Source organism: Streptacidiphilus alkalitolerans (assembly GCF_042511045.1).
GTDB lineage: Bacteria > Actinomycetota > Actinomycetes > Streptomycetales > Streptomycetaceae > Streptacidiphilus > Streptacidiphilus alkalitolerans.
The window spans coordinates 57,672-114,468 of the sequence record NZ_JBHEZX010000022.1 but is presented as its reverse complement, the minus strand read 5'-3'; the positions used below and the strand labels follow the sequence as shown (position 1 = coordinate 114,468).

Genomic DNA, 56,797 nt, shown 5'->3' with positions numbered 1-56,797 from the left:
TCCTCGGCCTTGCCGGACTTCATCGCGACGAACGCCCCGATGCCCACCCCGAGCACCCCGCCGAAGGCGTGCTTCAGCGTCTCCCGGCGGGCCAGCCGGATCAGCGCCAGCAGCACGGTGATGCCGACGGCGGACCAGGACGACAGGGCCAGGTCCTTGGTGATGGTGTAGAGCAGCACGAAGACGAAACCGGGGACGGTCATGTCGACCATGCCCCGTACCCCGCCGAAGGCGTCGATCAGCGAGGTGTCGACCTCGGGCTTCTCAGCCTTCCCGGCCGACTTGAGACTGTGGCTCACGTGGTGCTACTCCGATCCGACGGGGCGCAGCTCGTACCGGGGGTTGAAGAGCACCCGGCGGCCCCGCGCGTGGCTGATGCGGCCGTGGGCGACCAGGCGGCGGCCCGGCTCTATCCCGACGATGGAGCGACGGCCCAGCCAGACCACGTCCAGGGCGTCGGTTCCGTCGAAGAGCTCGGCCTCCAGCGCCGGCACGCCGGCCCTCGGCCGCAGGGTGACGGCGCGCAGGGTGCCGGTCACGGTGACCTCCTGGCGGTCCTGGCAGGAGGCGATGGGGGTGCAGCCGGCCTCCACCGCGTCCTGGCGGAGCTCTTCGGCCTGGAGTTCCTCGCTGCTCGCCGCCAGGCGGTTCAGCATGCGGCGGAACCGGCCCCCCTGCTGCTGGTCACTGCGGACGTCACCACTACTCATGACCGAAGGGTACCGCTCCCGACCCCCGGCAATCGCTGTTCGAATCGGTAGCCCATACCGGGTTCGGTGATGAAGTAGCGGGGGTTCGCCGGATCGGCCTCCAGCTTGCGGCGGAGCTGCGCCATGTAGACCCGGAGGTAGTTGGTCTCGGTGCCGTAGGCCGGTCCCCAGACCTCCTGGAGCAGCTGCTTCTGGCTGACCAGCCGGCCCGCGTTGCGGACCAGCACCTCCAGCAGGTGCCATTCGGTGGGGGTGAGCCTGACGTCGGCGCCCTCGCGCTGGACCCGCTTGGCGACCAGGTCGACGGTGAAGGTGTCGGTGCTGACCACGGCCTCGTCCGGCTCGCTGCCGACCGGGGCTCCCCTGCGCACCGCGGCGCGCAGCCGGGCCAGCAGCTCGTCCATGCCGAACGGCTTGGTGACGTAGTCGTCGGCGCCGGCGTCCAGGGCCTCGACCTTCTCGTCGGAGGCGTGCCGGGCGGACAGCACGATCACCGGGATCTTGGTCCAGCCGCGCAGCCCCCTGATCACCTGGGTGCCGTCCATGTCCGGCAGGCCGAGGTCGAGCAGCACCACGTCCGGGTGCCGGGCGGCGGCGAGTTCCAGCGCGGAGGCGCCGTCGTGGGCGGCGTCGACCTCGTAGCCGCGCGCCCGCAGGTTGATCACCAGCGCGCGGACGATCTGCGGTTCGTCGTCGACCACCAGGACCCTGGTCATGCGGGACCGTCCTTCGTCAGGGAGAGCGTGCAGGGAAGGGTGAACACCATGGTGACGCCGCCGCCGGGGGTGTCCTCGGCGGTCAGGCTGCCGCCCATGGCCTCGACGAAGCCCCTGGCCACGGCCAGGCCGAGGCCGACCCCGGCGCCCCTGGGGGCGTCGCCGTAGCGCTGGAACGGTTCGAACACCCGGTCCTTGGCCTCGTCCGGGATGCCGGGGCCGTGGTCGGCGACCCGCAGCTCCAGCCGTTCGGGCTGGTCGCGCAGCCGGAGCAGGCTGGCGGAGACCAGCACCTTGCGCTCGCCGCCCTGGTACTTCACGGCGTTCTCGACCACATTGGCCAGCGCCCGTTCCAGCAGCCCGGGATCGCCCTGGACCATCGGCAGCCGCTCCGGGACGTCCAGCCGCACCGAGCCGACCGGGACCCCGCGCAGGGCCATCGGGACCACCTCGTCCAGGTCGAACTCGCGGACCAGCGGGACCACGGCGCCGGTCTGCAGCCGGCTCATGTCCAGCAGGTTGCCGATCAGGTGGTCAAGCCGGTCGGCGCCGTCCTCGATCCCGGCCAGCAGTTCCGCCTCGTCCGCCGGGCTCCAGCTGATGTCCTCGGCGCGCAGCGAGGAGACCGAGGCCTTGATGCCCGCCAGCGGGGTCCGCAGGTCGTGCGAGACCGCCGCCAGCAGCGCGGTGCGGATCCGGTTGCCCTCGGCCAGCCGCCGGGCCTCGGCGGCCTCCTCGCCCAGCCTGCGCCGGTCCAGCAGCACCGCCGCCTGCGCCGCAAAGGCGCCCAGCACCCGGCGGTCGCCGGCCGGCAGCACCCGTCCCGACAGCGCCAGCGCCAGCCGCTCGCCGACCGGGACGTCCACGTCCGCGTCCTCGGGACGGGCCACCGGGGCCGGGCCGACCGCTCCGGCGCAGTTCCACGGGCCGAAGTCCTCGCTGCGCTCCAGCAGCGCCACCGACTCCATCTGGAAGGTCTCGCGGACCCGCTCCAGCAGCGCGGGCAGGGCCTGTTCGCCGCTCAGCACGCTGCCGGCCAGAAAGCTCAGGGTCTCCGCCTCGGCCCGGCTGCGGGCCGCCTCGGCGGTGCGCGAGGCGGCCAGGTCGACCACGTAGGCGACCGCGAGCGCCACCGCCAGGAAGACCCCGATCGCCACGATGTTCTGCGGGTCGGCGACGGTGAGGGTGTGCAGCGGCGGGGTGAAGTACCAGTTGATCAGCACCGAGCCGATCAGCGCCGAGGCCAGCGCCGGGAACAGCCCGCCGGTCAGCGCCGCGGCCACGGTCAGGCCGAGGTAGAGCAGCATGTCGGTGCTGCCGCTGCGGGTGCCGCCGAGCACCCAGGTGAGCAGCAGCGGCCCGGCCACGCCGAGCAGCCACCCCGCCGCGGTACGGGCGGGCCCGAGCCGGGCGATCCGCCGGATCGGCCGGACCCGGCCCTTGGCGACATGCTCATGGGTGACGATGTGCACGTCGATGTCCGCGGAGTCGCGGGCCACGGTGGCGCCGACGCCGGGGCCGAGGATCCACTGCCAGGGCTTGCGGCGGCTGCTGCCCAGCACGATCTGGGTGGCGTTGACGCCCCGGGCGAAGTCCAGCAGCGACCCGGCGGCGTTGTCGCCGAGCACCGAGTGGAAGCTGCCGCCGAGGTCCTCGACCAGGGCCCGCTGCACGGTCAGCTCCTCCGGCGAGGCCCCGGTGAGGCCGTCGCTCCTGGCGACGTAGACGGCCAGGATCTCGCTGCCGGAGCCCTTGGCGGCGATCCTGGCGGCCCGGCGGATCAGGGTCCGGCCCTCGGGGCCGCCGGTGAGGCCGACCACGATCCGCTCGCGGGCCTGCCAGGTGCCCCTGATCCGGTTGTCGGCCCGGTAGCGCTGCAGGTACTCGTCCACCCGGTCGGCGGTCCAGAGCAGGGCCAGCTCGCGCAGGGCGGTGAGGTTGCCGGGGCGGAAGTAGTTGGAGAGCGCCGCGTCGACCTTCTCCGGGGCGTAGACATTGCCGTGGGCGAGCCGGCGCCGCAGCGCCTCGGGGGCCATGTCGACCAGCTCGATCTGCTCGGCCCTGCGGACCACCTCGTCCGGGAGGGTCTCCTGCTGGCGGACCCCGGTGATCCCCTCGACCACGTCGGAGAGTGACTCCAGGTGCTGGATGTTGACGGTGGAGATCACGTCGATCCCGGCGTCCAGCAGTTCCTGGACGTCCTGCCAGCGCTTGGCGTTGCGCGACCCGGGGACGTTGCTGTGGGCCAGTTCGTCGACCAGGACCACGGCCGGGCGGCGGGCCAGCACGGCGTCCACGTCCAGCTCGGTGAACTCGGAGCCGCGGTACTCCAGCGTCCGCCTGGGCAGCACCTCCAGGCCGGACACCAGCCCGGCGGTGTACTCCCGGCCGTGGTCCTCGACATAACCGACGACCAGGTCGGCGCCGCGCTGCCGGCGCCGGTGGGCCTCGCCGAGCATGGCGCAGGTCTTGCCCACCCCGGGGGCCGCACCCAGATAGATCCGCAGCCTTCCGCGCATGTCAGCCCTCGCTCCTCGTCCCGGCACGAGCGTACGGGAACGAGGCCCCGGAACCCCCAGCTCAGCACGGGTCGCGCGGCAAGTTTGACGGCATCCTGACGCCCCCTGTGCCAGCCTCGCCCCCGGTGCGAGGATCGACACCACCACGACCTGAGGGGAATTGCAATGACGCAGCTCCACGACCTGACCGCACTGGAACAGGGTGAGTTGATCAGCACCGGGAAGCTCTCCCCGGTCGAGCTGACCGACCACTACCTGGACCGGATCGACCGGTTGAACGCCTCCGTCGGCGCCTATGTCACGGTCACCCCGGAGACCGCCAGGGAGCAGGCCAGGCAGGCCGAGGCGGCGCTGGGCGAGGACCGGCCGCTGTCGCCGCTGCACGGGGTCCCGGTGCCGGTCAAAGACCTGAACTTCGTGGCCGGGGTGCGCGCCACCCAGGGCTCGGCCGCCTTCGCCGAGTACGTCCCGGACACCGACGACCACATCGTCACCCGGCTGCGCCAGGCCGGCACGGTGCTGCTCGGCAAGACCAACACCCCGGAGTTCGGACTGCCCTGCTACACCGAGAACCAGGTCGCGCCGCCCGCCAGGACCCCCTGGGACCTGGACTACTCGGCCGGGGGCTCCAGCGGCGGGGCCGGCGCGGCGGTGGCCTCCGGCCTGGCGCCGCTGGCCCAGGGCAGCGACGGCGGCGGGTCGATCCGGATCCCGTCCTCGGTCTGCGGCCTGTTCGGGATCAAGCCCAGCCGGGGCCGGGTCAGCAGCGGCCCCACCCTCTACGACATCAGCGGGCTCAGCACCAACGGCCCGATGGCCCGCACCGTGGCGGACGCGGCAGCGCTGCTGGACGTGCTGGCCGGGCCCATGCCGGGCGACTCCTTCAGCGCTCCCCCGCTGCCGGCCGGGGAGACCTTCCTGGACCAGGTGGACCGTGAGCCGACCAGCCTGCGGATCGCGGTGCTGACCGCCCCGACCGTCCCCGGCATCAGCGTGCACCCGGACTGCGTCACCGCGACCGAGAAGACCGCCGACCTGCTGTCCTCGCTGGGCCACCACCCGCAGGCGCTGGAGCTCCCGGCCGACGACACCCTGCGGCTGGTGTTCGAGCAGGTGTGGGCGGTGATGGCGGCGCAGCGGCCGGTGCCGGACGAATCGCTGCTGATGCCGCTGACCCGGCACCTGCGGGCCCGCGGGGCGTCGGTGTCGGGCCCCGACTTCGCCAACGCCCTCTATGCCTTCCGGGTGGTCGGGTCGCTGGTGGCGGCCCTGCAGCAGGACTTCGACGTGATCCTCAGCCCCACCCTGGCCCAGCCCCCGGCCCTGGTCGGGGCCCTGCGCGACGACGCGGACCCGGCGCAGGAGTTCGACAACCTCGCCGCCTTCACCCCGTTCGCCGCCCTCTACAACGCCACCGGCCAGCCCTCGGTCAGCCTGCCGCTGCACTGGAACGAGGCCGGGCTGCCGATCGGGGTGATGCTGGGCGGTCGCTACGGCGACGAGGCCACCCTGATCTCGCTGTCCGCCCAGCTGGAGCGGGTGCACCCGTGGGCGCACCGCAAGCCGGCGATCTGGTAGCGGCGACCGGCCTCCTGGAGACGGAGCCCCCCGCCCGGAGCGGGCGGGGGGCTCCCACGATTGGTCGGCCCCGACGGTCGGGTCGAGGCCGCACTTCGGACAGTAGTCCGCCACCCTGTAAAACCGCCGTGAGAAACCGCCGTGGGAAAGCGCCGCGAACCGCTTCGCACGAATGCCATGCCGCCGTAACACACGTCCATTGACCGTCCCGAACGGCCTTGCGACGATCGGCGCATGACCACCTCCTCGACCTGTCCCGGCGTCCGGTAGCCGCTCGCCGCTCCGCACTCCGTCGACCGAGGACAAAGCCGATGCCGCTCGCGCTCATCGCCACCCCCGCACCGCCGCCCGTGCCGGAGCAGCCCGACGGGGCGGCGGCCGTGCTGCGGGCCGCCCTGCGCCGGGGCCCGCTGGCCCGCACCGCGATCAGCAGGGAGACCGGCCTCAGCCCGGCGGCCGTCTCCCGGCACGCCGCCGAACTGCTGGCGCTCGGCCTGGTCTACGAGCCCAGGGACCCGCCGTCCGCGCCCCGGCCGGGACGTCCGCGGATCCCGCTGGACATCGACACCGCGCACCACCTGGCCGCCGGGGTGCACATCGCGATCCCGCAGCTGACCTTCTCGCTCACCGACCTGCGCGGACGGGTGGTGGCCCAGGAGCAGGCCCCGCGGCGGCTGACCCCGGCGGCGGTGCTGCAGGACATCGCGGCGAAGCTGCCGGGCTTCCTGCACCGGCACGCCGGCGGGCGCTCGGTGCTCGGCCTGGGCGTGGTCACCGGCGGCTGGGTGGATCCGGAGTCCGGGATCCTGGTCGAGAACAGCGCGCTCGGCTGGCGCGACGTGCCGCTGCGGCAGGCGCTGCGGTCGGCGACCCGGCTGCCGATCCATGTGGACAGCCACGCCCGCGCCCTGGCCCAGGCCGAACTGCTGTTCGGGGCGGGCCGGGACGGCGACCTGGTGCACCTCTTCGTCGGCAATGTGGTGGACGCGGCCATCACCGCCGGCGGCACGCTGCTGCGGGGACGGCGCAACGGCGCGGGCGGCATCGCCCATCTGCCGGTGCCGGGCTCCAGCACCCCCTGCCCCTGCGGCGGGACCGGGTGCCTGCAGGCCACCGTCTCCGACCGCGCGGTGCTGGAGCACGCCGTCGCCGGGGGGATCGTCCCGCGCCCCGAACTGCGGCTGCTGCTGGACACGGCGGTGCAGGGGGACGAGCGGGCCCTGGACCTGTGCCGGACCCGGCTGCGGCTGATCGCCCCGGCGGTGGCACTGCTGCTGGACATGATCAGCCCGGACGTCCTGGTGCTGACCGAGGCGGTCACCCTCTACCTGCCGGAGCTGCTGTCGGTGCTGCACGAGGAGGTGGCCGCCAGGACCCGGCAGCCGGTGGCGCAGCTGGTCCGGGCCGGCTCCTTCGGCCCGGACGCGCTCGCGGTCGCGGCCGGCGCGCCGGTCCTGGCCGCCGTGCACCGGGACCCGATGTCGCTGCGGACCGCCCGGTCGGCGTAACCGCCGCGGCGGGCTCCGCAGTTACTTCCACCGCGTCAGAAAACGTTGTTGACGGCGCCCGCGAGCAGCAGACTCTGGTTATGGACGCACAGCGGAGGGCGACGATCCGGGAGGCCGCAGGCCGGCACCCGGTGAACGCCTTCCGACTGCACCACTTCGCCGGCCTCGGCTGTTAATCCCTCCTGCCCGCTCTCCTCCCGTGACCGCTCCGGGATATGACAGGCCGTCACCTCCACTGAACCCGGAGTGCTTCCGCATGCCTTCACACCGCAGGCAACTGCATCTCAACCTGTTCCTGATGGGCGTCGGCCACCACGAGGCCGCCTGGCGCCATCCGCGCACCGACCCGGCGAACCTCTCCTCGCTGGCCCACTTCCAGCGGCTCGCCGCCACCGCCGAGGCGGCGGCGTTCGACTCGGTGTTCCTCGCGGACGGGGTCGAGGGGCCGGATCCGGCCCGGGCCAACGCCTGGATCGGGCACTTCGAGCCGTTCACCCTGCTGTCCGCACTCGCCGTCGGCACCGAGCGGATCGGACTGATCGGCACCGTCTCCACCGGCTTCACCGAGCCCTACAACCTGGCCCGGCAGTTCGCCTCGCTGGACCACCTCAGCGGCGGCCGGGCCGGCTGGAACATCGTCACCTCGGCCGGCGACCGGGCCGCCCGGAACTTCAACCGCAGCGCCAACCAGGAGCACGCGGTCCGCTACCAGCGGGCCACCGAGTACCTGGAGGTGGTGCGGGCGCTCTGGGACAGCTGGGAGGACGACGCGCTGCTGCTGGACCGCGCGAGCGGGCGGCTCACCGACCCGGCCAAGCTGCACGAGATCAACCACAGCGGCGAGCACTTCCAGGTGCTCGGCCCGCTGAACATCCCGCGCGGCCCGCAGGGCCACCCACTGCTGGTCCAGGCCGGCAGTTCGGCGGACGGCCGGGGCTTCGCCGCCGCCAACGCCGAGGCGGTGTTCACCGCCCAGCAGACGCTGGAGGAGGGCCAGGAGTTCTACGGCGACCTCAAGCGCCGGGCCGCCGCGCTCGGCCGCGATCCGGAGGGGATCGTGGTGCTGCCCGGCATCGTCCCGGTGCTCGGCTCCACCGAGGCCGAGGCCAAGGCGCTGGACCAGGAACTGGACGAGCTGATCAACCCGGCCCGGGCCATCGGCACCCTCTCGGTGCTGCTCGGCGTGGACCTCAGCCGGCACCCGCTGGACGCCCCGCTGCCGCCGCTGCCCCCGCTGGACGCGATCAACGGGGCCAAGAGCCGCTTCACCCTGGTCCGCGACCTGGCCGAACGGGACGGGCTGACGCTACGTCAACTCGTGGGCAGGCTGGGCGGGGGACGCGGACACCAGGTGCTGGCTGGCACCCCCGAGCAGGTCGCCGACCACATCGAGCAGTGGTTCACCCGGGGCGCGGCCGACGGCTTCAACATCATGCCGCCGATCCTGCCCGAGGGCCTGGAGCTCTTCGCCGAGCATGTGGTCCCGATGCTGCGCGAGCGCGGCCTCTTCCGCCACGAGTACACCGGGCGCACCCTGCGCGAGCACTACGGGCTGGACCGCCCGGCCAACCGCTACACCTCCGTCAACCAGTAAGCCGCCGCAGCAGAAGGGGAAACACCATGGCTCTGACCGTCCGCCAGGTCGCCGGCCACATTGGGGCCGACATCAACGGAGTCGACCTCGCCCAGCCGCTCGCCGAGGGCGAGGTCCAGCAGATCAGGGAGGCCCTGCAGCGCCACAAGGTGGTGTTCTTCCGGGGCCAGCAGCTGGACCACGCCGCGCAGATCGCCTTCGCCCGGCAGTTCGGCGAGCTGACCTACGCCCACCCGCACGACGACACCCCGCCGGAGGACCACCCGGAGATCTTCACCATCGACCCGACCCGCTTCGAGGAGCGCTACGGCAAGGGCTTCCGCGAGGAGTACCGCAAGCGCCAGTACAGCTACTTCGACGGCTGGCACACCGATGTGACCGCCGCGGTGAACCCGCCGGCCGGGTCGATCCTGCGGGCCGAGCGGGTGCCCGAGGTCGGCGGCGACACCACCTGGACCAACCTGGTCGCTGCCTACCAGGGCCTGTCCGCCCCGGTCCGCGCCTTTGTGGACACCCTGCGCGCCGAGCACCGCTACGGCGGCAGCGGCCGGGTGGCCGGCGACAGCGAGTACGCCAAGCGGATCAACGACAACCTGCTGGTCGCGATCCACCCGGTGGTCCGGGTGCACCCGGAGACCGGGGAGCGGGCGCTGTTCGTCAACCCCGGCTTCACCAGCCACATCGTCGACGTCACCCCCAGCGAGAGCAAGCAGATCCTGGACCTGCTCTACGCCGAGATCACCCGCCCCGAGTACACCGTCCGGCTCCGCTGGGAGGCCGGGCACGTGGCCTTCTGGGACAACCGGGCCACCGCCCACCTCGCCCCGCGCGACCTGGAGCACCTGGACGTGGAGCGGCGGCTGCACCGGGTCACCCTGATCGGCGACCTGCCGGTCGGCCCGGACGGGCGCAGCTCCGAACTCGTCGCGGGCAGGCCCTTCACCGCCGACCACCGGGTCGTGGCCGGCGTCTGAGGTCACTGTTCCACGACGAGAACGGCGCTCCTTACCGAGATCAGTGCTCTGCAAAGAGCTCAGTGCTCTTCGACGATCTGACCGTCCCTGAGGTCCAGCACCCGGTCGGCCAGTTCCATCAGCGCGGGGTCGTGCGTGGCGACCAGGGCGGTGACGCCCTCGCTGCGCACAACCGCGCGCAGCAGCTGCATGATGGCGCGGCCGGTGTCCGAGTCCAGCTGCCCGGTCGGCTCGTCGGCGATGATCAGGGCCGGCTGGTTGGCCAGCGCGCGGGCGATGGCCACCCGCTGCTGCTGGCCGCCGGAGAGCTCGCCCGGGCGCTGGTTGACGTGGTCGCCGAGGCCGACCAGGCCGAGCAGCTCCCGTACCCGCTCCTCGCGCTCACGCGGCGGGGTGCGCTTCAGCCGCATCGGGACGCCGACGTTCTCGGCGGCGGTGAGGATCGGGATCAGGCCGAAGGACTGGAACACAAAGCCGATCCGGTCCCGGCGCAGGGCCAGCAGGCCGTCCTCGCCCAGTTCCTCGCCGTCGGAGTCGGCGAGGGTGCGCCCGTCCACCACGATCCGGCCCGAGCTGGGCCGGTCCAGGCCGCCGACCAGGTTGAGCAGGGTGGTCTTGCCGGACCCGGACCGGCCCTTGAGCGCGGTCAGCTCCCCGCGCCGGGCGGTGAAGGACACCCCGCGCAGGGCGTGCACGGCGGTGGAGCCGCTGCCGAAGGTCTTGTGCAGGTCCTGGACCTCCACCATCGGCGCCCCGGGCTCGGCCACGGCGGTGGCGCCCTGCGGTTCGGTGCTGCTGCTCATCGCTCCCCCTCGCTCTCGTTACCACTCGTGTCCGCGTCGGCCCTGGCCTGCTGGGCCGCCGCGTCCGGCCATACTCCGATGTGATCGGCCTCCAGCGCCAGTCGCACCCGCTTGCGCATGTGCAGCCGCTCGGTGAACTCGGACGGCAGCTGCAGCCGTCCGTTGCGGTCCAGCACCGCGTACTCCTCCGCGGTCAGCTCCTCCACCCCGTCGTCGCCGGTGGTGACGCTGCGCAGCACCTCGGTGGAGGTGCGGCCGTTGCGGATCCGCACCGTTCGCTGGACCTGCTCGGAGACCAGGGCGTCATGGGTGACCACGACCACGGTGACGCCCAGGTCCTGGTTGGCCCGGCGCAGCGCGGCGAAGATCTCCTCGCTGGTGGCGGTGTCCAGCTCGCCGGTCGGCTCGTCGGCGAACAGCACCCGGGGCTCATTGGCGTTGGCCACCGCGATGGCGACCCGCTGCTGCTCGCCGCCGGATATCTCGCCCGGGCCCCGGTCACGGCAGTGCGCGACCCCGAGCAGGTCGAGCAGTTCCTCGGCCCGGGCCCGCCGCCGGCCGCGCTTGACCCCGGTGTAGCTCATCGGCAGCATCACGTTCTCGGCCGCGGTCAGGTAGGGCAGCAGGTTGCGGGCGGTCTGCTGCCAGACGAAGCCCACAGTGCCGCGCCGGTAGGCGAGCCGGTCCCGGCGCTTCATCCCCAGCAGGTCGTGCCCGGCCACCTCGGCCGACCCGGCGGTGGGGACGTCCTGGCCGGAGAGGATGCCGAGCAGGGTGGACTTGCCGGAGCCGGAGGCGCCGATCACCGCGACCATCTCGCCCTTGGCGACGGCCAGGTCCAGCCCCTGCAGGGCCTGCACCTCGACCCCCTCGGTCTGGTAGATCCGGACCAGGTTCTCGCAGACGATCAGGCCCTCCTCCCGCTCGGGCACGCCCGCCGCGGCGGCCCGGCGGCGCAGCTCGGCCAGGTCGGGACCCTCGGTCGTGAGGTTCTTGCCGGTCACGGGGTTCCCCCTGGGCTCGGTACGGCTGTGGACGAAGGGTGGGCGACGGCCAATTCTGTCGTGCAGTTGCTGAAACCGGTATGGTTTTTGCTCATCCTGGTCACACCTCCCCCAGCCTGAGCACCGCGCCCAGGCGACGTGCCCGGGCCACCGTACTCTCCACCGCCGCGGCCCCCAGGACCAGCAGCGCCAAGCACAGGCCGAGCAGCAGGGTGGTCCGGTAGTCGGCGCGCAGGGCCGGGTCGCCGGGGCCGCCGGTGAACTGACGGATACTCAGCGCCGGTCCCAGCACCTGCGGTTCGAGCACCCCGACCAGCCCGCCGCCGACCGCGGCGGCCACCGCCAGCGGCAGCAGCTGGACGATCTGCAGCCAGGCCGCCGACCGGCCGCCCAGGCCGAGGGTGCGCAGGTAGGAGCTGGTGCGGCTGCGCTCACGGGCGGTCAGCACCAGTTCCAGGGCGACCGCGAGCAGGCCGAACAGCGCCGCCAGCAGGGTGCAGACCGCGTAGGAGCTGCTCACCAGCCGGGCCAGCCCGTCGTCGCGCAGCTCGGCCAGCCGGGTCGCCCGCACCCGGACCGAGGCCAGCGGTCCCAGTGCATCGGCAGCCGAGGCCGCGGCGGCCTCCGGGTCGGCGCCGGGGCGGGCGTAGACCAGCAGGGCGGTGGCCCCGGTCAGCTGGTTCGGCAGCACCCGGTCGGCGGCGGAGGAGGCGACCAGGACCCGGGTTCCCGGCGGCAGCCCGCCGGTGATCGGGCCGAGGGCCGGGTCGGTGAGGGCCGCGGTGTCCAGGACGCCGGTCGGCTTCACATGCAGCTGCCGGGTACCGGTCACCGCGGCGTCGACCACGGCGGTGAGGGTCTCCTGCGACTCCTGCGCGTAGAAGGAGGCGTCGGCCAGCACCGGGATCCGTTCGTCGAAGGCGCCGGTGCGCACCGGCGGGTCCCGGTCCAGCGCGGACAGGGCTCGGACCAGCGGGGATCCCGGTTCGGCGGCGGCCAGCCGGCCGATGTCCACGGTGACCAGGGCCACCCCCGGATAGGTCGCGCCGTTGGTGTCGCCGACCAGCCGGACGCCGCGCCGCTGCTCGGCCACGGTCGCCCGGACCGGGCTGCCCGCGGTCTCGGGCACCGGTTTGGCCGCCACGTTGCCGCTCTGCAGCACCGAGGCGTCGCCGCCGGCCGACCAGGCCGCGCCGACCGCCGCGCCGTCCGCGACCGAGCGGGTGACCAGCCCTCCGAACACGGCCGTGCCCAGGGTGATCACCAGGACGAACAGGGCCAGGCCGGTCGCCGGGGCGTCCTGCCCGGCCCGGCGCAGGCCGACGAAGGCGACCACTCCGCCGCCGCGCCCGGCCTGGGCCGCGAGCAGCCGCAGCAGCAGCGGGTAGACCCGGACCAGCACCAGTACCGCCGCCATCGCGAACAGCACCGGCACCAGGCTGAGTTGGACGTCCACCCCGTTCCCGCCGCCGCTGCCGCGGGCCCGCAGCGCGACCGTCCCGGCCCCGGCCAGCAGCAGCGCGGTCAGCTCCAGCACCGTGCGGCGGCCCCGGCGCCGGCGGATCCGGCGCGGATCGCGGACGGCTGCGGGCTCCCGCACCGCCTGCCAGGTCAGCAGCGGGACCATCAGCGCCGCCGCCCCGGTGCCGAGCAGGGCGATCAGCGGCTGCGGCGAGCCGCTGGTCCCGGCCGGGGCGAGGCGCAGCCCGAGCAGCCAGCCCAGCGCCCCGGCGGCCAGCACCACCGGGGTGGTGCTCGCGCTGCGCAGCAGCACCAGACCGGCGGTGGAGGCCCCGCGCGAGCGCTGCAGGGCGAGGTGGCCGGCACGTCGGCGCAGCAGCAGCCGCACCGCGACCAGCACCGTCACCAGGCCGACCGCCAGCAGCGAGGCCACCGCGTAGGAGGCCAGCTCGCGGGTCTGCTCGTCCTCGGCGGTGAAGGCGCTGAGCAGCGGGGTGAACCGGTCGCCCACCTGGTAGGCGCTCACCTTGTCGTCACCCATCTCGCACTGCTCCCGGCCCATCGAGTCCGAGGAGCCGCACAGGCTCGCGGTCAGGTCGGTCGGAAAGGCCTGCAGCGCGCTCAGCACCCCGGCGGACTGGCGCACCGTGTCGTGCCCGAGGGTGAGGCCCAGTTCCCAGGTGATGGTGGGCAGGGTGATCGAGTCGTCCTTCATAGTGGCCGCGGCAGCCGCGCCGACCAGGCCCTGGATCGACGCGTTGAAGCCGCCGGCCCTGGTCCCGTCTGGGAAGGACTGCGGCTGGTCCAGGGTGGGCTGGTCCCGCCAGAAGTCGTCGTCGGGGTGGATCGGCCGGAAGATCCCGGAGACGGTGAAGTGGGTGGTGTTGACCACCCCGAGCACGGGGATCTCCACGGCCGTGATCCGCCGGCCCACGGTCAGGCCGGTGAGCTTGGCGGCGGCCTCGGAGATGGCGATGCCCGGCGCGGTCCCGGCCGGGGCGCGGTCGTCCGGCGGGCCGCCGGAGACATAGCGCAGGTGCGCCGCCGCGTCACTGATGTGATGCGGTGTCAGCGCGGTGCTGCTGATCCGGTTCACGGTGATCTGCGGCAGTGCCACCTTCAGCAGCGGAAAGGTCACCACGGTCCGGTCCACCCGGACCGACGACCCGTCGGGGACGGTCGCCGTGCCGGCCACCAGCGCTCCCCCGGGCCCGGTCTGACTGAGCACCGGATGCGCCCTGGCCTGCAGCACCGGGTCGTCGAAGGCGCCCTGGACCGTGGTCACCGACAGCAGCGGCCCGGCGTGCACGGCGGTGGCCAGCCGGTCCCGCAGCGCGCTGTCCTCCCGGCCGGCCAGCGCCACCGGACCGGCCGCGCCCAGCCCGGCCAGGACCGCGACCAGGACGGCCAGGCAGACCAGCAGCGGCAGGTCCCCCCGCGCCTCGCGTCGCAGCAGCCGTGTCGCCCCGGTCATGAGTCCTCCCCGGCCCGCAGCGTCCGGACCAGGTCAACCCGGGCGAGCAGCCGGGAGAGGGTCATCACCACCAGGCAGATCGCCCCGGCGGTGGCCAGCGCGGTCAGCGCCACCCACAGCCAGGGCACGTCGATCCGCAGCGGGGGGTACGGCCGGGCCCCCGCGTCGTCCACGGTGACCAGCGGCAGGATCACCGCGGCCAGGCCGACCCCGAGCAGGGCGCCGGGCAGCACCGCGAACAGGGTCACCCCGATCTGCTCCAGCCAGAGCAGGGTCGCCAGCCGCCTGCTGCGCGTCCCCATCGCCCGGAGCAGGGCGAACTCGCGCCGCCGCTCGCGGGTGGTGATCACCACGTGCACGGTGAAGCCGATCACCGCGAACGCCGGGGCCAGCAGCCGGCACAGCGCCAGCACCTCCCGCATGCCGAAACGGAACGGGTCGGCGCGCTGCTGCGCAGCGGCCTGGTCCGTGGTGACCGCCGTGCCCAGCATCGGGTCCCGGGCCACCGCGGCCGCGTCGGCGGCGGGCTCGGTGCCGGCCAGCCACCAGAGGCCGGGGCGCTGGGGCGGGATGTTCCCGGCCAGTTCGGCGGCGGCCAGCGCCCGCTGGTCGACCAGCAGGTTGGCCTGCAGTGTGCCGACGCCGGGAATCGCGTGGACCGTGCCGACCACCTGCACGTCGACGTCCTGCTCGAGGCCGGAGTCGTCGAGGCCGACGCCGATCTTGATCAGGTCGCCGACCCGGAGGTGGGTCTGGGCGACGAAGGAGTCGTCGGCGAGCACCGGAACCGGCTTCACCTCGCCGCTGGAGCCGGACGGGGCCGGGACCAGCACGATCCCCTCCCCCTGGGTCCGCTGCCCCGGCGGACCGCTGGCCACCTCGGCCCGCAGCAGCGGCGCCCCCGCGCCCGCGCCCCCGTCCAGATCGCACACGGCCGAGGGGTAGGCCGCCGGCTCATTGCTGCCGGGCGGCGGCACGGTGACGCAGTCGGCGGCCTTGGCGGCGGCGGCCCGCGCGGCCTGGCCGGGCCCGCCGGTGCGGTCGAACCAGAGGTTCCCGGCCGGCAGCGCGTCGGCCCAGCCGTCGCCGCCGATCCGGTAGACGGTCAGCCCGAACCTGGCCGAGGGCTGGTCGGCGGCCGGTGTCAGGGCGATCCCGGCCAGCGTCAGCGGGTAGGCGCTGCGGGCCCCGCCCGGCAGGGTCAGCCGCAGGGTCCGCCGGGTGCCGTCGAGGCGGTCCGGCACGGCGGTGATCCGGTCGGTCTGCCCGTCCGCGTCGACCACGGTGAGGGTCAGCGTGGGCGCGGAGACCCCGCCGCCGACGGCCGAGGAGGTCACCGCGAGGTCCAGGTCGATCCCGGCCGGGCGGCCCGGCAGCGGCAGCCCGCCGGGCGGGATGCCCTTGGCCAGGGCGGCGATGTCGGCGGCGTAGTGCGGTCCGGCCAGGTCCTGGCGCAGGGTCGGCAGCGGCGGGGCGGGGCGGCCGGGCGCGGTGGCCGTGGTGTCGATGCCGATCAGGCCGACCGCCGTGCTGTCCCCCGAGGACGTGGCCTGGTTCAGGGTCACCGGGTTCACCCCGGTCACCCCGGGCAGCGCCTGCAGCCGTGCGTGCAGCGACTGGTCCGGATAGCCGGGGGCGCCGGTCGCCGGGCGGACCGCGGCGGCGGCGCCGACGGTGAACTCGGCCTGGTCCTGGGCCAGCGCGTCCAGGCAGGCCAGCGCGGTGGTGGCGAGCGCGCCCACGGTCACCGCCAGGCACATCAGCACCACCGGGCCCGCGTTCCGGCCGGAGCGCCGGCTGATCTGCCAGCCCGCCAGCGGCAGCACCAGGCCCCGGCTGCGTCGGCCGAAGGCGTCCAGCAGCCGCGAGGCCAGCGGCAGCAGCCGGAGCAGCAGCACCGAGGCCGCCCCGACCGCGACCACCGGGACCAGCACCAGCACCGGGTCCACGGTCCCGGCCAGGGTCACCGTGGAGCGGTAGTGCCGCAGTTGCAGATAACCGAGGACGGCCACGGCCAGCAGCGCCAGGTCCGCGCCGAACTGCTGCGCGGCGGCGGCCCTGGCACCGCGCGCCCTGAGCCTGGCGGTGATGTCGCGTCCGGTCACCGCGCGCAGCACCGGCAGCAGCGCGGCCGCGCCGTGCACCAGCACCGCCAGCGCCACCGCGCCCCAGGCCTCCGCCCGCAGGGTGCTGCCCGGCAGCGGCCCCTGGAGCACCCCGGCGCCGTGCAGCCCGTGCAGCAGCGGCGCCGCCAGGAACGGCGCGGCCACCGCCGTCGGCAGCACGATGACGAGCCACTCCAGACCGGCGGCACGCAGCAGCCGGCCGCCGCCGGCCCCCCTGGTCTGCTGCAGCACCAGCTCGTTCTGCCGGTGTGCCGCGAGCTGACGCGCGGTCAGCACCAGGGTGGTGAGCGCGAGTACGGCCAGCAGCGCGGCCGGCAGGTAGAGCGCGGACCGTGCCACCACCACGGACCCGCCGAGCCGGTCCAGGATCGACGGCAGCGAGGAGTTGACGGTCACCAGCGGCAGCGCCGGATCGGCGCCGTGGAACACCGAGCGGCTGGTGTCGCTGGTGGTCAGCGTGGTCACCCGCTGCGCCAGCCCGGGCAGGTCCCCGGCCCGGAGCCGGGAGAAGTCGGGGACGGTGTTCCAGAGCGCCGCGATCTGCTGGTCGAACGCGGCGGTGCCGTTCAGCGGGCCGGGGGCGAGCACCAGCAGGGCCGGTGCGTCGGTGGGGTTTCCCGCGGCCCCGTCCCAGAAGCCCGGCTCGCCGTCGGACGGGCGGAAAACGCCGCTGACCCGGACCGTGACCCGGTGTTCGTAGGAGTCGGTCAGCCGGAGCACCGAGCCCGGCCTGAGCCGCAGCCGCAGCGCCAGCTGCTGCGGGACGGCCGCGTCCACCACCGGCCCGGCGCCGGCCGCCGTGCCCCCGGTGCCCGGCGGGACGGCCGGCAGCCGCAGGAAGGCGTCGCGGGGGGCGTCCCCGGCACCGGCCGGCCAGCTGCCGGTGACCAGCACGCCGTGGGCCGCCGCGCCCTGCACGGCGACCGGGTGCAGCAGGACCGGCGCGGTCTCGGTTCCGGCCAGCACCAGCGGCGTCTGCCCGACCAGCCCCAGGTAGGTGTGCTGGGACACCGGGCCGAAGCTGCGGGCGACGGCGGCCCGGATGTCCCGGTCCGCCACCGCCAGGCCCGGCGCCGCGTAGGTCGCGGTGAACTGAACCTGGGCCTCCGGCTGGGCCGAGACCCGGTCGACCGTCCCCGCGTCCACCGCGAACCCGGCCAGCGCGGCGAGCGCGGACAGCACCGTCCCGGCCAGCAGCACGGTCAGCGCGGCGGCGGTGAGCACCAGGCCGTGCTGCGCCGAGCGCCGGAGCGGCGGGGGCAGCCGGCGCGGCGGTCTGCGCACCGGCCGCCCCGACGGCTCGGTCCTGACGATCGTTGCGGCCACGCTGCTCCCCCGCGACTGGACACCCGGCATCCCGCACCCGGCCCGGCACATGGTCTAGACCAGGTGTGATCAGCACAGCATGGACGGCGACCGCCGGGTAATCAAGGGATCTTGGGGAACCTGGAGGAGGTCTTCCGTTTGGGCCCCGCACCAAAGCAGACAGGCCCCCGCAAAGGGGGCCTGTCTGCTTGCTACGACTGCGAAGGATCCGAACCGGACCTCAGCGGACCTCGGTGATCTCGGGACCGCGCTCGAACGGGTTCATCGGGTCGCCGCTGAAACGGTTCTCGGGCGGGGCCGACTGCTGCTGCGGCATCCCGTCCGCGACCATCTGGGCGTCCTCGGGGAGCTTCAGCACGATCGGGTCGCGGGGCGCCATCGGCGTTTCGCCGCGGACCACCACGGTCTCCCGGAACACCTGCTCGAGGACCCCGGCGGACTCCGGCTGCACCGCGGCCTGGCCGGAGATCACCCCGCGCAGGAACCAGCGCGGCCCGTCGCAGCCGACGAAGCGCACCACCTGCTCACCGCGGGCGCCGTCCGGGAGCGCCACCGGGACCTGGGCCACCAGGCCCCAGCCCAGCGGGCCCTCCTCGGTCTCGACGATGCCGCCCTGCTCGGTGATCCCGGAGGCGATCTCGTCCCTGACCTCGCCCCAGATGCCCTCGGACTTGGGGGCGGCGAAGGCCTGCAGCTGAATGGCACTGCTGCCGAGGACCAGGGTCGCCGCGACGATGGAGTCGCCGGCCACCTCCACCCTCAGCTCCATGCCCTCGACACCGGGCACCAGCAGACCGCCCAGGTCCACCCGGCCCTCCGCGGCGTCCTCCACCTCGGTGGAGTCCCAGGGGCCGTCAGGACGCGGCGCGGGCGGAAGCCCCACCCGGTCGTCCTCGGCGTCGTCCTCCTCCACGGAGTCCACACCTGCGATGTCCTCGCTGTCCTCAAGGGCTTCCGAGCCCTCGAACTGGTCGACAGCGTCCTCGCTCTTGGCGCGACGACGGAACACGGTCACTGTCCTTCCCGGTCGGGTACCGAAGAGATTTCCTGCCCGGCCGCCGGAATGCTAACCGCGGCATGGCCGCCCGTCGACCCGAAGCCACCGATGGCACGCGCCGACCCCGGAAGTTCCGCCACCTCGTGGAAACGGACCTTCTCGACCCGCTGGACGACCAGCTGGGCGATCCGGTCCCCGCGGTGGAAGACCACCCGCTCGCGCGGGTCGAGGTTGACGACGATCACCTTGATCTCACCACGGTACCCGGCATCCACCGTTCCTGGGGCATTCACCAGGGCGAGACCGCAGCGGGCGGCGAGTCCGGAGCGCGGGTGGACGAAGGCGGCGTAGCCGTCCGGCAGCGCGATGGCCACGCCGGTCGGCAGCACGGCCCGCTCACCGGGCTCCAGAACGGCGTCCACCGTGGTCAGCAGGTCGGCCCCGGCGTCGCCCGGGTGGGCGTAGCGCGGAGCGGGGAGTTCCGGATCCAGTCGCCGCAGCAGGACGTCGACGGGATGGTTGGCAGTCACTAGGGATTCACCTCGAAGGCACGGGCACGCTTGAAGAGGTCGGGGTTCTCCATGGCCGCCTTGATGTCCTCGGGACGGCCGTGGGTGGTGAAGTGGTCCAGTTCCACCTGGACGAAGAGCGCGTACGCCGATATCGCGAGCGGCCCGTCCGGGCCTTCGAGCCGGCCCTCGCCCCGGCAGTAGATCTTCCGCCCGGCGACCGCCTCGACCCAGGTGTGGATCGACAGGGTCGCGCCGACCGGCACCGGGCGGACGAAGTCCGTCTCCAGCCGCGCGGTCACCGAGGCGGTGTGCAGCAGCCAGTTCAGCGTCCCCAGCGCGTCGTCCATCGCCGCGACCAGCACCCCGCCGTGGGCCAGTCCCGGGCCGCCCTGGTGCGCCTGCCCCACCGTGAACTCGGCGAACACCTCGACCCCGGGGCCGGCCGTGGCGGCCAGGTGCAGCCCGTGCGGCTGCTGCGGACCGCAGCCGAAGCAGTGCTCGTAGTGCGGGTCGATCAGCGTCCCCGGCGCCGGGGCCTCGGGGTGCCGGACCGGGGCGGAGGCGTCCGGCGGCGGGGTCAGCGAGGGGCGGGCGGAGTGCGTGGTCACGGACCGGACATTACAGAACTTCACGCGCGGAGGCCGAACCGGCGACCCCTGTGCGGGGCCGCCGCGGAGCGCGCGGACAATGGGAGCCATGTACGACGAACGCCTCACGGCTCCGCTCACCTGGTGGCTGTTCCCCGCGGGCAGCGGGCTGTCATTCGGGCTCATCTTCTACCTGTTCGGGGCGGTGCCTGGGCTGCTGGCGCTGATGGCCGGCGCGGCCGTCGGCGCGGTCCTGCTGAGTTCCTACGGTTCGGTCCGGATCCGGGTGGTGCAGGGGCTGCTGGTGGCCGGCGACGCCCGGATCCCGGTCGAGGCGCTGGGGGCGGCCGAGCCGCTGGACCGCGCCGAGGCCTTCCTCTGGCGCACCCGCAAGGCGGACGCCCGGGCGTTCATGCTGCTGCGGGCCTACATCCCCACCGCGCTGAAGGTGGAGGTGACCGACCCGCAGGACCCGACGCCCTACCTCTACCTGTCGACCCGTGACCCGGAGGGGCTGGCCGCCGCGCTGGAGACGGCCAGGCAGGGCCTACTGGCGGCCTAGCCCTCCACCGCCTCGCCCTTCACCGCCTCGCCCTTGATCGTCCTGCCCTTGGCCCGGCCGCCCTCGACCGCCCTGGCCGGGGCCGCCGCCGCCCAGTAGCCCGGCTCGGCCGGGGGGCGGCCGCGCAGGTCGCGGCGGATCTCCTGGGCCAGCTTCGCGGTGTCCCTGCGGTTGACCACGGCGCCGGCCACCGCGCCCACCATCATCGGCGTCAGCGACGGCAGTTTGCGCAGCCCGCTGCGGGTCAGCCGCTTGCGCAGCTGCTGCCGGAGCTCCTTGCCCGCGCCCAGGGCCACCAGCGTGGTCGGCTTGGACAGGTCGAGCCCGCGCCGCTGCGACCAGACCGACAGGTACGCGCCGGTGCGCTGGGACACGCTGCCGCCGACCGGCTGGCCGTAGACCTCGTAGAGCTCGGCGATCATCTTGATCTCGATCGCGGCGACGGCCAGCAGCTCACCGGCGATCTCCACCGCCATCGCCGGCGGGACCGGGAGCATGGCCGCGGCGCCGACGCCGGCGCCCACGGAGGCGGACGCCTTCACGGCGCCCGAAGTGATGTTGTCCGCGAGGTCCTCGGCGACCCGCGCGCCCGGGTGCTGGGCGCGCAGCGTGCGCAGGTCGCGGACCGGGATGCGCGGGACCGCCTCCGTCAGGCGGTCCACAAGGCGCAGGGCGCCGTCCTTGGTGGTGCTTCCCACCAGGGAGGCACCCTTGGTCCAGCCGGCGCCCAGACTGCCCTTGAGAGCGCCTGCGAGCGAGGCCATCCTGCGGCCCCGCTCGCCCTGAGGGACGGAGTCCGCCGGAGCGGATCCGTCCCATGCCTCCAGCTCGGCGGCGATGCGGGCGAGTTCGTCCGCGGTGCCGTCGGCCGGTGCTGCGTCGGCGACCGGTCGGCCGCCGTTCTTCGACTCGTCGTTGTCTCGCTGTCGGAACGGCCTCATAAGGACCTCCCTACCCCGAAACGCGTCAGGCCGCGCAGTCCCGGCAGATCGGGTTGCCGTTCTTCTCACTCGCCAGCTGGCTCCGGTGGTGCACCAGGAAGCAGCTCATGCAGGTGAACTCGTCGGCCTGACGGGGCAGCACCCGGACGGAGAGCTCCTCATTGCTGAGGTCCGCCCCGGGCAGCTCGAGGCCTTCGGCCGCTTCGAATTCGTCGACGTCGACCGAGCTGGTCGACTTCTCGTTCCTTCGGGCCTTCAGTTCCTCGATGCTGTCCTCGTTGAGGTCGTCATCGGTCTTGCGCGGGGTGTCGTAGTCAGTAGCCATGTCGCGGGCCCCCTTCGGGTGTCTGCGGGTATCTCCAGCGCAGGTAACGCGCGGGAAGCCGGACTTGTGCCCGACCCGAGGGCGAGATTTTGCCTTACTTCAAGCCCTGTTACTCAATCGACACCCGTACCGACCCCCAAAGGGGTGATCGCGGGTACGTTCGGGCGCGCTGAGCGGGCCGGCCGTGATGCGGCTTCCCTGGCTACTTACCGTGATCATGACCATGGGAAACCTGCCCGGGGGCGCACCTCGACCCCAAGCACCCCAAGGAAACCACAGGAACAGGGCGGGACCCTCATCCGCAGCCGCGGACGACACTGCGTGACCGAAAAGCAGAGGGCCGCCCGGGGCCGTCGACCGGAACCGATCGACGGAACGCGTGATTTGTGACGTTAGTCACAGTTCTGAAAAGTCCAGACTTACCGGTACATAGCCGGAAGGAATCTATGGCTCAGCTGTTCGCGCGCTGCTCCGCGGCGGCGGCGCGGCGGGCCAGCAGGGCCGCCCTGCGCTCGTCGAAGCGGGTCGCCTGGGCGTCCAGTCCGGCCAGGTACATCCCCAGCTCCTGCTGGGCCTGCAGGCCGTCCGGACCGAGCCCGGAGACGTCCATCACCTTGAGGTTGCGCAGCACCGGCTGCAGCACGTCGTCGTGGTGGATCCGCAGGTTGTAGATCCCGCCGATGGCCATCTGGGCGGCGGCGCGCTCGAAGCCGGGCATCCCGTGGCCCGGCATCCGGAAGCCGGTCACCACGTCCGCGACGGCGCGCATGGCCTGGTCCGGGGCGATCTCCAGGGCGGCCTTCAGCATGTTCCGGTAGAAGACCATGTGCAGGTTCTCGTCGGTGGCGATCCGGGCCAGCATCCGGTCGCAGACCGGGTCGCCGGAGTTGTGGCCGGTGTTGCGGTGCGAGATCCGGGTGGCCAGTTCCTGGAAGGCGACATAGGCCACCGAGTGCAGCATCGAGTGGTTGTTGTCCGACTCGAAGCCCTCCGCCATGTGCGTCATCCGGGCCCGCTCCAGCGCCACCGGGTCGACCGCCCGGGTGGTCAGCAGGTAGTCCCGCATCACGATGGCGTGCCGGCCCTCCTCGGCGGTCCACTGGTGCACCCAGGTGCCCCAGGCGCCGTCGCGGCCGAACATGGTGGCGATCTCGTGGTGGTAGCTGGGGAGGTTGTCCTCGGTGAGCAGGTTGACCACCAGCGAGATCCGGCCGATCTCGGTGACCGGCGACTGGTCCACGGCCCAGGCGGTGCCGCCCATCAGCCCGTCGAAGTCCCGGCCCCGGCTCCACGGCACGTAGTCGTGCGGCATCCACTCCTTGGCGACGCCGAGGTGGCGGTTGAGCTCGCGCTCGACGACCTCCTCCAGCGCGTGGATGAGCTGAGCGTCGCTCCACGTGGCGGAGCCGGAAGTGCGGGAGGGGGCGATGGTCACGGCATCCAACTCTCGGTACGGCATTCACCTACGCCTCCGTAGGTTACGCCACCGTAGGTTGTGAACGCGACTGCTGGCAAGAGCTGTCGTCACAGGTGAGAACCGCATAAGGAACGGCGCGGCTCACCCTGCGGGGATGCGCACCCGCATGGTGAGGCCGCCCTCGGGGCGGGGGGAGGCCTCGATGACGCCTCCGTGCGCGCGGGTGACCGAGCGGACGATGGACAGTCCGAGGCCCACGCCCTGGTCGCTGCGGGTCCGCTCCTTGCCCTTCACCCGCCGGAACGGCTCGAAGATGTGCTCCAACTCATAACCGGGCACCATCGGGCCGGTGTTGGAGACGACCAGTTCCCCGGCCCCGTCCACCATCCCGACCGAGACCTCGACCCAGCCGTCCTCGGGCTGGTTGTAGCGCACCGCGTTCTGGATCAGGTTGAGCGCGATCCGCTCCAGCAGCACCCCGTTCCCGGCCACCACGGCCGGCTCGAGCACGCTGGTCAGCCGCACCCCCTGGGCGTTCGCCTCGGCCCTGGTCTGCTCCAGCGCCTGCCTGGCCACCTCGGCCAGGTCCACCGGGCGGCGGTCGGTCAGCTCGTTCTCGCTGCGGGCCAGCAGCAGCAGGCCCTCGACCAGCTGCTCGCTGCGCTTGTTGGTGGCCAGCAGGGTCTTGCCCAGCTGCTGCAGTTCCTCGGACGCGGCCGGGTCCGCGAGCTGCACTTCCAGCACGGTGCGGTTGATCGCCAGCGGGGTGCGCAGCTCGTGCGAGGCGTTGGCGACGAACTTGCGCTGCGACTCGAACGAGCGGTCGAGCCGCTCCAGCATCTCGTCGAAGGTGTCGGCCAGCTCCTTGAGCTCGTCGTCCGGGCCGTCCAGCTTGATCCTGCGGTGCATGTCGGAGCTGACCACCTGGCGGGCGGTGCGGGTGATCCGGCCGAGCGGGCTGAGCACCCGGCCGGCCATGGCGTAGCCGAAGGCGACGGCCAGGATCAGCAGGGCTATCAGGGCGCTGGTCGACTTGAGCACCAGGGTGTGCAGGGCGGCGCTGGTGTGCTGCTGCTGGTACGCGGTGATGTAGGCGTCGAACTGGTCCCCGGTCAGCGGGATCCCGCCGACCTCGGCGGTGACCCCGCTGCCCACGGTGATCTTCGGGACCTGGGTGGCCAGGTTGAACGCCTGGTCCACCCAGACGTACATCACCAGCACCAGGATCAGCCCGGCCAGCAGGAACATCCCGCCGTAGAACATGGTCAGCCGGATCCGCAGGGTCGGCCGGAACGGCAGCAGCGAGGAATGCGGCTCGTAGTCGGCGCCGGAGTCCGCGCCGGAGTCGGAGTCGGGGTGGGGGTCGGATGCGGCCACGGTCTCAGATCCGGTAGCCCGAGCCGGGCACGGTGATGATCACCGGCGGCTCGCCCAGCTTGCGGCGCAGCGTCATCACGGTGACCCGGACCACATTGGTGAACGGGTCGGTGTGCTCGTCCCAGGCCTTCTCCAGCAGCTGCTCGGCCGACACCACTCCGCCGTTGGAGCGCAGCAGCACCTCGAGCACCGCGAACTCCTTGGGGGCGAGGGCGACCGGCTTGCCGTCCCGGAGCACCTCGCGGCGGCCCGGGTCCAGGCTGATCCCGGCCCGCTCCAGCACCGGCGGCAGCGGGGTGGTGGCCCGCCGGCCGAGGGCGCGCACCCGGGCGACGAGTTCGCTGAAGGCGAACGGCTTGGGCAGGTAGTCGTCCGCCCCGAGCTCCAGGCCCTCGACCCGGTCGCTGATGTCGCCGGAGGCGGTCAGCATCAGCACCCGGGTGGCCAGGCCCTCCTCGACGATCTTCCGGCACACGTCGTCGCCGTGGACCAGGGGGAGGTCGCGGTCGAGCACGACCACGTCGTAGTCGTTCACCGCCACCCGGTCCAGGGCGGCCTGGCCGTCGTAGACCACATCCACTGCCATGGCCTCACGCCGGAGGCCGGTGGCGACGGCATCGGCGAGCAACTGCTCGTCCTCGACCACAAGTACCCGCAACGCAGTGGTCCTTTCAGGAGTACACCCGTGCGGCATCCCTGCTGGGACACCGTTCACGTGGCTCCATCCTGCCTCCTCGGCCGGTAAAGCAGCAGTAAGCAGGCGTGCGCGGGGCGCTGGAAACCTGGATGGAATTACCAGGATTGCCGAGGTTTCCCGCGCTGCGGGCGTGGGGAGGACGCTCTGTACACCCGCGATCACGCTTGCGCCGCAACGCGAGCTCGCACCCGCCCGTTCCGTGCGACCGTCCGCACCGGGCTCCCGCCCGGGGTCGAACGAAACAAGAGCAAGGGGGTCTTGCCTCATGGACGCCTTCACCGCCGGCATCCTTCAGCGCATAAGGAACGCCGAGATGGACCTGCACCGCGCCCAGGAGTCGGGGGACGACTTCCTGGCCGAGGTGGAGCAGTCCGAACTCGACGACCTGCACCGACTCGCCTCGGATCACGGCATCTCGGTGTCGCAGCCGGAAGCCCACGCCGCCTGAGCCCTGCCCGGGCCGGACGCCACCCCGTCACCCACCCTCACACCTACCCTCGCCCCTACCTCTGATCAGCGCGATGCCCCGGACAGCAGGACCCGTCCGGGGCGTCCTGGTGTCCGGGCCTTTTCTCCGGGGCCTTTTCGGGCCTGCTCCGGCCGCGCCCTCAGTCGTGCCAGGCGCCCAGTTCCTCCAGGGCCTGCTGCAGCAGTTCGAACAGGCCTGCGGGGGCGGCCACGGTCAGCTCGTCCGAGGCCGGGGCGCCGGGACGGCCGCCGGCGAGCGCGCCCGCCTCGGTGACGACCAGGACGCCGGCCGCGTGGTCCCAGGGGTGCAGGCCGCGCTCGTAGAAGCCGTCCAGGCGGCCGATCGCGACATCGCAGAGGTCGATCGCGCCGGAGCCCGCGCGGCGGATGTCGCGGAACCTCGGGATCAGCTCGCGCGCCACGGCCGCCTGCCGCACCCGGCGCTCGCGGAGGTAGCCGAAGCCGGTGCCGATCAGTGCCTGCGCCATCTCGGGCGCCGGGCCGCGCCGCAGTTGACGCCCGTTCAGAAAGGCGCCGGCGCCGCGGACGGCGTGCAGGGTCTCGGCCCGCGGCGGCACCTCGACCACCCCGACCAGGGTCTCCCCGTCCAGTTCGGCGGCGATGCTGACGCACCAGGTGGGCAGCCCGTAGAGGTAGTTGACGGTCCCGTCCAGCGGGTCGATCACCCAGCGCACCCCGCTGCGGCCGGTGCTGGCCGCGCCCTCCTCGCCGAGCAGGCCGTCGTCCGGACGGCGGCTCATGATCAGCTCGGTGATCAGCTTCTCGGCGGCCAGGTCCATCTCGGTGACCACGTCGACCGAGCTGGACTTGGTCGCGGCCACCCCGAGGTCGGCCGGACGGCCGTCGCGGAGCAGGGCGCCGGCCCGGCGGGCGGCCTCCAGCGCGAGGTCGAGGAGTTCGGCGGTCAGCTCTGCGGTGGGTTCGGTCACGGCTGGTCCTTCCAGTCTTCGCCGGCGGCGGCCGGCAGGGCCGATCGGGCAGCGGGGCAGCAGTCGGTGGGGCAGAGGTCGTGGCTGGGGCCCAGCGCGCCGAGCGCGCAGCGCTCCGGGCGCTCACCGCGTGCGCTCGCGGCGCGTTCGAGCACCAGGTCGCGCACGGCCGCGGCGAAGCGCGGGTCCGCGCCGACCGTACGGGCCCGGGAGACCGGCAGGCCGAGCGCCTCCGCCTGCTCCTTCGCCTGGGTGTCGAGGTCGTAGACGACCTCCATGTGGTCGGAGACGAAGCCGATCGGCACCATCACCACCGCCGGGGCCCCAGCGGCGTGCACGGCGGCCAGGTGGTCGCCGATGTCCGGCTCCAGCCAGGGTGTCTGCGGGGAGCCGCTGCGGCTCTGGTAGACCAGCTCCCAGGGCCGCCCGGCGACCCCGGTCGCCTCGGCGACGGCCTCGGCGACCAGCCGGGCGGTCTCCAGGTGCTGCGCCACATACGCCCCGCCGGGCCTGCCTCGGGCCGGATCCCCGGGGGCGCCCGAGGTGTCCGCCAGCGCACTGGGGATCGAGTGGGTGGTGAACGCCAGCCGCGCGCCGTCCCGCACGCCCTCGGGCAGTTCGGCCAGCGCGGCCAGAGTGTGGTCGACCATCGGCCGGACGAAGCCGGGGTGGTTGTAGAAGTGCCGCAGCTTGTCCAGCCGCAGCCCGGCCGCGCCCGGCGCCCCCTCCTCGCGCAGCTGGGTCAGCGCGGCGGCCAGGTTCTCCCGGTACTGCCGGCAGCCGGAGTAGTTGGCGTAGGCGCTGGTCGCCAGCACCAGCACCCGGCGGTGGCCGTCCGCGGCGAGCTCGCGCAGGGTGTCGACCAGGTACGGGGCCCAGTTCCGGTTGCCCCAGTAGACCGGCAGGTCGATCCCCTGCTCGGCGAGGTCCTTGCGCAGGGCGTCCAGCAGCACCCGGTTCTGGGCGTTGATCGGGCTGACTCCGCCGAACCGGAAGTAGTGCTGCCCGACCTCGGCCAGCCGTTCGCGCGGGATGCCGCGCCCCCGGGTGACGTTCTCCAGGAAGGGCACCACGTCCTCGGGGCCCTCGGGGCCGCCGAAGGAGAGCAGCAGCAGGGCTTCGTACGGTCTGGTGGGTGCGTCGGACATGGGTCCGATCCTGCCACCACCGGGTGGACGGGAAACTGATTGACCCTGCCCGTAAGCTGTGAAAGTTATTGACATCCCTTACGGAGTGACCCGTGCTGTCCACCTACCGCCGGATCTTCGCCGCCCCCGGGAGCCTGGCCTTCTCAGCCGCCGGCTTCGTCTCCCGGATGCCGCTCTCGATGACCGGCATCGGCATCGTCACCATGCTGTCGACCCTGCGCAGCGACTACGGCCTGGCCGGCGCCGTGTCGGCGACCCTGGCCCTGTCCGCCGCCGGGCTCGGCCCGCAGGTGTCCCGGCTGGTCGACCGCTTCGGGCAGACCCGGGTGATCCTGCCCGCCACCGGGATCACCGTGGCGGCGATGGGGGTGCTGCTGCTCTGCGCCCGCTTCGACGCGCCCGCCTGGACCCTGTTCGTGTCCGCCTCGGTGGCCGGCTGCATGCCGAGCATGGGCTCGCTGGTGCGGGCCCGCTGGGCGCTGCTCTACCGGGGCTCGCCGCTGCTGCACACCGCCTACTCCTTCGAGTCGGTGGTGGACGAGGTCATCTTCATCATCGGCCCGATCCTCTCGATCGGGCTCTGCACCGCGGTGTTCCCCGAGGCCGGACCGCTGGTCGCGACCGCGCTGCTGGCCCTCGGCGTGCTGCTGTTCGCCACCCAGCGGCGGACCGAGCCGCCGCTGCACTCCCGGGCCCAGCGCACCCCCGCGTCGGCGCTGCGCACCCCCGGGCTGTGGGTGCTGGTGCTGACCTTCGTCGGGGTGGGCGCCATCTTCGGCTCGGTGGACGTGGTGACCGTGGCCTTCGCCGACCACCTGCACCACAAGGCGCTGTCCAGTGTGGTGCTGTCCGTCTACGCCCTGGGGTCCTGCGCCGCCGGGCTGGTCTTCGGCACCCTGAACCTGCGCGGGCCGCTGTCCAGGAGGTTCCTGCTGGGGATCCTCACCATGGCGGTGAGTATGCTGCCCCTCCTATTCGTGAAGAACCTCGTGGCCCTGGCGGCGGCACTGTTCGTCGCCGGGCTGTCCATCTCCCCCACCATGGTCACCACCATGGGGCTGGTGGAACGGATCGTCCCCGCCTCCAAGCTCACCGAGGGGATGACCTGGACCACCACGGGCCTCGCCGTCGGCGTGGCCCTCGGCTCCTCGGCGGCGGGCTGGGTGGTGGACGGTGCGGGGGCGGCGTCGGGCTACTGGGTGACAGTGGGCGCGGGCTGCTTCTCCGCGGTCGCGGCGTTCCTCGGGTCACGTCGGCTCAGGTCGGCACCGGAACAGCAGCAGGAGCGTGCAGATGTCGACGACGACCAGTGGCAGCACCAACCCGGGTAGCACCGGCGGTCCGGTGCTCTGGAGCAACTGGGCGGGCAACCAGACCGCCCGGCCGCGCCGCAGCGTCGCCCCGGCCACCGTCGAGGAGCTGGCCGCGGCGATACGGGGCGCGGCCGAGGACGGCCTGCCGGTGAAGGCGGTCGGCAGCGCGCACTCCTTCACCGCGATCGCCGCGACCGACGGCCTGCTGGTGCGGCCGGACCGGCTGACCGCGATCCGGGAGATCGACCACAAGGGCGGCACCGTCACCGTCGAGTCCGGCCTGCCGCTGGAGAAGCTGAACCTGCTGCTGGAGCATGCCGGGCTGGCGCTGACCAATATGGGCGACATCATGGTGCAGACCGTCGCCGGGGCGACCAGCACCGGCACCCACGGCACCGGACGCAGCTCCGGCTCCACGGCCGCGCAGATCAGGGCGCTGGAGATCGTGCTCGCCGACGGCACGGTGACCCGGTGCTCGCCGACCGAGAACGCCGAGCTGTTCGCCGGCGCCCGGCTCGGCCTGGGCGCGCTGGGCGTGGTCAGCGCGATCACCTTCGGGGTGGAGCCGGCCTTCCGGCTCACCGCGCACGAGAAGCCGATGCCCTTCGACGAGGTGGTCGGGCGGTTCGAGGAGCTGGCGACCGAGAACGAGCACTTCGAGTTCTACTGGTTCCCGCACACCGACGGCTGCTCCACCAAGCGCAACAACCGCAGCGAGGGCCCGGCCGCGCCGCTGCCGCCGTTCCGCAAGTGGCTGGACGACGAGTTCCTGTCGAACACCGTCTGGGAGGGCGCCTGCCGGATCGGGCGGCGGGTCCCGGCCGCGATCCCCGGTATCGCGAAGATCGCCAGCAAGGCCTGGTCCGAGCGCACCTACACCGACACCTCCTACAAGGTCTTCACCAGCCCGCGCCGGGTGCGCTTCGTCGAGATGGAGTACGCGGTGCCGCGGGAGGCCGCGACCACGGTGCTGCGCGAGCTGAAGGCCCTGGTGGAGCGCTCCGACTGGCGGATCAGCTTCCCGGTCGAGGTGCGGGTCGCCCCCGCCGACGACCTCTGGATGTCCACCGCCAACGAGCGGGACACCGCGTACATCGCGGTGCACCTCTACCGGGGGACCGCGGACCAGGGCTACTTCACCGAGGTGGAGCAGATCATGACGGCGCATCAGGGCCGCCCGCACTGGGGCAAGCTGCACACCCGCGACGCCGAGTACCTGGCCGGGGTGTACCCGCACTTCGGCGAGTTCACCGCGCTGCGGGACAAGGTCGACCCGGAGCGCCGGTTCGGCAACGACTACCTGCGCCGGGTGCTCGGGTCCTGACGTCCCGTCGGGTTCAGGGGCTGGGCGGCGGGCTCGCGGGGGCCGTGCTCCCGGCGCTCGCGGACGGGGTCGGCGTCGCGCCGGTCCCGGTCGCGGTGGGCTCCGGCGCGGTACTGGCGCTCGACGGGGCGGACGGGGGCGCGGTGGTCCCGCTGCCCGCCCCCGCGCCCGCCCCCGGCGTGCCGCTCGGGTCGGGTACGGACGAGCCGCCGGACCGGCCGGGATCCGGCGTCCGGGCCGGGTCCGCGGCCCCTCCGCCGGCCGAGCCGCCCCAGGAGGTGCCGCTGCCTGGCTCGTTTCTGACCACGGCCGCCAGCGGTTTGCCCGCGACCAGCTCCACCACCGTCACCGCGCCCATGGCCAGGGCGAACACCAGTCCGACGATCAGGGCGTAGCTCTTCCACCCCTTGGGCCGGATCCGGCTGCTGCTCCGATAGGTGCCGACCGACTCGCCCGGTGGCGACGACGGGGCGGTGGCCGCCGGGACCCGGCTGCGGATCTGCTCGCCGGTGCGCCGGAAGAGGTGCTGGAAGACCGCCCCGCCGATGGTCGCCCCGATGCTCACCACGGCGGCGCCGGCGATCGTCCCGTACACCCCGAGTTCCGAGGCGAGGATCGCCGCGACCACCGCCGCGAGCGCGCTCGCCAGGACCTGGATCAGGCTGAGATCGAGCGACCTACGCTTGGATGTTCGGCCTGCCTGGTCCAGATCCTCCATCAATGCCCCTCTATACAGTCTTTTTTCCCTCTTACACGAGGTACGACCGTTCGAGGGAGCGAGAGGTTCCAGCCAGGCAGAAGGTGTGAAGATGATCACCGTCCGCCGGTCGGTGGTCCGCCATCGGAGTGGCGACCCTTGAGAATCCAGTGATTCAGGGGAGACTTGAGCCGCGAGCCGCACCACCCGGATGCCACGAATGGAGTACTGTTCGTGGAGCCCGACTGCGGGCCATCTCGGCGTGCCGTTCTCACGACCAGCACGAACAAAATGATTACCGTCCCAAAACGGTGAGTCGCGGATAGGGGCCGACGCACCGGGTAACTCTGCAATGTTGTGGTCCGCCGCCCGTCGGCAGGCCACACTCGTTACGGGAGCAGCGACGCAGGTGACGTCGGCAGGCACCACCCGGGAGGTAACCGTGCCCGAACTGCGTGTCGTGGCTGTCAGCAATGACGGCTCACGACTGGTGCTCAAGGCCGCCGACTCGACGGAATACTTCCTTCCGATTGATGAGCGGCTGCGCGCCGCCGTGCGCGGCGACCGCCCCCGGCTGGGGCAGATCGACGTCGAGAGCCACCTCCGTCCGCGCGACATCCAGGCCCGGATCAGGGCAGGCGCCAGCGCCGAGGAGGTCGCCCAGCTCGCCGGGATCTCGGTCGAGCGGGTCCGCCGCTTCGAGGGCCCGGTGCTGGCCGAGCGCGCCTTCATGGCCGAGCGCGCCCGCAAGACCTCGGTGCGCCGCCAGGGCGAGAGCACCGGTCCCCAGCTCGGTGACGCGGTGGCCGAACGGCTGCTGCTGCGCGGCGCCGAGAAGGACAGCGACAGCTGGGACTCCTGGCGCCGCGAGGACAACACCTGGGAGATCGTGCTGCTGTTCCGGGTCGGCGGCCAGCCGCAGCAGGCCCGTTGGACCTACGACCCGCCGCGCCGGCTGGTGCAGCCGCTGGACGACGAGGCGCGCTCGCTGATCGGCGAGAGCCCGCAGCGGGTCGAGGAGGAGCCGACCTTCCCGTTCGTGCCGCGGATCGCCCGGCTGCCCGGAGCCGACCGGGGGATGGGCATGCGCCCGATGGCCCCCGAGCGGCCCCCGACCCGTCCGGCCGTGCCCGGCGCCGGGGTGGACCGGATGGCCGTCGACCGGATGACGGTGGACCGGGTCGCCCCCGACCGCCTCTCGCCCGACCGCCTGACTCCCGACCGGACGCCCGAACGCCCGGCCGAGCCCCCCGCCGTGCCCGCGGCGGAGGCCCGTGAGTCGCTGACCAGCCTGCTGGACGTACCGCCGCAGCCGTCGGCGCCGCCCGCGGAGGAACCGGACCTGGCCGCCGAGCAGGCCGAACCCCCGGCCGCCGCCGTCGGCGCGGGCTCCGCGTACGCGGACATCCTGATGCCGCGGGCCACCGCGCCGCACCGGGACCGGCTGATCGGCAGCACCGACCGGCAGGCCGAGGCCGACGGCGTACGGCCCGGACGCCGCGCCGCGGTGCCCAGTTGGGACGAGATCGTGTTCGGTACCAGGCGCAAGAAGCAGGAATAGGCACAGCCAGTGAGGTGAGGGGCCGCCCCGGTCGGGCGGCCCCTCACCCGCGTCTCAGCCCCGGTCGGGGCCGGTCGCGGCCGGGCGGTCGGGCTGCCCGGACCACTCGCTCCAGGAGCCCGGGTAGAGCGCCCCGCCGTCGATCCCGGCCAGGTGCAGCGCCAGCAGCTCGTGCGCCGCGGTCACCCCGGAGCCGCAGTAGACGCCGAGCTGCTCCGCACCGGGCTTCACCCCGAGCGCGGCGAAGCGCTCGGCGAGCTCCGCCGCGGGCCGGAAGCGCCCGTCCGGCCGGAGGTTGTCCATGGTCGGGGCGCTGACCGCGCCCGGGATGTGGCCGGCCCTGGGGTCGATCGGCTCGACCTCGCCCCGGTAGCGCTCACCCGCGCGGGCGTCGAGCAGCAGTCCGGTCCTGGCCAGCGCGGCGGCCTGGTCGGCGTCCAGGGTCGGCAGCGCGCCCGGGGCCGGGACGAAGCCGCCCTGCTCGGCGGCCGGGGCCCGCTGCTCCAGCGGCAGCCCAGCGGCGGTCCAGGCGGCCAGGCCGCCGTCGAGCACCCGCACCCGCCGGTGCCCGGCCCAGCCCAGCAGCCACCAGGCGCGGGCCGCCGCGGCGGCGCCGCCCGCGTCATGGACCACCACCTCGCGGTCGGCGTCCACCCCGGCCCGGCGCAGGGCCGCGCCGAGCACCTCCGGGTCCGGCAGCGGGTGCCGGCCGGCCGGCCCCGCGGCGGCGGCGAGGTCGGCGTTCATGTCGATGTAGTGCGCGCCGGGGATGTGCCCCTTGGCGTACTCCTCAGCGCCGGGCGGGCCGCCGAGCTGCCAGCGGACGTCGAGGACGGCGGGCGGACGCGGCCCGGCCAGGGCGGTGGCCAGCTGGCCGGGGCTGATCAGAGTGGCTGTGTCCATGGAGGTCATTCTGTCGTGTCGCGCGGTAGCCGGTGCGCGGGACGGAGGTTGATGGCAGCATCGGCTGAGTACTCCGACAGCTCTCCGACACCCAGGGAGGCCCTGTGTCCGCCCCAGGACCGCGGCATGCCCAGGGGACGCCCTGCTGGGTGAGCCTGACCGCCCGCGACCTCGGCACCGCCGAGCGCTTCTACGGCTCGCTGCTCGGCTGGGACTTCATCCCCGGGACGCAGGAGCTGGGCCCGTATCTGCGGGCCGTGGTGGGCGGCCTGCCGGTGGCCGGGATCGGCGTGATGGAGGCCGGGACCGGGATGCCGGTGGACTGGATCACCTACTTCGCCGCCGACAGCGCCGACGAGGCGGCCCACCGGGTCCGGGCCAACGGCGGAACGATGGCGCTGGGACCGCTGGACTCCGAGAAGGCCGGACGGCTGGCCCTGGCCGCGGACCTGGACGGGGCCGTCTTCGGCATCTGGGAGGCCCGTGAGCACCCCGGATGGGCGCTGCAGCACCAGCCGGGCGCGGTCGCCTGGAGCGAGCTGGCGACCACCGGCGCACGCCGCGCCGGGAACTTCTACGAGGGGGTGTTCGGCTCCGCCGCGGTCCGCTCGGACTCGGCCAGGGTGGAGCGGAACCAGGACATGGTGGTGCTCACCGTGGGCGGGCGCCGGGTGGCCGGAATCCGACAGGTGCCGCAGCTGGACGACCGGCCGCGCTGGCGGATCCTGTTCGCGGTCGGCTCGGTGGACGAGGTGGCCGCGCGGGCCCCCGGCCTCGGCGGCAGCGTGGAACAGCCCCCGGCCGACACCCCGTACGGCCGGACCGCGCTGCTGCGGGACCCGGAGGGCGGGCCGTTCGGCATCGTCCGGATGAGCTGACGGTGCGTCAGCCGGTCTTCTGGGCCTCGAACTTCTGGGCCTCGAAGGGGAGCACGTCCGGAGAGAGGGCGCCGGCCCCCGAGCTGGCCGCCGTCATCCGGCGCCGGTGGTGCCTGCGGCACAGCACCTCGTAGCCGACCACGTCGTCCTGCTCCTCCTTCTCCGCGCCGGCCTTCTCCGCGGCCACGTCGCCGACCACCACCTGCGCTCCCTCGACCACCATCACCCCGCCGACCGTGCGGGCGTTGTGGGTGGCCCGGGCGCCGCACCAGCAGAGCGCCTGGACCTGCAGCACCTCGACCCGGTCGGCGAGCTCGATCAGCCGCTGGGAGCCGGGGAACAGCCGGGTGCGGAAGTCGGTGGTGATGCCGAAGGTGAAGACGTCCACGCCCAGGTCGTCGACGACCCGGGCCAGCTGGTCCACCTGCTCGGTGGTGAAGAACTGGGCCTCGTCGCAGATCAGGTAGTCGCAGCGACCGCCCGCCGACAGCTCGGCCACCACATGGGCGTGGAAGTCCAGGCCGTCGCCGACCTCGACCGCCCGGGTGGCCAGGCCCAGCCGGCTGGAGAGGGTGGCCGCGCCGGCCCGGTCGTCGCGGGTGAAGATCAGCCCCTGCCGACCCCGCGCGCTGTGGTTGTGGTCCATCTGGAGGGCGAGGGTGGACTTTCCGCAGTCCATCGTCCCGGAGAAGAAGACCAGCTCAGCCATGAGATGCGCGCGTACCTTTCAAGCGGGGACAGGGAGTTGGACGGGGTTGCGGATCAGCGGCGGACTTCGAGCAGCGGGACCAGCTGCTCCACCGGGGTCATCGAGCCGTGCAGGCCGACCATCGCCGACTCGCCCGGTTCGCGCCGGGTGGCGATCACCGCCATGTCCTCCTTGGCGGCGGCGACCACGTCGCCGATCCGCTCGTACACCCGCGGGTCGACCTCGGGGCCGAACCAGCCGGCCTCGATCGCCTGGTCCCGGGTGGCGATCCACATCTGCTCGCCGAGGACCTCGCTCCAGACCGTGAACACGTCCTGGGCGGCGCCGTCCACGGCGTAGACGTGCCGGGCCCGGCCCTCGCCGCCGAGCAGCAGCACCCCGGCCCGCAGTTCGGCGTCCTCGTCGAAGTCGACCCGGTCCTCCGGGGCGATGTCGATCATGCCGTGGTCGGCGGTGACGTAGAGCGCGGAGCGGGGCGGGAGCTGGTCGGCGAGGCGCTGGGCCAGCCGGTCCACCATCATCAGCTGGCCGCGCCAGGCATCGGAGTCCACCCCGTAGCGGTGCCCCATGCCGTCCAGCTCGCTGTAGTACGTGTAGACCAGGCTGCGGTCGGCACTGGCCAGCCGGTCGGCGGCGAGATCCATCCGCTCCTCGCCGGGGAGGCGGCCGAGGAAGCTGCCGCCGGAGAGCGCCACCTCGGTGAGCGGGGTGTACTCGAACTTGGGCGAGGACACCTGATAGGTCGCCACACCGGCGCGTTCGGCCAGCCGGAACACGGTCGGGTAGGGCTGCCAGCTGCGCGGGTTGACATGCGGCTGCCAGCGGAGCTGGTTCATCAGCCGCCGCTCGCCCGGCATCCGCACGGTGTACCCGGCCAGGCCGTGCCGCCCCGGCGGCAGTCCGGTGCCCACCGAGGCCAGGCTGCTCGCGGTGGTGGCCGGAAAGCCCGCGGTGATCGGCAGGCCGCTGCCGCCGAGCGAGCTCGGGAGCAGCGAGTTGAGGAACGGCGCCTCGGCCGGGTGCGCGCGCAGCAGCTCCCAGCCAAGGCCGTCCACCAGGAAGACGCAGACCCGGTCCGCGGGCGGCAGCACCAGACCGGTCGGCGGCAGTTCCGGCAGGTCCGCCGAGGTCATGCCGAGGCCGCGGGCCACCGCGGGCAGCAGGTCGGAGAGGGCGGCGCTGCCGTACGCCGGGGCGGGCGCGGCGGCAGGATCGAGCACGATGGGGAGTGTCATGGGGTCTTCACTGGAGGCGGCGGGGGGACACGGCGGTGCAGCACGGGCGGGGTCAGGCCCCGGCCGCCACCGTGGCCTCGGACAGCGCGTGCGCGAAGGTCAGCGCCTGCTGGACGGTCTCCGGGCCGTCCCCGGCCTCGCTGACCCGCAGCGACAGGTCGTCGGCGGTGGAGGAGCCGGTGTAGCCGTGGTCCGCCTCGCAGTTGGGGTCGCCGCAGGCGGCGGGCTCCAGGTCGATCCGGGACACCGCGCCCCAGCCGATGGTCAGCACCACCTCGCGCGGCAGCTGGCCCCGGGTGTACGTCTCCGGGTTGGCGACCACCCGGCTGACCACGACCGACGAGATCCGGTCGATCCGCACGCTCTCGGTGGAGGTGGTCGCGTACGGCACCGGCGAGCTGTCGTCGGCGCCCTGCTCGTCGGTGTGGCTGACGATGAAGCGGCCCTCGGTGAGGACCAGCACGGTGACGTGCCGGCGCACCTCGTTGGCGTCGAAGGTGGTCTCCTGATGGACCATGAAGGCGGAGACGGGCTCGGCCCCGACAGCGGACTCGACCGCTTCGATGACGAGGGTCGGGTAGTAGCCGCTGCGCTCGATCGCGGAGCGCAGCCCCTGGGTGGTGGTCATACCGGTCTTCGCCATGACTCCATCCTGGCACGTACCGGTGACAGCGTGCGCCACCGTTCCCCGCACGGTTCCCCGCGCGCGTCCTGACGGTCGCGGTCAGCCGAGGGCGCGGGGGCCGAGGTCGGTGCGGGCCGGGAGGTGGGCCAGCCGGACGGTCGCGCCGAGGACGGCCAGGCCGTGCGGGGCGACCACCACGGGTTCCAGCGACACCGCGGCGACCTCGGGGATGTCGTCGACCAGCTGGGACACCCGCAGCAGCAGTTCCTCCAGCGCGCCGGTGTCCACCGGCTCCGCGCCGCGCCAGCCGAAGAGCAGCGGCGCGGCCCTGATCTCCCGGACCAGTCCGGCCACATCGCGGTCGGTGGCCGGGATCAGCCGGTGCGCCAGGTCGCCCAGCAGCTCGGAGGCGGCCCCGGCCAGGCCGAAGGAGAGGATCGCGCCGACGGCGGGGTCGACCGTCGCGGAGACGGTGGTGTCCACCCCGCGCGGGGCCATCGGCTGGACCACCAGGCGGGCGTCCGGGCCGAGCAGCGCGGTGGTCTCCTGGTGCGCCCGCAGCAGCTCGGCCTCGCTGGTGAGGTCCAGCCGGACCGAGCCCAGGTCGGGCCGGTGCCGCAGGCTGGGGCTGGTCGCCTTGAGCGCGACCGGGTAGCCGAGGGTGCGGGCGGCCAGCACGGCGGCGGCCCGGTCGGCGGCGGGCAGGGTCCGCTGCAGGGCGATGCCGTAGTGGGCGAGCAGGGCGGCTGCCGCCGCCTCGTCCAGGGTCACTTCGGGGGCGGCGGCGAGGGCGGACGCCACCTGGCGGCGGGCCGGGCCCTCGGCGATGCCGTCGAGCTCGGGGATCCGCCCGGCCTCGGCGTTGTCGCGGCGCCAGGCCGCGTGCCGGGTGGCGTGGGCGAGGGCCCGTACCGCGCGTTCGGGGCGGGGGTAGGCGGGGACCCGGGCGGTGAGCCGGGCGGCCAGGTCGGGCAGGGCGAGATGGATCAGCAGCAGCGGTTTGCCCGCCGCGTTGGCCCGTTCCGCCGCCGCGCCCAGCGCCTCGGCGAACGGCGCGAACGGCTCCCCGCCGCCGTCGGCCCCGGCCGGGGCGTCCGCGCCGGCGGAGGCCGAGGCGGACGCGGAGAGCAGGCCGGAGCCGGGGAAGTGCGGCAGCGCGCCCGCGCCGATCGGGGGGATGACCACGGCGATCACCGTGTCGCTGTCCGGGCGGTCGATCGCGGCACTGAGGCCGCCGCTGAAGTCCTCCGGGGTGGCGCTGGTGGTCAGGTCGTGCGGCAGCAGCGGTCGCAGGCCGGCGCTGAGCGCGGCGTCATGGGTGAGCAGGCCGAGCGAGTCGGAGTTGCCGACGATGGCGATCCGGTCGCCCGGCGGCAGCGGCTGGTGGGCCAGCAGGTCGGCGGCGTCGTAGAGCTCGGTGATGGTGTCCACCCGCAGCACCCCGGCCTGCTGGAACAGGGTGTCCACGGTGCGGTCGTCGATCCGGGTGAGCGCGGCGGCATGGCCGGCCGGGATGCTGCCGGTGTGCCGGCCGCCCTTGATCACCACCACCGGCTTGGCCGCGGCGACCCTGCGGGCGATCCGGCTGAACTTGCGCGGGTTGCCGAAGGACTCCAGGTAGAGCAGCACCACCCGGGTGGCCGGGTCCTCCTCCCAGTACTGGAGCAGGTCGTTGCCGGAGACGTCGGCGCGGTTGCCGGCCGAGGCGAAGCTGGACAGTCCGAGGCCGCGCCGGTGCGCGGCCTCCAGCAGCGCCGCGCCGATCGCGCCGGACTGGCTGAACACCCCCAGCGGCCCGGCGGCCGGCAGCTGCGGCGAGAGCGAGGCGTTCAGCCGGACCGCGGGGTCGGTGTTGAGCAGGCCGAAGGCGTTGGGGCCGATCACCCGCATCCCGGCCGCCCGGGCCTGCCGGACCAGGTCGCGCTGCCGGGCCCGTCCCTCGATGCCGGTCTCGGCGTAGCCGGCCGTGACCACCACCAGGCCCTGCACCCCGTGCGCGCCGCACTCCGCGACCACGGCCGGGACCTGCGCCGAGGGCACGGCGACCACGGCCAGGTCGACCGGGTGCGGCAGCTCGCCGAGGCTCGCCCGCAGCGGTACCCCGTCCAACTCGGTGAGCTCCCCCGCGTTGCGGTTGACCGCCTGGATCCGGCCGGTGAACCCGGCCGCGAGCAGATTGCGCAGGACGCTGCGGCCGACGCCGCGCGGGTCGCGTCCGGCGCCGACCACCGCGACCGAGCCGGGGGCCAGCAGCCGCTGGGTGGACTGCGCCTCGGCCCGGTGCTCGCGGGCGCGCATCACCGCGAGGGACTGCTCGGTGGGCTCCAGGTCCAGCTCGAAGTGCGCCACCCCGTCGGCGAAGCTGCGGTGCTGGGTGTAGCCGGCGTCGGTGAAGACCTTGCCCATCTTCCGGTTGTCCGGCAGCACCTCGGCGATGAAGCGGCGGATGCCGCGCTCGCGGGCGACCGCGGCGATGTGCTCCAGCAGCGCGGAGGCGACCCCGCGGCCCTGGTGCGCGTCCTGGACCAGGAACGCCACCTCGGCGTCGGTGCTGTCCTCGCTGGGACGGCCGGTCCCGTCGATCCGGTCGAACCGCACCGTGGCGATGATCTCGTCGCGGACCAGGACCGCCAGGCCGACCCGGTTGACGTAGTCGTGGTGGGTGAACCGGCGGACGTCGCGGTCGGAGAGCCGGGGGTAGGGGGCGAAGAAGCGGTAGTACTTCGACTGGTCCGAGACATCGGTGTAGAAGGCGACCAGCCGGCCCGCGTCGTCCGGGGTGAGCGGGCGGATCCGGGCGGTGCCGCCGTCGCGCAGCAGGATGTCCGCCTCCCAGTGGGAGGGGTAGCTCGGGCTCGCACCGGGTGCGGTGTCCTGCGTGTCGGTCACCTGGTCACAGTACGACGCCGGGGTGCGGGCGGCTCCGGGTGCGGGCGGCTGCGGGGCGGGGCAAGGTGGGCGCAGGGCCCCGGCCCGTCCTTCCGCGCCGTCCGAAAGGCGCCGTCCGAAAGGCATCGCACCATGGCTGAACGCCGCGTCACCATTGGCTGGCCCGAGGGCCTGCACGCCCGTCCCGCCTCCGTCTTCGTCCGCGCGGCCAGTGCCGTCGGCGTCCCGGTGACCATCGCCAAGGCCGGCGGCGCCCCGGTGAACGCCGCCTCGATGCTGGCGCTGCTCGGCCTGGGCGCGGAGGGCGGCGAGGAGGTCGTGCTGGCGTCCGACGCCGAGGGCGCGGACGCCGCGCTGGACCGGCTGGCCAAGCTGGTCGGCGAGGGCCTGGACGAACTGCCCCCGGCCTAGGGTCTGTCCGGCCGGACGGACCCTGAGGGACTTGACCCGCGGGGCGCCGCGCTGCGAGCGTGCCGCGTGGCGGTGCGACGAGGCGCCGTCCGGGAGGAGAGCGCCGTGACCGAGCCCAGTGCCTACGAGGAGTTCAAGGCCGCCCGGGACCACCTGCTGGAGCACCGCGGGGACCTCGACGGCGCCCGGGCCTTCCCCCGGCCGCGCTCGGCGCGGTTCAACTGGGCGCTGGACTGGTTCGACCGCGAGGCGGCCGGCAACCAGGCGGTCGGGCTCCGGGTGGTGGACCTGGACGCCGAGGGCCGGCCGCTGGCCGAGACCGCGCTGACCTTCGCCGAGCTGAGCCGGCGCTCCGACCGGGTGGCCGGCTGGCTCGACGCCCTCGGTGTGCGCCGCGGCGACCACGTGCTGCTGCTGCTCGGCAACCAGGTCGAGCTGTGGGAGACCATGCTCGCGGCGATCAAGCTCGGCGCGGTGGTGATCCCGGCCAGCACCCTGCTCTCCCACGACGACCTGGCCGACCGGGTCGAGCGCGGCTCGGTCCGGCACGTGGTCGCGCAGAGCGCCCTGGCCGGGCGCTTCGAGGGCATCGACGGCGACTGGACCCGGATCGCCGTGGGCGCGCCGACCGCCGGCTGGCTGGACTTCGCCGACGCGTACGCCCACCAGGGTGGTTTCCGGCCGCGCGGGGAGACCCTGGCCGAGGACCCGCTGCTGCTCTACTTCACCTCCGGCACCACCAGCCGTCCCAAGCTGGTGCAGCACACCCACCGCTCGTACCCGGTCGGACACCTCTCGACGATGTACTGGATCGGGCTGCGCCCGGGCGACGTCCACCTCAATGTCTCCTCACCCGGTTGGGCCAAGCACGCCTGGAGCAACTTCTTCGCGCCCTGGAACGCCGGGGCGGAGATCCTGATCGTCAATCAGCCGCGCTTCGCGGCGCGTCCGCTGCTGGACGCGATGGTGCGGCACGGGGTCAGCTCCTTCTGCGCGCCGCCGACGGTGTGGCGGATGCTGGTGCTGGAGGACCTGACCCGGTGGAAGCTGCCGCTGCGGGAGCTGGTCGGGGCGGGCGAGCCGCTCAACCCCGAGGTCATCGAGCGGGTCAGGGACGCCTGGGGCGTGCTGCTGCGGGACGGTTTCGGCCAGACCGAGACCACCGCGCAGATCGGCAACCCGCCGGGGCTGCCGGTGAAGCCGGGTTCGATGGGCCTGCCGCTGCCGGGCTACCAGATCGCCCTGGTCGACCCGCTGACCGGCGCGGTCGTGACCGACCCGGGCGCCGAGGGCGAGCTGTGCCTGCCGCTGGACAGCGATCCGCTGGGGCTGATGACCGGCTACCAGGACGACCCGGCCCGCCAGGCCGAGGCCACCGCCGGCGGTTTCTACCACACCGGTGACGTGGCCTTCCGGGACGCCGACGGCTATGTGACCTACGTCGGCCGCACCGACGACGTGTTCAAGTCCAGCGACTACCGGATCTCGCCGTTCGAGCTGGAGAGCGTCCTGGTCGAGCACCCGGCGGTGGCCGAGGCGGCGGTCGTCCCCTCCCCCGACCCGGTCCGGCTCTCGGTGCCCAAGGCGTACCTGGTGCTCGCCCCCGGCCACCGGCCCGACGCGGCCACCGCGCGCTCGGTGCTGGCCTTCGCCCGGGAGCGGCTGGCCCCGTACAAGCGGGTCCGCCGGGTCGAGTTCGCGGAACTGCCGAAGACCGTCTCGGGCAAGATCCGACGGGTCGAACTGCGCGGCCGGGAACACGAACTGCACGGCGGAACCGTGGTTTCGGAACGGGGTTCGGCCGAGTTCTGGGAGGAGGACTTCGCCCAGGAACAGGGCTGACCTCCGGCTCATCTCCGGCGGGTCGTGTTAACAACGCATGACGTAGCGAAGGATGACGAAACTCCCACTCGCGCAACCACCCCGCGACGTGATCTGATACGCCCACGACCCCCCGCTGTCCAGGTATCCCCGCCCCTGCGCACGTGCGGTCGCACTCGACCACGGCCACGGTGCCCGCGAAGACGCGGGCACCGTGAACCAGTGTCGCCACGAAGCCCTTCCCTGCCCTGCCGGCCTTCGTCCTGGAGACACCGCGTGAACCACCCGCTGCGCATCTGGCTGAACCGCACCTACGCCGAGAACGCCTTCTTCATCGGCCTGCTGAGAGAGAACCGGGACGACGTCGAACTGGAGGTCCACGCGACGCATGTCGACGCGGACTCGCCGGTGCTGCGGGCCGCGGACGTCTCCTCGCTGGAACCCGAACGGCTCTCTCCCGCGGCGTACGTCGAGTTCGCGCTGGACTACTGCACGCGGCAGGGCATCACGCTGTTCCTCCCCCGGCTGCACCAGCAGGCCGTCGCCGCCCGCCGCGCGGACTTCGCCGCGGTGGGCACGACCGTGCTGAGCCCGCCCTCGGCGGCGATCGAGCTGTTCGACGACAAGGCGACGGCCTACGAGAAGCTGGCAGCGGCAGGGCTGCCGGTGCCTCCGTGGTGGCGGGTGCAGGACGCGGCCGAGCTGCTGGACGCGGTGGAGCGGATCGAGGCGGACGGCGGGACGCCCTGCCTCAAGCCGGTCACCGGCGCGGGCGGCGAGGGCTTCCGGATGCTGTCGCGCAAGCCGTTCTCGCTCTCCAGACTGGCCGGGGCGCCCAGCTGGCAGGTCCCGCTGGACGACGTGGTGCGCGCGCTGGAGCGGGACGAGCGGGAGCGCCCGGTGGACTGGCTGGTGATGCCGCACCTGGCCGGCCCCGAGGTCTCGGTGGACTGCCTGGCCGGCCCGGACGGGCGGCTGCGCGCGGCGATCGGGCGCAGCAAGGAGGGCCGGCGGCGCGGGTTCACCCTCGACCCGGCCTACCTGGAGCCGACCGTGCTGCTGGTGGAGACCTTCGGCCTGGCCTATCTGACGAATGTTCAGTTCCGGCACCACAAGGGCGTGCCGATGCTGCTCGACATCAACACCAGGCCCTCCGGCGGGCTGCACCAGCTGTCCCGGTGCGGGGTCAACTTCCCTTGGGCGGCTATGCAGTTGGCGCTGGGTCAGGAGCCGACGGAGATCACCGTGCGGACCCTGGGCGAGGACTACACGCTGATCTCCACGCCGTACCCGGCGCTGGCCCGGCAGCTGCCGATCCCGATGCCCAGGTTCCCGGCCGAGGCGGCGGCGGCAACCGCGGCGGCGGCGGTGACCGGCCCGGCGCTCTGAGCCCGGTCCGGGGTTCGGCTCCGGGGGTTACTGCTTGCCCGCCATGGCCTCCCCCACCGCCGCGCGGATCGCCGCGGCGAGGCCCTGCGGGTGGGTGTGCAGCCGGGAGGGGGCGGCGGCGGGGTCGGTCCTGAGGTCCTTCAGCAGCGCCCAGCAGAGCGCCAGCATCACCAGCACGAACGGCAGCGCGACCAGGATGGTGGCCCGCTGCAGCGCCTGCAGCCCGCCGGCCACCAGCAGCACCGCGGCGACCGCGCCCATCAGCACACCCCAGCTGACGACCAGCCAGGTACGCGGGTGCAGCGCGCCGCCCTGCGAGAGCGAGCCGAGCACCAGCGAGGCCGAGTCCGCGCTGGTGATGAAGTAGGTCATCACCAGCAGCACCGCGACCACGCAGCTGACCGATCCCAGCGGCAGCGCCTTGAGCAGTCCGAACAGCGCCGCCTCGGCGCCGCCGGAGCCGGTCGCGGTGTCCACCAGCTTCGCGGCGCCGGTGGCGTCCAGCCGGATCGCGCTGCCGCCCATCACGCAGAACCACAGGACCGTGCCGCCGCTGGGCACCAGCAGCACGCCGAGCAGGAACTGACGGATGGTCCGGCCGCGGGAGATCCTGGCGATGAAGGTGCCCACGAAGGGCGCCCAGGACAGCCACCAGGCCCAGTAGAAGATGGTCCACGCGCCGAGCCAGCTCTCGTCGGTGAAGGCCCCGGTCCGGGTGGACATGGTGACCAGGTCGCTGAGGTAGCCGCCGAGGGTGGCCGGGATGGCGTCCAGCACGTAGATGGTGGGGCCGAGCACAAAGACAAAGACCATGATCACCGCGGCCAGCACCACATTCGCCGTGCTCAGCCATTTGATACCGCGGTGCACCCCGGAGAAGGCGGAGAGCACGAACGCGGCGGTCAGCGCGCCGATGATGACCAGCTGGGTCGACTGCGAGTCCTTGACGCTGGCGATCACCCCCAGGCCCTGCGCCACCTGGAGCGCCCCGAGGCCCAGGCTGGTCGCCGAGCCGAAGACGGTGGCGAAGACCGCGAGCAGGTCGATCGCCCGCCCCGGCCAGCCCTTGGCGCCGCGCTCGCCGAGCAGCGGGACGAAGGCGGAGCTGATCCGGTTGCCGCGTCCCTTGCGGAAGGTCGCGTAGGCCAGGGCCAGGCCGCCGACCCCGTAGATGGCCCAGGGCTGCAGGGTCCAGTGGAACAGCGAGTACTGCAGCGCGGTCTGCGCGGCGGCCGGGGTCAGCGGTTTCACCCCGGTGCCAGGCGGGGGCGCGGCGTAGTGCTGCAGCGGCTCGCCGACCCCGTAGAACATCAGGCCGATGCCCATGCCGGCGCTGAACATCATGGCCACCCAGGCCAGGGTGGTGAACTCGGGCTCGTCCTCGTCCGCGCCGAGCCGGATCCGGCCGTAGCGGCTGAACGCGAGCAGCACGCAGAGCACCAGGAAGACGTCGGCGGCGACCACGAACAGCCAGCCGAAGTTGTGCAGCACCCAGTTCAGGCCGCTGGTGGAGGCGCTCTCCAGGGAGTCCTTGCCGAAGGCGCCCCAGGCCACCACCCCGATCACGGCCGCCGTGCCGAGGCCGAAGACGACGCGGTCGACGGGGAAGTCCTGTTCGTCGCCGGCTGGCACGGGTGGCACGGATGGCACGGATGGCACGGGTGGTCGCACGCCCTTCCCTGATAGTGCCCGGATTCGGACATATCCGGGCACTATCCACTATGCCGAGCGGGCCCGGCGCATCAGGGAAGGCGCGCACGACGCCGCGTCGGCGGCCTCGTGACGACCGTCAGAACAGCACCACCGAGCGCAGCACCTCGCCCCGGTTCATCCGGGCGAACGCCGCCTCCACGTCCTCCAGGCCGATCGTCTCGGAGACGAAGGCGTCCAGGTCGAGCCGCCCCTGCAGATAGAGGTCGATCAGCATCGGGAAGTCCCGCGAGGGCAGGCAGTCGCCGTACCAGGAGGACTTCAGCGAGCCGCCGCGCCCGAACACGTCCAGCAGCGGCAGCTCCAACGTCATCTCCGGGGTGGGGACGCCGACCAGGACCACCGTGCCGGCCAGGTCGCGGGCGTAGAAGGCCTGCCGGTAGGTCTCCGGACGGCCGACCGCCTCGACCACCACGTCCGCGCCATGGCCGCCGGTCAGCTCGCGGATCGCCTCGACCGGGTCGGTGGAGCGGGAGTTGACGGTGTGGGTGGCGCCCAGCCGGAGCGCGGTGGCGAGCTTGTCGTCGTCGATGTCGACGGCGATGATCCGGGCCGCCCCGGCCAGCCGGGAGCCCATGATCGCCGCGTTGCCGACCCCGCCGCAGCCGATCACGGCCACGCTGTCGCCGCGGGAGACGCCGCCGGTGTTGACCGCCGCGCCCAGTCCCGCCATCACCCCGCAGCCGAGCAGTCCGGCCGCGGCCGGGGAGGCGGCCGGGTCCACCTTGGTGCACTGGCCCGCCGCGACCAGGGTCTTCTCGGCGAAGGCGCCGATGCCCAGCGCCGGCGACAGCTCGGTCCCGTCCTCCAGGGTCATCCGCTGCTTGGCGTTGTGGGTGTTGAAGCAGTACTGCGGCCGTCCGCGCCGACAGGCGCGGCACTGGCCGCAGACCGCGCGCCAGTTGAGGATCACGAAGTCGCCGGGGGCCACCTCGGTGACGCCCGCGCCGACCGACTCCACGATCCCGGCGGCCTCATGGCCGAGCAGGAACGGGAACTCGTCGTTGATACCGCCCTCGCGGTAGTGCAGGTCGGTGTGGCAGACCCCGCAGGCCTGCACCTTCACCACGGCCTCGCCGGGGCCCGGGTCGGGGACCAGGACGGTCTCGATCCGGACCGGCTCCCCCTTGCCCGGGGCGATCACTCCGCGCACACGCTGGGCCATGGCCGCGTTCTCCCTCACTGTGGGTCCGCACTGCGGGTCTTCACTGCGGGTCTTCGCAGGCCACCCTAGAACCGAGAGCGACGATCGCGCAGGCGGGAACGCCGAAGCAGCTGTCGACCGGCGTTCAATCAGCTGAACTGCGGAGGTCCTTCCTCGTAAGATCCGGTGAGGGTCCACCACCCTCGAACACATTTCTGCTCGAACATGTTCTCGAATACACCTCGAACACACTCCTGGCGGGGGAATCACGGATGCGGGCACGGCGGCGCGGCAGGACGTACGCGGGAGCAGCGGGCGCCCTGGCCGTGCTGCTGCTGGCGAGCGGCTGCGGCGGGGGCGGCAGCGGCCACGGCGGGGCCGGGGCCACCCCGTCCAGCGGCTTCGTCGCCGCGACCCCGGCCGATCCGTCCGTGAAGAGCTACGACCCGCCGCTGCGCTTCGGCAGGGTCCCGGTGGCGCTGCCGCTGCCCCCCGCGTCCGGAGCCGTGGCGCTGGTCGGCGTGGACGCCTATGTGGCGGACGGCGACAGCCTGCGGGTGGTGGACACCCGTACCGGAAAGGTGCTGGCCACGGTCGACGCGAAGGACCCGCTGCCGGGCGCCGTGAGCGGCGCCGGATCCGTCCGCGCCCCGCTGGTCGCGGCGGTCGGCGACAGCACCCTGAGCCTGGTGCTGGACGCCTTCCTGGTCACCGTCCCGGCCAAGGGCAGCACCCCGGCCGGGACCGGGGTGGAACTGGTCGCGGTCGACACCTCCACCCGGCAGGCGGTCTGGACCGCGCAGGTCACCGACATCCCGGCCTGGGCCTCCGGCCAGGACACCGACCACGACGCCGCCGCGGACGGCCTGGCGGTCGGGGTCGTCGGCTTCCACGGCAATACCGCCGTGGTGTCGCTGACCGACCGGGACCACGTCGGGGTCGGCTTCGGCATCGACCTGATGTCCCATCGCACCGTCTGGCACAAGGACGGCTTCGCCGCCGACGCGGTCACCGACGACGCGGTGGTCGGCACCGCCGCCAGGAACCCCTCGGTGGACCAGGCCGGGGCCGAGCGCAGCGTGCTCGGCCTGGCCCTCTCCGACGGGAGCCAGAAGTGGAAGGAACTGGACACCGGCCCCGAGGTGGCCATCGGCGCCGCCGGGCCAGGACAGGTCACCGTGGTCGGCGGCAGCTACAACGGCGCCACCGGCTTCTCGTACCTGGTCGACGCCGACAGCGGCAAGCAGACCGCGCTGCCCAACGCCGGCCAGAACCTGGCGGGCTGCCGCTACGACGGCGCCGCCATGCTGGTCTGCCAGGGCCAGGACAGCAGCGGCAACCACCTCTACGGCCTGGACGCGAGCACCGGAAAGCAGCACTGGCAGCTCCCCGACCCGGCCGCCGGCGGCACCGGGCCGGTCCCGGCGCTCACCGCCCTCTGGCACGGCGCGGCCTACGGGACCACCAGCAGCGGCCCGGTGGTCCTGGACACCAGGACCGGGGCCGACCGGGGCGCGGCCCCGGGCGTCGCCCCGGTGCTGCTGGACGGCAGCGTCGGGCTGGCCCGACCCGCCGGCGGCAGCCCGCTGGCGGCATACCCGGCGGTGGGCTGAACTCCCTTCCCTCCAGGCTCATTTCCGCGCCCAGGGCAGGAAGTCCCGGTTCACCGCGACCAGTTCGGCGGCCAACCGCCGCGCCGTATCGGTCTGCCCGATCAGCGGGTGCGCCAGCAGCGCGTCCTCGACCCGGCCCAGGCCGCCGTGCAGCGCCGCCCGGACCGCCAGTTCCTCGTAGGCGCTGACATGCGCGATCAGCCCGGCCTGCAACGGGTCCACCGGTGCCACCGGCAGCGGCACCGCCCCGTCCGCGCCGATCCGGCAGGGCACCTCGATCACCGCGTCGTCGGCGAGGAACGGCATGGTGCCGTGGTTGCGGACATTGGCCACCTGGACCTCCCCCTCGGCCTCCCCGGTGTCCCCGAGCAGTCCGGCCACCAGCGAGATCGCCGCCTCCGAGTAGTACGCGCCACCGCGCCGCTCCAGCAGCGCGGGCTTGGTGTCCAGGGCCGGGTCGGCGTAGAGGCCGAACAGTTGCCGCTCGATCTCCGCGACCTGCTCGGCCCGCGACCCCTCGGCCAACTGCTCGGCCAGCACCGCGTCATGGGCGTAGTAGAAGCGCAGGTAGTAGGAGGGCACGACGCCGTGCCTGCGCATCAGCTCCAACGGGATCCTGACCCGCGCGGCCAGCGCCTCGCCGTACTCGTCCAGGATCCTGGGCATCATGTCCACCCCGCCGATCCGCACCCCGCGCTCCCAGGTGAGGTGGTTCAGGCCGATGTGGTCCAGCTCCACCCGCTCCGGATCGACGCCGAACCACTCGCCGAAGGTGTGCTGGAAGCCCTTGGCGACATTGCAGAGCCCGACCGCCCGGTGGCCCGCGTCGAGCAGCGCCCGGGTGACGATGCCGACCGGGTTGGTGAAGTCGACGATCCAGGCGTCGGGGGCCCGTTCGGCGATCCGCTCGGCGATGTCCAGCACGGTCGGGACGGTGCGCAGCGCCTTGGCCAGACCGCCCGCCCCGGTGGTCTCCTGGCCGATGCAGCCGCAGCCCAGCGGCACGGTCTCATCGGTGTGACGGGCCGCCTGGCCGCCGATCCGCAGCTGCAGCAGCACTGCTGACGCACCGTCAAGATGAGCGTCCAGATCGGTGCCGGTGCTGACAGTGCCCGGGTGCCCCTGCCTGGCGAAGATCCGGGCGGCCACACCGCCGACCAGGTCGAGGCGCTCCTGGTCCGGATCGACCAGCACCAGCTCGTCCACCGGCAGGGTGTCCCGGAGCCGGGCGAACCCGTCGGCGAGTTCCGGGGTGTAGGTGGATCCGCCACCGACGACAACGAGCTTCAACCTTTGACTCCTGTCAGTGTGACGCCCTCGATGAAGGCTTTCTGCGCGAAGAAGAAGACGATGATCACCGGGGCCATCGCCACCACGGTGGCGGCCATGGTGAGGTTCCACTCCACCGCCTGGGCCGATTTGAAGCTGGCCAGGCCGACCGCGAGGGTCCAGTGGGCGGGCGTCTCCCCGGTGTAGATCAGCGGGCCGTAGTAGTCGTTCCAGGCCGAGAAGAACTGGAACAGCGCCACCGCGGCGATGGCCGGGCGCATCATCGGCAGCACCACCCGGAACAGCACCCGGACCTCGCCGCAGCCGTCCATCCGGGCCGCGTCCAGGTACTCCTCGGGAATGGTGAGCAGGAACTGGCGCAGCAGGAAGATGGAGAAGGCGTCCCCGAACAGGGACGGGATGACCAGCGGCCAGATGCTGCCGGTCAGGCCGAGCCTGGCCCACATGATGTACATCGGGATGACCAGCACCTGCGGCGGCAGCATCATCATGGTGACCACCGCGAGGAAGGCGGCGTTGCGCCCCCTGAACCGGAACCGGGCCAGCGCGTACGCGACCGGGACGCTGGACAGCAGCATGGCCAGGGTCGCCGCGACCGCGTAGACCACGGTGTTGGCGATCCAGGTCAGCATGGGCGCGCGGCGGAACACCTCGGCGTAGTTGGACCACTGCCAGTGCTGCGGCCAGAGCTGCGAGGACATCGACTGCTGGTCCGTCATCAGCGAGGTCAGCAGGATGAACAGCAGCGGCCCGGCGAAGGCGGCCACCAGCGCCAGCGCCAGCGTGTGGTCGGCGACCCAGATCAGCAGCCTGCGGCGGCGGGCCCGGTCCACGGCGGCCCGGTGCGCGGAGACCGGCCCGGACGGCCGGCGGCGGGCCCGGAGCCCGCCGGTCGGGGAGAGTACGGTCATGCGGCTGCCTCCTGCGGGGTGAAACCGGACGCACGGCGCAGCAGCAGCACCGTGAACAGCATGGACACCGCGAACAGGACCACCGCGAGGGCGCAGGCGTAGCCCATGTGGAACTGGGTGAACCCGGTGGCGTAGATCCACTGCGAGAAGGTGAGCGAACTGCCGCCCGGGTAGCCGAAGGACACCTCGTTGCGGGTGCCTCCGGCGGTCTGCGCGGCGACCATCGCCTGGGTGAAGTACTGCAGCGCCGCGATCACCCCGGTGACCATGGAGAACATCAGCACCGGGGAGATGGTCGGCAGGGTGACCCAGCGGAACCGCTGCCAGGGGTTGGCCCCGTCCAGCGCGGCGGCCTCGTACAGCTCGGCCGGGACGTCCAGCAGGGCGGCCAGGAAGATCACCATGGCGCTGCCGCTGCCCCACAGCGCCAGCAGGGTGAGCGCGGGCTTCGACCAGGCGTCGGCGTTGAACCACAGCGGTCCGTCGATGCCGAGCAGCCGCAGGACCTGGTTCACCGGACCGGTCGCCGGGTTGAACATACAGACGAAGGCCACCGTCGCGGCCACCGGCGGAGCCAGCGCGGGCAGGTAGAACAGGGTACGGAAGACCCCCGCGCCGGACTTCAGACGGGCCGTCAGCATGGCCACCCCGAGCGCGAACAGCACCTGCGCCGGAACCATGATCACCACCAGCCAGCCGGTGTTGCGGATCGACTGCCAGACGAACGGGTCCTCGCCGAACATGAAGCGGTAGTTGCGCAAGCCGACCCACTGGGCCGGGGAGATCATGTTGGAGTTGGTGAAGGACAGGTAGACCGTGGTGCCCAGCGGATAGAGCAGGAAGACGGCGAAGCCGACCAGCCAGGGCGACAGGAACAGCAGCACCCGGAGCCGGTGCCGCCGCCGCTTGGCCCGCAGCGCGGGGGATGTGGGGGCGGGGGCTGTGCGGGCGGGGGGTGTGGGCGCGGGGGACGCGGGGGTCATCGCGGCGCTCCGGGTCACTGGCCGAGCTTGAGCGTGGCGTCGTTCTGCTGGTCGATCGCGGCCAGACCCGCCTGCAGGTCCGGGACCTTGCCGTCCTGCCACTTCTGGGCGAACGGGCCGAAGTTGGTGAGGTACGCGCCGCCGTCGGCGGAGGCGGGGGCGCTGGAGGTGAGCGGGTTGCCGAAGACCTCGAGGAACGGGGCGAACTTCGGGTCCTTGGACAGTTGCAGCTCGGGCGAGTGCAGCGCCGGCAGCGTGGTGGGGACGTTGCCGACCGCGTCGGCCAGGGTGACCACGGCGGTGGTGTCGGTGGTGAGGAACTCCACCAGCTTCCAGGCGGCGTCCGGGTGCTTGCTGCCGCGCGGGATGCCCATCACATTGCCGCCGACGAAGCCCGATCCGTACAGCTCGGGCTTGTTGTCGGCGACCGGCATCGGCGCGGTCCCGTAGTCCACCGTCGACTTGTCGCCCTTGATGAAGGCGGTGCGCCACTCGCCGTCCACCATCATCGCCAGGGTGCCGTTCTCAAAGGCCATCTGCGCGGACTGCTCCGGTGCCATCCCGGCCGTGAACTTCCTCAGCTTGTCCGCGCCCATCGCGTCCACCAGGTTCTTCTGCCAGGTCAGCGCCTGGGCGAAGGCGGGATCGGTGGCGGTGTCGGAACTGCCGTCCGGCTTCAGCCACTTACCGCCCCAGCTGGGCACCAGGTGCTCGGTGAGCATCTCGTAGCCGCCGAACCAGGGCATGAAGCCGGCCGTCCTGATCGAGCCGTCGGTGTTGTACGTGGTCAGCTTGACGGCGTCGGCGGCGAGCTCGGTCATGGTCTTCGGCGGGGCGCTGATCCCGGCCGCCGTGAACAGCTTCCTGTTGTAGTAGAGCCCGAAGGTGTCGGCCAGCCACGGCATGGTGCAGCGCTTGCCGCCGAAGGCGGTGTACGCCTGCACCGCCTTCGGTATCCGGCTCAGGTCGACATGGTCGGCGGTCAGGTCCGGGGTCAGGTCCTGGAACGCGCCCGAGGAGCACCAGCCGCCGACGTTCGCCGCGTTGAAGGAGGCCGCGACATCGGGGGCGGTGCCGCCGCGGATCGCCTGGTTGATCTTGTCGTCGGTCTGGCCCTTGACGCTCTTGACGGTGATGTAGGGGTACTTGGCGTGGAACTGGGCCAGCACCGCGTTCACTGCGCTGACCTCGCGGTCGTCGGTGAACGCATGCCAGAAGGTGATGGTGACCGGGGTGGTGTCGGCGCTGCCGGCGCCCGCCTTCGGGGCGTCGTCGTTCACCGACGTACAGCCGCCGGAGAGCAGGCACAGGGCGGTGACCAGGGTCGCTGCGGACAGAGCTCTTCTCACGAGGGACCTCTTTCACAGGGGAGGATGCTGCAGCGGCTGCAAAGGGCTGCGGGAGACTGCAGAGGGAGGCCGGCCGACCGAGAAGATGTTTACCAGTTTATTGACCAGTTGCACCAGACCTTGACCAGTGGTTTCCCACTGGTGCAGCATGGGCGACGTCCGGACAACCAAGGAGCCGTCAGGTGAACGACGAACGTCAAGCAGCCTTCTCGAAGCGGGAACGCATCCGCGAGTACCTGCTCGACCTCGTCGAGACCCTGGACTTCGGCCAGGCCATCCCGTCCGAACGCAGGCTCTGCGCCGAGCTGGGCGTGTCCCGTCCCACCCTGCGCGGGGCGGTCGACGACCTGGTCAGGGACGGCCTGCTGGTGCGGCGGCACGGCCAGGGCATGTTCGTCGCCCAGCCCAAGATCGCCCAGGACCTGGCCCAGACCGCCCCCTCCCGGCACACCGTGGCCGGGGTCGACGGCACCTGGTCCAGCCGCACCGTCGACTTCAGGACCATCAGCGCGGGAGCCAGGGTCGGCCGCAGGCTGCGGCTCTCCCCCGCCGCGCCGGTGCTGCGGATCACCAGGCTGCGGCTGGTGGACCAGCTGCGGATGTCGGTCGACACCCTGTTCCTGCCCGAGGGCCTGGTCCCCGGCCTGACCGCGGCCGACCTGGAGCAGCACTCCTTCTACGACCTGCTGGAGAGCCGGTACGGAGTCGGCGTCAGCGAGGCGGTGCAGACCATCGAGCCCACCGTCACCGACGAGGACGAGGCCGCGCTGCTGGACGTCCCGGTGCACTTCCCCGCGCTGCTGTTCGAGCGGGTGACCGAGGACGAGGCGGGCCGGGTGGTGGAGTTCGCCCACTCGCTCTACCGCGGCGACCGCTACCGGATCGTGTCGCGGCTGTCGCTGTCCAAGGACCGCCGCGGGGGGCGGGTGCTGTCCGGCGAGTGGTCCACGGCCGCCCCGGCGGCCGGCCCGTCCACCCTGCCGACCGACCCCTTCTTCGCCGGTCCTTCGAGCTAGCCGGCGGGAACTGGTATTGACCACTGGTCAATGTGCTGTCGCCGGCCGCTTGTCCGTATCCCGATCCCGCAGACTGGTGACCATGACCAGTTCACTGCTGCAACAGAGGCGCCCCCGTGCCCACCGCGCCCCGACAGCGGCAGCGGCGGGGGCGAAGGCGGAGGCGAAGGCCGTGGCGGGCGCCGTCCGTCCGGTGCCGGGCGGGACCGCGCCCACGGGCATCCTGGACTGGCAGCACCCGCGGGTCCGCCACCTGCTGGAGCAGGTGCGCGCCCATGAGCCGGCCGCCGCCGGGCCCGGACCGCTCGCACTGCTGCAGGCCGCCCACCAGACCATCGTGGCGGAGATCCGGCCGGTGTACTCGCTCGACGACCGGCGGCCGGTGTCGGAGACCCTGCGGCGCGGGCGCGGCTCCTGCAGCCAGCGCCTGGCGGTACTGGAAGCGGTGGCCCGGGCCTCGGGCGTGCCGACCCGGGTACGGGGCCTGCTGGTGGACGGCGCCTTCTGGTATCCGCGCTTCCCCCGGCTGCGGTTCCTGGTGCCCGACCACGTGGTGCTCGCCTGGCCGGAGTTCCAGCTCGACGGCGGCTGGCTGCCGGCGTCCGAACTCTTCGGCAGCCTGCCGGAGTTGAGCACGGCCCCCGGGGGCGGCTTCACCAACTCCGGTGGCGAGACCATGTTCGAGGCCCTCTCCCGCACCGCCGTGGACTGGGACGGGGCGACCCGGGCCTGTCCGGAGAGCCCGGAGAGCCCGGGGAGCCCGGGGAGCCGCTCCTCCTGCGACCTGTCCGCGAGCATCTCCGCGGACCTGGGCCACTACTCCTCCCGCGACCTGCTGTTCGCCGACCGCGACCAGACCCTGTGCTGGGCCGCCCGCCGCCTGGGCGAACCCGTCCTCGGCCGCTGGAGCGCGGGCGGTCGCACGACGTAGTGAGCGACTCGCCGCGGTGCGGAGCTGCCGCCGCTCAGCGGGCGGCCCGATCGTTCGGCAGGCGGCAGGCGAGCGGCGGTTGGCGGGATGCGGTCGGCGGCAGGCGGTCGGCGAGCGGTCGGCGCCGGTCAGCGAGATGCGGTCGGCGCGCCGATGGTGACCACGCGGGCCCACTCGGGCGGCGAGTCCGGCACATAGTGGGGATCGTCCTCGTCCCAGGACTGGCCCTTCTGCCGCCGGTCGAACAGTCCCACCACCGTCCGGCACGGTGGGCGCGCGTCCGGCCAGCGCGTCTGACCATCCGTCAGCACCACGATGACGTCGGGCCGCGGCTGCGCCCGGAGCGCCTTGGCGAAGCCCGTCCGCAGATCCGTACCCCCGCCGCCCACCAGCGGAATTCCCTCGGCGCGGCACAGCGGGTGCACGCCCTGGGCCACCGCGTCGCACGGCAGCACGGTGATCAGATCCCGACGTCCGCCCACAGCCCGGGCAATCGCCGCGACCTCCAGCAGCGCGCTGCCCAGTTCGGCGTCACTCACCGAGCCGGAGGTGTCGATGACCACGGACACCCGGGGCGGCTTGCGCCGCAGGCTCGGCAGGATGACGCGGGGCATCCCGGCCGAACGCCGTGACGGTCGGCCGTAGGTGTAGTCCTCGCCCACCCCGGGACCGGACACGGCCGAGCGGACCGCCGCGCCCAGCAGTTCCCGCCACGGCTGCGGCGGGTGGAACGCCTCCTCCGCCCACCGCTGCCATCCCTTCGGGACCCTTCCCGGGCGGCCGGTGATGCCCTGCGCCACCCGGAACCGCACCGCGTCCCGCTCCTGCTCGCTCAGGCCGTGCGCGCCGTTCGGCCCCAGTTCCCAGTCGCGGTCCAGCCCGTCGGCGCCACTGCCGCAGTCCAGCCAGGCCATGCTCTGGGTGTAGGGGCCGAGCCGGAACTGCCGCAGGTAGTCCTCCATCAGCTCCCCGTCGCGAAGCCCCAACAGCCTTGGTAGGACCGCGCCTTCGGGCTGGACCAGCCCTTCGCCGAACACATCGTCATTGATCTCGCAGTCCGCGGCGATGTTCATCCGCAGCCGTTCCGCCGGGCCGGTCAACCCGTGCTCCCGCGCGAACCGGTCGCTGCGCCCGTGGTGGTCGCGCAGCAGGTGCGACACCTCGTGCACCCACACCGCGGCCAGTTCCTCCTCCGGTGTGCGGTCCACGAACGCGGGCGAGACATAACAGCGCCAGTACCGGTCGACGGCCATCGTCGGCACCCGCCGCGACTCCACGGTGTGCAGGGCGAACAGCGCGGTCGCCAGGTAGGGACGGACCCGGGCGGCATGCAGCCTGGCGGCGAAGAGCTTGTCGAGGTCCAACGCCGACGACGCAACCGGTGTGCCCGGTACCGGCGGTGTCCCCGGTGCGTCCGGTACGCCCGCGCTCATCGGCCCGCCTTTACGGTGGCCCCGGCCCCGGCCCCCGCGCGGGCCACCGAGCGGTCTGCCCGCTGGGACAGCGTCACCACCCCGGCCAGCCGCTCGATCGAGGCCGGAACCTCCCAGTCCTGTCGGCGCAGCGAGGCGAGGGTGGTCGCGGGGACGACCACCAGGTCCGGGGCACCGGTCTCCATCGCCCGGACCAGCAGCGTCCATGCCGCGTCCCAGCGGCACTTCTCCGGTCGGCTGCGGACTGCGGCCACCACACCGTCCAGCACGGCCTGGCGCAGATCCCCGCGCTCGGGCAGGACCGCGCCCGCCGGGTCGGCGAGCAGCGCCTCCGGGTCCGGGAGGTCCATCCGGTCCAGGCTCGCCAGCAGCTCCAGCCCAGGACCGTCCCCCACCGTGCCCCTGACCAGCAACGAGAGCACGTCCCGGGAGGAGCCGGCCGCGGTCGCGAAAGCGATCAGGCACAGGCTCATCTCCCAACTGCGCGGTGACGGCCAGGGCCCGCCACGCCGCGTCTCGGTGCTGGGCAGGCGGTGCACCAGCGCGGGACGGGCGGCCAGCAGCCCGCAGACCGCACGGCGGGCGAAGGCCACCGCGTCCGGCAGCCGCTGCGGGTCGAGCTGGGGCAGGGTGGCTCGCGGCCAGGTGCCACCGAGGCCGCGCACCACGACCTCATGGTCGTGGGTCCACTGGAGATGGACGAACCGGTTTGCCAGCGGCGGGCTCAGCTCCCAGCCGTCGGCCGCCGAGGAACGCGGGTTCGCGGCAGCCACGATCCTTACCCCGGGCGGCAGTTGCAGGGCGCCGATCCTCCGTTCGAGCACCAGCCGGAGCAGCGCGGCCTGGACGGCCGGCGGCGCGGTGGACAACTCGTCCAGGAACAGCAGG

Annotated in this window: 48 protein-coding genes (2 of these 48 only partly in view); 16 read left to right on the top strand and 32 right to left on the bottom strand. The window is 73.2% G+C overall.

Annotation, left to right across the window (positions count from 1 at the left end):
- The 4 genes in view from ACEZDG_RS33835 to ACEZDG_RS33820 are tightly spaced (at most 6 nt apart) and all read right to left on the bottom strand, a layout consistent with a single transcriptional unit that may run on beyond the window.
- Positions 1-299: the 5' end (the start) of a DUF3159 domain-containing protein gene (locus ACEZDG_RS33835; RefSeq protein ID WP_380517513.1), read on the bottom strand. Its footprint begins 406 nt before the window's first position; 299 of the gene's 705 nt are visible here — the first part of the coding sequence; it begins with the start codon at positions 297-299; the stop codon falls past the left edge of the window.
- A 6-nt stretch (positions 300-305) separates the two neighbouring features.
- On the bottom strand, positions 306-710 hold the full coding sequence (locus ACEZDG_RS33830) for an OB-fold nucleic acid binding domain-containing protein (protein WP_380517510.1): 405 nt from the start codon (positions 708-710) through the stop codon (positions 306-308).
- On the bottom strand, positions 707-1,426 hold the full coding sequence (locus ACEZDG_RS33825) for a response regulator (protein ID WP_380517507.1): 720 nt from the start codon (positions 1,424-1,426) through the stop codon (positions 707-709). Before ACEZDG_RS33825 ends, ACEZDG_RS33830 begins: the two co-directional genes overlap by 4 nt.
- Positions 1,423-3,945 carry an ATP-binding protein gene (locus ACEZDG_RS33820; RefSeq protein WP_380517504.1) on the bottom strand — a complete coding sequence of 841 codons (2,523 nt, stop codon included), beginning with the start codon at positions 3,943-3,945 and terminating at the stop codon, positions 1,423-1,425. The genes ACEZDG_RS33825 and ACEZDG_RS33820 overlap by 4 nt, the downstream gene beginning before the upstream one ends.
- 165 nt (positions 3,946-4,110) lie before the next feature.
- Here ACEZDG_RS33820 and ACEZDG_RS33815 point away from each other — a divergent pair, with 165 nt between their 5' ends.
- The 4 genes from ACEZDG_RS33815 (at position 4,111) to ACEZDG_RS33800 (ending at position 9,599) form a co-directional block, all read left to right on the top strand.
- Entirely contained in the window at positions 4,111-5,523 is a 1,413-nt protein-coding gene (locus tag ACEZDG_RS33815) for an amidase (protein ID WP_380517501.1), read from the top strand.
- 311 nt (positions 5,524-5,834) lie between these two features.
- On the top strand, positions 5,835-7,031 hold the full coding sequence (locus tag ACEZDG_RS33810) for an ROK family transcriptional regulator (protein ID WP_380517498.1): 1,197 nt from the start codon (positions 5,835-5,837) through the stop codon (positions 7,029-7,031).
- A gap of 256 nt (positions 7,032-7,287) precedes the next feature.
- Complete coding sequence (locus ACEZDG_RS33805; RefSeq protein ID WP_380517496.1) at positions 7,288-8,625, top strand: LLM class flavin-dependent oxidoreductase; 1,338 nt, start codon at positions 7,288-7,290, stop codon at positions 8,623-8,625.
- 26 nt (positions 8,626-8,651) lie between these two features.
- Positions 8,652-9,599: a TauD/TfdA dioxygenase family protein gene (locus ACEZDG_RS33800; RefSeq protein WP_380517493.1), complete on the top strand. Its 948-nt coding sequence runs from the start codon at positions 8,652-8,654 to the stop codon at positions 9,597-9,599.
- 59 nt (positions 9,600-9,658) lie between these two features.
- Here ACEZDG_RS33800 and ACEZDG_RS33795 read toward each other — a convergent pair whose 3' ends face one another.
- The 7 genes from ACEZDG_RS33795 to ACEZDG_RS33765 form a co-directional block, all read right to left on the bottom strand.
- Positions 9,659-10,402 carry an ABC transporter ATP-binding protein gene (locus tag ACEZDG_RS33795; protein WP_380517490.1) on the bottom strand — a complete coding sequence of 248 codons (744 nt, stop codon included), beginning with the start codon at positions 10,400-10,402 and terminating at the stop codon, positions 9,659-9,661.
- Complete coding sequence (locus ACEZDG_RS33790) at positions 10,399-11,406, bottom strand: ABC transporter ATP-binding protein (RefSeq protein ID WP_380517487.1); 1,008 nt, start codon at positions 11,404-11,406, stop codon at positions 10,399-10,401. The genes ACEZDG_RS33795 and ACEZDG_RS33790 overlap by 4 nt, the downstream gene beginning before the upstream one ends.
- A gap of 100 nt (positions 11,407-11,506) precedes the next feature.
- Positions 11,507-14,341 (bottom strand): hypothetical protein, encoded by a 2,835-nt coding sequence (locus tag ACEZDG_RS33785; RefSeq protein WP_380517484.1) that lies wholly within the window; start codon positions 14,339-14,341, stop codon positions 11,507-11,509.
- The gene (locus tag ACEZDG_RS33780) at positions 14,338-17,793 is read right to left on the bottom strand and encodes an FtsX-like permease family protein (RefSeq protein WP_380517482.1); all 3,456 of its coding nucleotides are present in this window, start codon (positions 17,791-17,793) and stop codon (positions 14,338-14,340) included. Before ACEZDG_RS33780 ends, ACEZDG_RS33785 begins: the two co-directional genes overlap by 4 nt.
- 220 nt (positions 17,794-18,013) lie before the next feature.
- Positions 18,014-18,802 (bottom strand): DUF3710 domain-containing protein, encoded by a 789-nt coding sequence (locus tag ACEZDG_RS33775; protein ID WP_380517479.1) that lies wholly within the window; start codon positions 18,800-18,802, stop codon positions 18,014-18,016.
- Positions 18,803-18,804: 2 nt separating this feature from the next.
- Positions 18,805-19,320: a dUTP diphosphatase gene (gene dut, locus ACEZDG_RS33770; RefSeq protein WP_380517476.1), complete on the bottom strand. Its 516-nt coding sequence runs from the start codon at positions 19,318-19,320 to the stop codon at positions 18,805-18,807.
- Entirely contained in the window at positions 19,320-19,883 is a 564-nt protein-coding gene (locus ACEZDG_RS33765; RefSeq protein ID WP_380517582.1) for a hotdog domain-containing protein, read from the bottom strand. Before ACEZDG_RS33765 ends, dut begins: the two co-directional genes overlap by 1 nt.
- A gap of 115 nt (positions 19,884-19,998) precedes the next feature.
- On the opposite strand from ACEZDG_RS33765, the gene ACEZDG_RS33760 reads away from it, so the two are divergent.
- Positions 19,999-20,451 carry a DUF3093 domain-containing protein gene (locus ACEZDG_RS33760; protein ID WP_380517473.1) on the top strand — a complete coding sequence of 151 codons (453 nt, stop codon included), beginning with the start codon at positions 19,999-20,001 and terminating at the stop codon, positions 20,449-20,451.
- Here ACEZDG_RS33760 and ACEZDG_RS33755 read toward each other — a convergent pair.
- From ACEZDG_RS33755 to ACEZDG_RS33735, 5 genes are all read right to left on the bottom strand, one after another.
- Positions 20,448-21,392, bottom strand: a complete 945-nt coding sequence (locus ACEZDG_RS33755) for a hypothetical protein (RefSeq protein WP_380517470.1) — start codon at positions 21,390-21,392, stop codon at positions 20,448-20,450. The genes ACEZDG_RS33760 and ACEZDG_RS33755 overlap by 4 nt on opposite strands.
- A 25-nt stretch (positions 21,393-21,417) precedes the next feature.
- Positions 21,418-21,717, bottom strand: a complete 300-nt coding sequence (locus ACEZDG_RS33750; protein WP_030258984.1) for a DUF4193 domain-containing protein — start codon at positions 21,715-21,717, stop codon at positions 21,418-21,420.
- Positions 21,718-22,168: 451 nt separating this feature from the next.
- Positions 22,169-23,152: an acyl-ACP desaturase gene (locus ACEZDG_RS33745; protein ID WP_380517467.1), complete on the bottom strand. Its 984-nt coding sequence runs from the start codon at positions 23,150-23,152 to the stop codon at positions 22,169-22,171.
- A 123-nt stretch (positions 23,153-23,275) separates the two neighbouring features.
- On the bottom strand, positions 23,276-24,511 hold the full coding sequence (locus ACEZDG_RS33740) for a sensor histidine kinase (protein WP_380517465.1): 1,236 nt from the start codon (positions 24,509-24,511) through the stop codon (positions 23,276-23,278).
- A 4-nt stretch (positions 24,512-24,515) separates the two neighbouring features.
- Entirely contained in the window at positions 24,516-25,169 is a 654-nt protein-coding gene (locus ACEZDG_RS33735) for a response regulator transcription factor (protein ID WP_380517462.1), read from the bottom strand.
- A gap of 304 nt (positions 25,170-25,473) precedes the next feature.
- Between ACEZDG_RS33735 and ACEZDG_RS33730 the strand changes: the two genes are divergently transcribed.
- Entirely contained in the window at positions 25,474-25,656 is a 183-nt protein-coding gene (locus ACEZDG_RS33730; RefSeq protein WP_380517459.1) for a hypothetical protein, read from the top strand.
- A gap of 160 nt (positions 25,657-25,816) precedes the next feature.
- Here the strand turns inward: ACEZDG_RS33730 and ACEZDG_RS33725 are convergent, their stop codons facing one another.
- On the bottom strand, positions 25,817-26,626 hold the full coding sequence (locus tag ACEZDG_RS33725) for an inositol monophosphatase family protein (protein WP_380517456.1): 810 nt from the start codon (positions 26,624-26,626) through the stop codon (positions 25,817-25,819).
- Complete coding sequence (locus tag ACEZDG_RS33720) at positions 26,623-27,774, bottom strand: ferrochelatase (RefSeq protein ID WP_380517453.1); 1,152 nt, start codon at positions 27,772-27,774, stop codon at positions 26,623-26,625. Before ACEZDG_RS33720 ends, ACEZDG_RS33725 begins: the two co-directional genes overlap by 4 nt.
- Positions 27,775-27,866: 92 nt before the next feature.
- Between ACEZDG_RS33720 and ACEZDG_RS33715 the strand changes: the two genes are divergently transcribed.
- On the top strand, positions 27,867-29,105 hold the full coding sequence (locus tag ACEZDG_RS33715; protein WP_380517450.1) for an MFS transporter: 1,239 nt from the start codon (positions 27,867-27,869) through the stop codon (positions 29,103-29,105).
- Positions 29,068-30,411, top strand: a complete 1,344-nt coding sequence (locus tag ACEZDG_RS33710) for a D-arabinono-1,4-lactone oxidase (RefSeq protein ID WP_380517447.1) — start codon at positions 29,068-29,070, stop codon at positions 30,409-30,411. The genes ACEZDG_RS33715 and ACEZDG_RS33710 overlap by 38 nt, the downstream gene beginning before the upstream one ends.
- 13 nt (positions 30,412-30,424) lie before the next feature.
- Here ACEZDG_RS33710 and ACEZDG_RS33705 read toward each other — a convergent pair whose 3' ends face one another.
- Positions 30,425-31,129: a hypothetical protein gene (locus tag ACEZDG_RS33705; protein ID WP_380517444.1), complete on the bottom strand. Its 705-nt coding sequence runs from the start codon at positions 31,127-31,129 to the stop codon at positions 30,425-30,427.
- Positions 31,130-31,517: 388 nt separating this feature from the next.
- On the opposite strand from ACEZDG_RS33705, the gene sepH reads away from it, so the two are divergent.
- Positions 31,518-32,669 (top strand): septation protein SepH, encoded by a 1,152-nt coding sequence (gene sepH / locus ACEZDG_RS33700; RefSeq protein ID WP_380517441.1) that lies wholly within the window; start codon positions 31,518-31,520, stop codon positions 32,667-32,669.
- Between the two features lie 54 nt (positions 32,670-32,723).
- Here sepH and ACEZDG_RS33695 read toward each other — a convergent pair whose 3' ends face one another.
- The gene (locus ACEZDG_RS33695) at positions 32,724-33,581 is read right to left on the bottom strand and encodes a sulfurtransferase (RefSeq protein WP_380517438.1); all 858 of its coding nucleotides are present in this window, start codon (positions 33,579-33,581) and stop codon (positions 32,724-32,726) included.
- A 140-nt stretch (positions 33,582-33,721) separates the two neighbouring features.
- Here ACEZDG_RS33695 and ACEZDG_RS33690 point away from each other — a divergent pair, with 140 nt between their 5' ends.
- Complete coding sequence (locus tag ACEZDG_RS33690; protein ID WP_380517435.1) at positions 33,722-34,450, top strand: VOC family protein; 729 nt, start codon at positions 33,722-33,724, stop codon at positions 34,448-34,450.
- A 7-nt stretch (positions 34,451-34,457) separates the two neighbouring features.
- Here the strand turns inward: ACEZDG_RS33690 and ACEZDG_RS33685 are convergent, their stop codons facing one another.
- The 4 genes from ACEZDG_RS33685 to ACEZDG_RS33670 form a co-directional block, all read right to left on the bottom strand.
- Positions 34,458-35,159 (bottom strand): thymidine kinase, encoded by a 702-nt coding sequence (locus ACEZDG_RS33685; RefSeq protein WP_380517432.1) that lies wholly within the window; start codon positions 35,157-35,159, stop codon positions 34,458-34,460.
- A gap of 53 nt (positions 35,160-35,212) precedes the next feature.
- Positions 35,213-36,394 carry an alkaline phosphatase family protein gene (locus ACEZDG_RS33680; RefSeq protein WP_380517430.1) on the bottom strand — a complete coding sequence of 394 codons (1,182 nt, stop codon included), beginning with the start codon at positions 36,392-36,394 and terminating at the stop codon, positions 35,213-35,215.
- Between the two features lie 52 nt (positions 36,395-36,446).
- On the bottom strand, positions 36,447-37,037 hold the full coding sequence (locus ACEZDG_RS33675; RefSeq protein ID WP_380517427.1) for a DUF5998 family protein: 591 nt from the start codon (positions 37,035-37,037) through the stop codon (positions 36,447-36,449).
- 81 nt (positions 37,038-37,118) lie between these two features.
- Positions 37,119-39,908, bottom strand: coding sequence for a bifunctional acetate--CoA ligase family protein/GNAT family N-acetyltransferase (locus ACEZDG_RS33670; RefSeq protein ID WP_380517424.1), 2,790 nt, complete (start codon positions 39,906-39,908; stop codon positions 37,119-37,121).
- Positions 39,909-40,040: 132 nt separating this feature from the next.
- Here ACEZDG_RS33670 and ACEZDG_RS33665 point away from each other — a divergent pair, with 132 nt between their 5' ends.
- The 3 genes from ACEZDG_RS33665 (at position 40,041) to ACEZDG_RS33655 (ending at position 43,529) form a co-directional block, all read left to right on the top strand.
- A complete protein-coding gene (locus ACEZDG_RS33665; RefSeq protein ID WP_380517421.1) occupies positions 40,041-40,319 on the top strand; it encodes an HPr family phosphocarrier protein in 279 nt (92 codons plus the stop codon).
- Between the two features lie 105 nt (positions 40,320-40,424).
- Positions 40,425-42,161, top strand: a complete 1,737-nt coding sequence (locus tag ACEZDG_RS33660) for an AMP-binding protein (protein WP_380517418.1) — start codon at positions 40,425-40,427, stop codon at positions 42,159-42,161.
- Between the two features lie 255 nt (positions 42,162-42,416).
- Positions 42,417-43,529 (top strand): ATP-grasp domain-containing protein, encoded by a 1,113-nt coding sequence (locus tag ACEZDG_RS33655; protein ID WP_380517416.1) that lies wholly within the window; start codon positions 42,417-42,419, stop codon positions 43,527-43,529.
- A gap of 27 nt (positions 43,530-43,556) precedes the next feature.
- Here ACEZDG_RS33655 and ACEZDG_RS33650 read toward each other — a convergent pair whose 3' ends face one another.
- Positions 43,557-45,161: a BCCT family transporter gene (locus tag ACEZDG_RS33650; RefSeq protein ID WP_380517580.1), complete on the bottom strand. Its 1,605-nt coding sequence runs from the start codon at positions 45,159-45,161 to the stop codon at positions 43,557-43,559.
- A gap of 157 nt (positions 45,162-45,318) precedes the next feature.
- Positions 45,319-46,404, bottom strand: a complete 1,086-nt coding sequence (locus tag ACEZDG_RS33645; RefSeq protein WP_380517412.1) for an S-(hydroxymethyl)mycothiol dehydrogenase — start codon at positions 46,402-46,404, stop codon at positions 45,319-45,321.
- A 251-nt stretch (positions 46,405-46,655) separates the two neighbouring features.
- Here ACEZDG_RS33645 and ACEZDG_RS33640 point away from each other — a divergent pair, with 251 nt between their 5' ends.
- Positions 46,656-47,996 (top strand): hypothetical protein, encoded by a 1,341-nt coding sequence (locus tag ACEZDG_RS33640; protein WP_380517410.1) that lies wholly within the window; start codon positions 46,656-46,658, stop codon positions 47,994-47,996.
- An 18-nt stretch (positions 47,997-48,014) separates the two neighbouring features.
- Here the strand turns inward: ACEZDG_RS33640 and ACEZDG_RS33635 are convergent, their stop codons facing one another.
- The 4 genes from ACEZDG_RS33635 to ACEZDG_RS33620 are packed head-to-tail and all read right to left on the bottom strand — an operon-like array spanning position 48,015 to position 52,529.
- A complete protein-coding gene (locus ACEZDG_RS33635; RefSeq protein WP_380517407.1) occupies positions 48,015-49,286 on the bottom strand; it encodes a 6-phospho-beta-glucosidase in 1,272 nt (423 codons plus the stop codon).
- Complete coding sequence (locus ACEZDG_RS33630; protein WP_380517404.1) at positions 49,283-50,197, bottom strand: carbohydrate ABC transporter permease; 915 nt, start codon at positions 50,195-50,197, stop codon at positions 49,283-49,285. Before ACEZDG_RS33630 ends, ACEZDG_RS33635 begins: the two co-directional genes overlap by 4 nt.
- Positions 50,194-51,180: a carbohydrate ABC transporter permease gene (locus tag ACEZDG_RS33625; RefSeq protein ID WP_380517401.1), complete on the bottom strand. Its 987-nt coding sequence runs from the start codon at positions 51,178-51,180 to the stop codon at positions 50,194-50,196. Before ACEZDG_RS33625 ends, ACEZDG_RS33630 begins: the two co-directional genes overlap by 4 nt.
- A gap of 14 nt (positions 51,181-51,194) precedes the next feature.
- The gene (locus ACEZDG_RS33620) at positions 51,195-52,529 is read right to left on the bottom strand and encodes an ABC transporter substrate-binding protein (RefSeq protein ID WP_380517399.1); all 1,335 of its coding nucleotides are present in this window, start codon (positions 52,527-52,529) and stop codon (positions 51,195-51,197) included.
- Positions 52,530-52,711: 182 nt separating this feature from the next.
- On the opposite strand from ACEZDG_RS33620, the gene ACEZDG_RS33615 reads away from it, so the two are divergent.
- Together ACEZDG_RS33615 and ACEZDG_RS33610 are read left to right on the top strand one after the other, a co-directional pair.
- The gene (locus ACEZDG_RS33615) at positions 52,712-53,545 is read left to right on the top strand and encodes a GntR family transcriptional regulator (RefSeq protein WP_380517396.1); all 834 of its coding nucleotides are present in this window, start codon (positions 52,712-52,714) and stop codon (positions 53,543-53,545) included.
- Positions 53,546-53,627: 82 nt separating this feature from the next.
- A complete protein-coding gene (locus ACEZDG_RS33610) occupies positions 53,628-54,476 on the top strand; it encodes a transglutaminase domain-containing protein (protein ID WP_380517393.1) in 849 nt (282 codons plus the stop codon).
- Positions 54,477-54,604: 128 nt separating this feature from the next.
- Here ACEZDG_RS33610 and ACEZDG_RS33605 read toward each other — a convergent pair whose 3' ends face one another.
- Together ACEZDG_RS33605 and ACEZDG_RS33600 are read right to left on the bottom strand one after the other, a co-directional pair.
- Entirely contained in the window at positions 54,605-55,909 is a 1,305-nt protein-coding gene (locus tag ACEZDG_RS33605) for a vWA domain-containing protein (protein WP_380517391.1), read from the bottom strand.
- Positions 55,906-56,797: the 3' portion of an AAA family ATPase gene (locus ACEZDG_RS33600; RefSeq protein ID WP_380517388.1), read on the bottom strand. The gene runs 359 nt beyond the window's last position; the window shows 892 of its 1,251 coding nt (coding positions 360-1,251); the start codon falls outside the window, past its right edge; it ends in the stop codon at positions 55,906-55,908. Before ACEZDG_RS33600 ends, ACEZDG_RS33605 begins: the two co-directional genes overlap by 4 nt.

Bases quoted from the DNA above. Each gene is read 5' to 3' on its own strand.
- ACEZDG_RS33830 (WP_380517510.1), bottom strand. From the start codon at position 710: ATGAGTAGTGGTGACGTCCGCAGTGACCAGCAGCAGGGGGGCCGGTTC.
- ACEZDG_RS33825 (WP_380517507.1), bottom strand. From the start codon at position 1,426: ATGACCAGGGTCCTGGTGGTCGACGACGAACCGCAGATCGTCCGCGCG.
- ACEZDG_RS33820 (WP_380517504.1), bottom strand. From the start codon at position 3,945: ATGCGCGGAAGGCTGCGGATCTATCTGGGTGCGGCCCCCGGGGTGGGC.
- ACEZDG_RS33815 (WP_380517501.1), top strand. From the start codon at position 4,111: ATGACGCAGCTCCACGACCTGACCGCACTGGAACAGGGTGAGTTGATC.
- ACEZDG_RS33810 (WP_380517498.1), top strand. From the start codon at position 5,835: ATGCCGCTCGCGCTCATCGCCACCCCCGCACCGCCGCCCGTGCCGGAG.
- ACEZDG_RS33805 (WP_380517496.1), top strand. From the start codon at position 7,288: ATGCCTTCACACCGCAGGCAACTGCATCTCAACCTGTTCCTGATGGGC.
- ACEZDG_RS33800 (WP_380517493.1), top strand. From the start codon at position 8,652: ATGGCTCTGACCGTCCGCCAGGTCGCCGGCCACATTGGGGCCGACATC.
- ACEZDG_RS33795 (WP_380517490.1), bottom strand. From the start codon at position 10,402: ATGAGCAGCAGCACCGAACCGCAGGGCGCCACCGCCGTGGCCGAGCCC.
- ACEZDG_RS33785 (WP_380517484.1), bottom strand. From the start codon at position 14,341: ATGACCGGGGCGACACGGCTGCTGCGACGCGAGGCGCGGGGGGACCTG.
- ACEZDG_RS33760 (WP_380517473.1), top strand. From the start codon at position 19,999: ATGTACGACGAACGCCTCACGGCTCCGCTCACCTGGTGGCTGTTCCCC.
- ACEZDG_RS33755 (WP_380517470.1), bottom strand. From the start codon at position 21,392: ATGAGGCCGTTCCGACAGCGAGACAACGACGAGTCGAAGAACGGCGGC.
- ACEZDG_RS33750 (WP_030258984.1), bottom strand. From the start codon at position 21,717: ATGGCTACTGACTACGACACCCCGCGCAAGACCGATGACGACCTCAAC.
- ACEZDG_RS33730 (WP_380517459.1), top strand. From the start codon at position 25,474: ATGGACGCCTTCACCGCCGGCATCCTTCAGCGCATAAGGAACGCCGAG.
- ACEZDG_RS33720 (WP_380517453.1), bottom strand. From the start codon at position 27,774: ATGTCCGACGCACCCACCAGACCGTACGAAGCCCTGCTGCTGCTCTCC.
- ACEZDG_RS33710 (WP_380517447.1), top strand. From the start codon at position 29,068: ATGTCGACGACGACCAGTGGCAGCACCAACCCGGGTAGCACCGGCGGT.
- ACEZDG_RS33705 (WP_380517444.1), bottom strand. From the start codon at position 31,129: ATGGAGGATCTGGACCAGGCAGGCCGAACATCCAAGCGTAGGTCGCTC.
- ACEZDG_RS33695 (WP_380517438.1), bottom strand. From the start codon at position 33,581: ATGACCTCCATGGACACAGCCACTCTGATCAGCCCCGGCCAGCTGGCC.
- ACEZDG_RS33685 (WP_380517432.1), bottom strand. From the start codon at position 35,159: ATGGCTGAGCTGGTCTTCTTCTCCGGGACGATGGACTGCGGAAAGTCC.
- ACEZDG_RS33680 (WP_380517430.1), bottom strand. From the start codon at position 36,394: ATGACACTCCCCATCGTGCTCGATCCTGCCGCCGCGCCCGCCCCGGCG.
- ACEZDG_RS33675 (WP_380517427.1), bottom strand. From the start codon at position 37,037: ATGGCGAAGACCGGTATGACCACCACCCAGGGGCTGCGCTCCGCGATC.
- ACEZDG_RS33665 (WP_380517421.1), top strand. From the start codon at position 40,041: ATGGCTGAACGCCGCGTCACCATTGGCTGGCCCGAGGGCCTGCACGCC.
- ACEZDG_RS33645 (WP_380517412.1), bottom strand. From the start codon at position 46,404: ATGGCCCAGCGTGTGCGCGGAGTGATCGCCCCGGGCAAGGGGGAGCCG.
- ACEZDG_RS33640 (WP_380517410.1), top strand. From the start codon at position 46,656: ATGCGGGCACGGCGGCGCGGCAGGACGTACGCGGGAGCAGCGGGCGCC.
- ACEZDG_RS33630 (WP_380517404.1), bottom strand. From the start codon at position 50,197: ATGACCGTACTCTCCCCGACCGGCGGGCTCCGGGCCCGCCGCCGGCCG.
- ACEZDG_RS33625 (WP_380517401.1), bottom strand. From the start codon at position 51,180: ATGACCCCCGCGTCCCCCGCGCCCACACCCCCCGCCCGCACAGCCCCC.
- ACEZDG_RS33610 (WP_380517393.1), top strand. From the start codon at position 53,628: ATGACCAGTTCACTGCTGCAACAGAGGCGCCCCCGTGCCCACCGCGCC.
- ACEZDG_RS33605 (WP_380517391.1), bottom strand. From the start codon at position 55,909: ATGAGCGCGGGCGTACCGGACGCACCGGGGACACCGCCGGTACCGGGC.